This is a genomic window from Lelliottia wanjuensis, from assembly GCF_030238365.1.
GTDB classification, from domain to species: Bacteria; Pseudomonadota; Gammaproteobacteria; order Enterobacterales; family Enterobacteriaceae; genus Enterobacter; species Enterobacter wanjuensis.
Genome location: NZ_JASSOT010000050.1, coordinates 57,166 through 114,836, shown reverse-complemented (window position 1 = coordinate 114,836; position 57,671 = coordinate 57,166). Strand labels below are relative to the sequence as shown.

Sequence of the window (57,671 nt, the reverse complement as noted above, 5' to 3'; positions counted from 1 at the left end):
AGATGCACGAGGATCTCTTCCGCGCCGACTACTGGCGCAGCCTGCAAACCCGCATTAAAAAGGGTTATGTGGAAGATGTGTACGCCTACCGCAGGCGGCAGCGTTTTAGCATTCGATACGCGATGTAATGCCGGGTGGCGGCTGCGCCTTACCCGGCCTACGTTCAGGTTTTGTAGGCCCGGTAAGCGCAGCGCCACCCGGCAAAATATCTTAACGAATCCCACCATACGCCAGCGTCACTTCCTTCGCCGCTTTGATCACCAGCGCGCCCAGCTCGGTCACGCGGTCGTCGGTCACGCGTGAAATCGGTCCGGAAATGGAGATCGCCGCGAAGGGTTCGCGATGCTCATCAAAAATGCACGCCGCGATGCAGCGCAGGCCCAGAGCGTGCTCTTCATCATCAAACGAATAGCCGCGCTTGCGCGTCTGGGCCAAATCATCTTTCAGGTGCAGGGGGGAAACCAGCGTTGCATGGGTATAGGCGTGCAGCCCTTTACGGTGCAGCAGACCGGTGACCTGCTCCTCGCTCAGCTGCGACAGGAACGCTTTTCCCGCACCAGACGCATGCATCGGCAGTTTGCCGCCAATCGGCGCGGACATACGCATCAGCTGCGTACACTGCACCTGATCAATGATAATCGCCTGATGGTCGCTCTGATCCAGCACCGCCAGGTTGACCGTCTCGCCGGAATCTTCCATCAGTGTGCGCAGGATGGGGTGAACAATCGCCAGCAGGTTACGGCTCTGCAAAAAGCTGCTGCCGACGATAAACGCGTGCGCACCCACAGACCAGTGGCCCAGCTCGCCCACCTGACGGACAAACCCAAGCTGCTGCATGGTGCTCAACAGACGATGCGTCGTGGAGTTCGGCAGGCCCGCCTGCTGCGCCAGTTCGGTCAGGGCCACGCTGCTGTGGGATTCCGCAATCCATTCCAGCAGCTTTAATCCGCGCGTCAGCGACTGAACTTGTCCGCCAGGCGGCGCGGTAGTGGCAGCAGGTTTTCTGCCGCGTTTTGCGGGAACGGTAGCGACCATGACGGATTCCTTTTTCTGTATCGTGGAAATCATTTTCGTTTTATTTGGTGAATTTGCAACCGTTATCCTGACTGATCGGAGGAGTGATAGTGAACATGTCTCATGTTAACGCTGCGTGACTTCTCCCTCCTGCGAGATTATGCCAGTATGGACCGCAGCCTTTTGGCCTTGTTGAGCGTTGTCGGGAGCGAGTGTGAGCAGCAAAGTAGATCAACTGCGTGCGCAGTTAAATGAACGAATTCTGGTGCTGGACGGCGGCATGGGCACCATGATCCAGAGCTATCGTCTCAGTGAAGACGATTTCCGCGGCGAGCGTTTCGCCGACTGGCCCTGTGACCTGAAAGGCAACAATGACCTGCTGGTGCTGAGTAAACCGGATGTCATCGCGGCGATTCATAACGCCTATTTCCAGGCGGGCGCGGACATCGTTGAAACCAACACCTTCAACTCGACAACCATCGCCATGGCGGATTACCAGATGGAATCCCTGTCGGCGGAAATCAACTTCGAGGCCGCCCGACTGGCGCGCGCCTGCGCCGATGCATGGACCGCCCGCACGCCGGAAAAACCGCGCTACGTGGCCGGGGTGCTTGGCCCGACTAACCGTACCGCCTCGATTTCACCGGACGTCAACGATCCAGCCTACCGCAACGTCACCTTCGACCAGCTGGTGGCTGCCTATCGTGAATCGACCAAAGCGCTGGTGGAAGGCGGTTCCGATCTGATCATGATTGAGACGGTATTCGACACCCTCAACGCCAAAGCCGCGATCTTCGCGGTGAAGGAAGAGATGGAAGCGCTGGGCGTCGACTTGCCGATCATGATCTCCGGCACCATCACGGATGCCTCCGGACGCACCCTTTCCGGCCAGACGACGGAAGCCTTTTACAACTCCCTGCGTCACGCCGATGCGCTGACCTTCGGCCTGAACTGCGCCCTCGGTCCGGACGAACTGCGTCAGTATGTGCAGGAACTTTCGCGTATCGCCGAGTGCTATGTGACCGCACACCCGAACGCCGGTTTGCCGAACGCCTTTGGCGAATACGACCTCGATGCGACGACCATGGCCGCGCAGATCCGCGAGTGGGCCGAGTCGGGCTTTCTGAACATCGTCGGCGGCTGCTGCGGTACCACGCCGGAACACATCGCCGCCATGAGCAACGCGGTGGCCGGCTTAGCGCCGCGCCAGTTGCCGACGCTTCCGGTCGCCTGTCGTCTGGCCGGTCTTGAGCCGCTGACCATTGCCGATGACAGCCTGTTTGTGAACGTCGGTGAACGTACCAACGTCACCGGTTCCGCTAAGTTCAAACGCCTGATCAAAGAAGAGAAATACAGCGAAGCGCTGGACGTTGCCCGCCAGCAGGTGGAAAGCGGCGCACAGATCATCGATATCAACATGGATGAAGGGATGCTCGACGCCGAAGCGGCGATGGTGCGGTTCCTGAATCTGATTGCCGGTGAGCCGGACATCGCCCGCGTGCCGATCATGATCGACTCCTCCAAATGGGAGGTTATCGAAAAAGGGCTGAAGTGCATTCAGGGCAAGGGCATCGTTAACTCGATCTCAATGAAAGAGGGTATCGAGCCGTTTATCCACCACGCCAAACTGGTGCGCCGCTATGGCGCCGCCGTGGTGGTGATGGCATTCGACGAAGTCGGCCAGGCCGACACCCGCGAACGTAAGATTGAGATTTGCCGTCGGGCGTACAAAATCCTGACCGAAGAGGTCGGTTTCCCGCCAGAAGACATCATTTTCGACCCCAATATCTTCGCCGTCGCGACCGGGATTGAAGAGCATAACAACTACGCGCAGGACTTTATCGGCGCGTGCGAAGACATCAAACGCGAACTGCCGCACGCCTTGATTTCCGGCGGCGTCTCCAACGTTTCGTTCTCGTTCCGCGGTAACGACCCGGTGCGTGAAGCGATCCACGCCGTGTTCCTTTACTACGCCATCCGCAACGGCATGGACATGGGGATCGTCAACGCCGGACAGCTGGCAATTTACGACGACCTGCCCGCCGAACTGCGCGACGCCGTGGAAGACGTGATCCTCAACCGCCGCGACGACTCCACCGAACGCATGCTGGATCTGGCGGAGAAATATCGCGGCAGTAAAAACGATGAAAGCGTAAAAGTTCAGCAGGCTGAATGGCGCGCCTGGGATGTGAAAAAGCGTCTGGAATACTCGCTGGTCAAAGGCATCACCGAGTTTATCGAGCTGGATACGGAAGAGGCACGTCAGCTTTCCGCGCGCCCGATTGAGGTGATCGAAGGTCCACTGATGGACGGCATGAACGTGGTCGGCGACCTGTTCGGCGAGGGCAAAATGTTCCTGCCGCAGGTGGTGAAATCCGCGCGCGTGATGAAGCAGGCGGTGGCCTATCTCGAGCCGTACATTGAGGCCAGCAAAGAGAAAGGCCAGACCAACGGCAAGATGGTGATAGCGACCGTCAAAGGCGACGTGCACGACATCGGCAAAAATATCGTCGGCGTGGTGCTGCAGTGTAATAACTACGAAATCATCGATCTGGGCGTGATGGTTCCGGCGGACAAAATCCTCAAAACCGCGCGCGAAGTGAACGCGGATCTGATCGGCCTCTCCGGGCTGATCACCCCGTCGCTGGACGAAATGGTCAACGTGGCGAAAGAGATGGAGCGCCAGGGCTTTACCATTCCGCTGCTGATTGGCGGCGCGACGACCTCGAAAGCGCATACGGCGGTGAAAATCGAGCAGAACTACAGCGGGCCGACGGTCTACGTGCAGAACGCGTCACGTACCGTGGGCGTGGTGTCAGCCCTGCTTTCTGCGACGCAGCGCGACGATTTTGTCGCCAGAACCCGCAAAGAGTACGACACCGTTCGCATCCAGCACGCCCGCAAGAAACCGCGCACTCCGCCGGTGACATTGGCTGCGGCGCGCGAAAACGATCTGGCCTTCGACTGGGCGAGCTACACGCCGCCGGTGGCGCACCGTCTGGGCGTGCAGGAGGTGACCGCGAATATCGAAACCCTGCGTAATTACATCGACTGGACGCCGTTCTTTATGACCTGGTCGCTGGCGGGGAAATATCCGCGCATTCTTGAGGATGAAGTGGTCGGCGAAGAGGCGCAGCGCCTGTTCAAAGACGCCAACGATTTGCTCGACCAGTTGAGTGCCGAGAAGAGCCTGAATCCGCGCGGCGTCGTCGGCCTGTTCCCGGCGAACCGCGTCGGGGATGACATCGAAATTTATCGCGATGAAACCCGCACTAACGTGCTGGCGGTGAGCCGTCATCTGCGCCAGCAGACCGAGAAAGTCGGCTTTGCCAACTACTGCCTGGCCGATTTCGTCGCGCCAAAACTCAGCGGCAAAGCGGACTACATCGGCGCGTTCGCCGTGACCGGTGGGCTGGAAGAGGACGCGCTCGCTGACGCGTATGAAGCGCAGCATGATGATTACAACAAAATCATGCTGAAAGCTCTCGCTGACCGTCTGGCGGAAGCCTTCGCGGAATACCTGCATGAGCGGGTGCGTAAAGTTCACTGGGGTTACGCGGCGAATGAGAACCTCAGTAACGAGGAGTTGATCCGCGAAAACTATCAGGGCATCCGTCCGGCACCAGGCTATCCGGCCTGTCCGGAACACACGGAAAAGGGCACCATCTGGCAGCTTTTAGATGTGGAAACCCACACCGGGATGAAACTGACGGAATCCTATGCCATGTGGCCGGGCGCGTCCGTTTCGGGCTGGTATTTCAGCCATCCTGACAGCAAATACTACGCTGTGGCGCAAATCCAGCGCGATCAGGTGGAAGACTATGCGCTGCGTAAGGGGATGAGCGTCTCCGAAGTGGAACGCTGGCTGGCTCCGAATCTGGGCTACGACGCGGATTAATTTCACTTTTCCTTACAACTAACAGGGCGCTCATCGGGCGCCCTGTCTCTTTCTGTCGCAATAACTCTTATACTTAAAAAACTCAGCCCGGTAGCGCTTCGCTTACCGGGCCTACAAAAGACCGTAGGCCGGGCAAACGCAGTGCTGCCCGGCAAAGAAGCCAAAGGATAACCGACAACAATAAGGAGAACCCACTTCCGTGCTGACATTGTTACACCTGCTATCGGCCGTCGCCCTGCTGGTCTGGGGCACGCACATTGTCCGTACCGGCGTGATGCGCGTCTTTGGCGCACGCTTACGCACCGTCCTCAGCCGCAGCGTTGAGAAGAAGCCGCTCGCCTTCTGCGCGGGGATCGGCGTCACCGCCCTCGTGCAAAGCAGTAACGCCACCACCATGCTCGTCACCTCGTTCGTGGCGCAGGACCTGGTGGCGCTCACTCCGGCGCTGGTGATTGTGCTCGGCGCAGACGTCGGGACCGCGCTGATGGCGCGAATCCTGACCTTCGATCTCTCCTGGCTCTCGCCGCTGCTGATTTTCATCGGCGTGATCTTCTTCCTCGGCCGCAAGCAGACCCGCGAAGGGCAGCTGGGCCGCGTCGGGATTGGCCTCGGGCTGATCCTGCTGGCGCTGGAGTTGATAGTCCAGGCGGTCACGCCGATCACTCAGGCCAACGGCGTGCAGGTGATTTTCGCCTCGCTCACGGGCGATATCATGCTCGATGCGCTGATCGGCGCGGTGTTTGCCATCATCAGTTACTCCAGCCTGGCGGCGGTGCTGCTCACCGCGACGCTGACCACCGCCGGGGCGATCTCCTTCCCGGTCGCGCTGTGCCTGGTGATTGGCGCGAACCTCGGCTCTGGCCTGCTGGCGATGCTCAACAACAGCGGCGCGAATGCCGCCGCCCGCCGCGTGGCGCTCGGGAGTTTGCTCTTCAAGCTGGTGGGCAGCCTGATCATCCTGCCGTTTGTCCATCCCCTGGCGAACCTGATGGATAACCTGCCGCTGCCGAAAGCCGAGCTGGTGATCTATTTCCACGTCTTCTACAACCTGGTGCGCTGCCTGGCGATGGTGCCGTTTGCCGGGCCGATGGCGCGGTTCTGTAAGCGCATGATCCGCGATGAACCCGAACTGGACGCTCGTCTGAAACCGAAGCATCTCGACACCTCAGCCCTCGATACCCCGGCGCTGGCGCTGGCCAATGCCGCGCGTGAGACCCTGCGCATGGGCGACGCGATGGAGACCATGCTGGATGGCCTGAAGAAGGTGATGCACGGCGAGCCGCGCGAAGAGAAAGAGCTGCGCAAACTGGCCGACGATATCAACGTGCTCTACACCGCCATCAAACTCTACCTGGCGCGCATGCCGCAGGATGAGCTGGCGGAAGAGGAGTCTCGCCGCTGGGCAGAGATTATCGAGATGTCCCTCAACCTGGAGCAGGCCTCCGATATCGTCGAGCGTATGGGGAGTGAAATCGCCGATAAATCCCTTGCCGCCCGCCGGGCATTCTCCCTCGAGGGGGTCACCGAGCTGGATGCGTTGCACGATCAGCTTCTCAGCAACCTGCAGCTGGCGATGTCGGTCTTCTTCTCCGGCGACGTGCCCAGCGCCCGCCGTCTGCGCCGCAACAAGCACCGTTTCCGTATTCTCAACCGCCGTTACTCACACGCCCACGTTGACCGCCTGCATCAGCAGAACGTGCAAAGTATTGAAACCAGCTCCCTGCACCTGGGGCTGCTCGGCGATATGAAGCGTCTCAACTCCCTGTTCTGCTCGGTGGCCTACAGCGTGATGGAGCAGCCGGATGAAGATGATGAGAGGGATGAGTATTAGTTCTGAAAGCGCCTCGCAGTTTCCTGCTGTCGGGCGTGACGCAATCCCACTTCACATTTAACGTTGCAGCGCAGGTGATTTAAATCTGCGCTGCAACGTTTTGTCATTAGTGATGTATAAAATTTTATACAGGGATGTGTTATGTTATTAGAAAAACCAACGATGCGTCCTGTCGCATGGATGGGGAGCGCGCTTGATGATTTGCTCGGTTTCCCGGAGGAAATCCGTAAAGACGCCGGGTATCAGCTGCATCGGTTACAGGCGGGCCTGGAGGCTGCTGACTGGAAACCGATGTCAGAGATAGGCAGAGGCGTCGCTGAGATCAGGCTTCATGGAGCGACGGGTGCCTGGCGGATCATTTATCTGGCCCGTTTTGACGATGCTGTGTACGTGCTGCATTGCTTTGTGAAAAAAACGCAGCGAACTTCCGGACAGGATATACGAATTGCAAAAGCCCGTTATCAGGCGGCGCTCGATGAAATGAGGAATCGAAATGAAGAATAACGTTGATTGCAATATTCGTCATGTCACGGGGGCGGATGCCAACATTTTTGCCGATCTGGGGTTTGAGGAAAGTGAAGCGAAATGCCTGCAGCAGGATGCCGAAAAGGAGGTCGAACAGCTTTTGCTGATCAAGCGCCAACTGATGCAAGAGATCTCCAGCTGGATTTCAGATAATAAAATGCGGCAGGCAGATGCAGCGGCGAGACTTAACGTCTCTCGCCCGCGTGTATCCGATGTGGTGAATCTCAAAACCAGCAAATTTACCCTCGACACGCTTGTGATGATGCTGAGCAAACTGGGAAAACCTGTCTCAGTTACCGTCGGCTAATCTTTTTACCAGCCCAAACCTAAGGTATATTTCGCCCATTAAGGAGAAATTATGCTGCCCACCCAATCAACCCGATTAAACAAATACATTAGCGAGAGCGGAATCTGCTCGCGTCGCGAGGCTGACCGTTACATCGAGCAAGGCAACGTCTTCCTCAATGGCAAACGCGCCACCATTGGGGATCAGGTGGTGCCCGGCGATGTGGTGAAAGTGAATGGCCAGCTGATTGAGCCAAGAGACGAAGAAGATCTGGTGTTTATCGCGTTGAACAAACCGGTGGGGATTGTCAGCACCACGGAAGATGGTGAGCGGGATAACATCGTCGATTTCGTCAACCACAGCAGCCGCATCTTCCCGATTGGGCGTCTGGACAAAGATTCGCAGGGGCTGATTTTCCTCACCAACCATGGCGATCTGGTGAACAAAATCCTGCGTGCCGGTAACGATCATGAGAAAGAGTATCTGGTTACGGTCAACAAGCCGGTGACGGATGATTTTATTCGCGGGATGGGCGCGGGCGTGCCGATTCTCGGAACCGTCACCAAGAAGTGCAAAGTCAAAAAAGAGGCACCGTTCACGTTTCGCATTACCCTGGTGCAGGGCTTAAACCGTCAAATCCGCCGTATGTGCGAGCATTTTGGTTTTGAGGTCACGAAGCTTGAGCGTACGCGCATTATGAACGTCAGTGTCGCCGGTATTCCGCAGGGCGAGTGGCGCGATCTGACCGGGGATGAACTGATTGAGCTGTTTAAGCTGATTGAAGGGTCGTCTTCTGAGGCTAAGCCGAAAGCCAAAGCAAAACCGAAAACCCAGGGGATAAAACGGCCTGTGGTCAGCGCGCCGAAATCCGCAGAAAAAGAGCGCAACAAACCGGCCGGAAAACGCTTCGTACAGCCAGGCCGTAAAAAGAAAGGGCGCTAAATTAGCGCCTTCCACGGGGTGAAGTATTGGCAGTCCACGAGAACGTGGATTCTTTATCTGGTTTATAAGCCTGCGCTTTTTTGAGTTTGCGGGCTTTCTTCGCTTCGACTTCACGCTCGGCCATCAGCTTGTCGATGTACTCTTTTTTCACCTGATTGGTTTCAGCGTTTGTCAGAGTACGACCATGTGCAATCCGTGCGCGATCGAGCAGGGTTTTCAGCTCGCGCTGCTCGCTTTCCGTCATGTCTTTCTGGGTCAATCTCGGTGTGGACATACCTGAAGCCTCTTGAGAGTAGAGGCTTCAGTGTAAAGCAAGCCGCGGTTTGCGCGAAGTGAATTAGTTTTCTTTCACCACTTCTTTTTTCGGCTGCGCTTCAATCGGTTTTCCTGACCAGTAGCCCGCCAGCAGCGAGCCGGACAGGTTATGCCAGACCGAGAACAGTGCGCCAGGCAGCGCCGCGAGCGGAGAGAAGTAGATCTTACCGAGCGCCGCCGCGAGGCCGGAGTTCTGCATTCCCACTTCGATCGCCAGCGTGCGGCAGGTCGATTCATCAAAACCAAACAGCTTCCCGCCCCAGTAACCGCCCAGCAGCCCGATAGTGTTATGCAGAATCACCGCGATGATCACCACAAAACCTACCGACGCAATGTGCGATGCCGACCCGGCAACCACGGCGCTGATGATCGCCAGGATGCAGACCATTGAAAACGCGGGCAGGTAAGGCTCCACGGCTTTCACCACGCGCGGGAACAGGTGATGAATCACCAGACCGAGCGCAATCGGAATCACCACGATTTGCAGGATCGACAGCAGCATCCCCATCACATCCACCTGAATATGGGCATCCACGTACAGACGCGTCAGCAGCGGCGTGGCGATCACCCCCACCAGCGTTGAGACCGACGAGATGGTCACCGACAGCGCCACGTCGCCCTTCGCCAGATAGATCATCACATTCGACGCCGTACCGCTGGCGACGCTGCCCACCAGCACCATTCCGGCAGATAAATCCGGCGGCATTTTGAAGGCCATCGCCAGCAGCCAGGCGGCGAGCGGCATCACCAGATAGTGCAGGAAAATCCCCGCCGCGACCGGAGCAGGGCGTGACAGCACGCGCTTAAAATCGTCGATTTTCAGATGCACGCCCATGCCGAGCATGATCAGCATCAGCAGCGTCGTGACCCACGGGCCGACGGGGGTGAATGTTGAGGGCGTGTAATAAGCGAGAACAGAGAGCAGCAGCGCCCATAGCGGGAACAGCCGCGTGATTGCGGATAACATAGTGAATTCCTTGCAGTATTGTCGTTGTGTTATTTAGTTATAAAAAAGCCGGGTTCGAGCCCGGCTATTGGTATTGTTTATCGTGCTAAGGAATTTTATTCAAACAAATTATGGTGAAGTTTCTGCACGACCTGCTCGGCTTCGTGGCCCGGGACCAGGAAACAGAGGTTGTAGCTGGAGGCGCCGTAGCAAATCATGCGGATGTTGAACGGATCCAGTACGCCAAAGACCTCTTTGCCCACGCCGCAGGCGCGTGACAGCTGGTTGCCGATAATCGCCACCAGGGCCAGATTCTCTTCGACTTCAACGCGGCACAGGGCAGACAACTCCATCAGCAGGGATTGCGTCAGCAGGGTATCGCCCGTCGACGTCGAGCCGGTGGTGTCCAGCGTCAGCGCAATGCTCACTTCAGAGGTGGTGATCAGATCCACTGAGATATTGTGGCGCGCCAGAATCCCGAACACTTCCGCGAGGAAACCGCGGGAGTGCAGCATGTTCAGGCTGTGCAGGGTGACCAGCGTCTGCTTGCGACGCAGGGCCAGAGCGCGGAACAGCGGTGGATTTTCGGTGCTTTTGCACACCAGCGTCCCGCCTGCTTTTGGATCTTTGCTCGAGCCGACAAAGACCGGAATATCGCTGCGAACCGCAGGCAGCAGAGTCGCCGGATGCAGCACTTTCGCACCGAAGGTCGCCATTTCGGCAGCCTCTTCAAAGGCGATCACATCAATGCGTTTTGCGGCAGGCACCACGCGCGGATCGGTGGTGTAGATGCCAGGGACGTCGGTCCAGATATCCACACGGGTGGCATACAGCGCTTCGCCCAGCAGGGCCGCGGTGTAGTCGCTGCCGCCGCGGCCGAGGGTGGTGGTGCGGCCTTTGGCTTCGCTACCGATAAAGCCCTGAGTGATGACAATTCCTTCGGCCAGGCGCGGGGCCAGCTGTTGTTTCGACAGCTCGGAAAGGGTCGCCACGTCCGGTTCGGCGCGGCCAAAGCGGTCGCTGGTGCGCATGATTTTACGCACGTCAAACCACTGCGCCAGCACGTCGCGCTCACGCAGGATCTCAACGAACAGCAGGGTGGACATCAGCTCGCCGTGGCTCACCAGTTCGTCGGTCAGCGCGGTGGAAGTTGCCAGAGAGGCCGCTTCCGCCAGGGTGGTGATATTTTCCAGCAGGCGTTCAACTTCCTCGCGAATCACCTGAGGGTTCTTCATGCGCTCGAGGATATCGAACTGAATTTTGCGCAGCGCGTCGAGCTTCACAAAGCGCTCGGTCGCTTCCAGTCCTTCTGACAGGGCCACCAGCAGATTGGTCACGCCAGCCGAGGCAGAAAGCACCACCAGGCGGGTCGTCGGATCGGCCAGCACCACGTCGGCGCTGCGGTTCATGGCGTCGTAATCGGCCACACTGGTACCGCCAAATTTGGCGACAACAAAACTCGTCATAACATCCTCGTGTCAGGGAAAGAATAAAGCGACCTTGGCACAAGAACGAAACGATGACAGGTGCAGGCGCAAATACCGCCCTATAAATAAAATGCGGGGGGAGTCCTGTCAACGCTGGGATTATGCGGATTTTTCATGGGGGGGTACCCCTCAGTAACAGGACTAATAACAAGCCATTATTTTATCCCTCGTTTTACGGCGATCTGAAGGACATTCCACCGCGATAGGGCTGGCTGTAGCGACTATACTTTTGGGACTTTTCACGCCCGTTTGATGCAGACCAGGGCAATGGCATAAAAACCATCACAATTTCTGCGCGCAGGCGCTACAATCGACCGCAGTCACAATTCTCAAATCACAAGAGTATTGCTAATGAAAAACATCAATCCAACGCAGACTTCTGCCTGGCAGGCACTACAAAAACACTTCGACGAAATGAAAGACGTCACCATCGCGGACCTGTTCGCGAAAGACGGCGACCGTTTCAGCAAATTCTCCGCCACCTTCGACGATCAGATGCTGGTGGACTTCTCCAAAAACCGCATCACCGAAGAGACGCTGGCAAAACTGCAGGATCTGGCGAAAGAGACCGATCTGGCAGGGGCCATCAAGTCCATGTTCTCTGGCGAGAAGATCAACCGCACCGAAGACCGCGCTGTCCTGCATGTCGCGCTGCGCAACCGTAGCAATACTCCGATTATCGTTGACGGCAAAGATGTGATGCCGGAAGTGAACGCGGTGCTCGAGAAGATGAAAACCTTCTCCGAAGCCATTATCTCCGGCAGTTGGAAAGGCTACACCGGTAAAGCGATCACCGACGTCGTGAACATCGGTATCGGCGGCTCTGACCTCGGCCCGTTCATGGTGACCGAAGCGCTGCGCCCGTACAAAAACCATCTGAACATGCACTTCGTTTCCAATGTCGATGGCACCCACATCGCCGAAGTGCTGAAAAAAGTGAACCCGGAAACCACCCTGTTCCTGGTTGCCTCTAAAACCTTCACCACGCAAGAGACCATGACCAACGCCCACAGCGCGCGCGACTGGTTCCTGGCAACGGCGGGCGATAACCAACACGTCGCCAAACACTTCGCGGCGCTCTCCACTAACGGTAAAGCCGTGGGCGAGTTCGGCATCGATACCGCGAACATGTTCGAGTTCTGGGACTGGGTCGGCGGCCGTTACTCCCTGTGGTCAGCGATTGGTCTGTCGATCATCCTGTCCGTAGGTTACGACAACTTCGTTGAGCTGCTCTCCGGCGCGCACGCGATGGACAAGCACTTCTCCACCACTCCGGCTGAAAAAAACCTGCCGGTGCTGCTGGCGCTGATCGGTATCTGGTACAACAACTTCTTCGGCGCAGAAACCGAAGCCATCCTGCCGTACGACCAGTACATGCACCGCTTCGCGGCGTACTTCCAGCAGGGCAACATGGAATCCAACGGCAAATACGTTGACCGTAACGGCAACGTCGTGGATTACCAGACCGGTCCAATCATCTGGGGCGAGCCGGGCACTAACGGTCAGCACGCGTTCTATCAGCTGATTCACCAGGGCACCAAAATGGTCCCATGTGATTTCATCGCGCCGGCGCAGACCCACAACGCGCTGTCCGACCACCATCAGAAACTGCTGTCTAACTTCTTCGCGCAGACCGAAGCGCTGGCGTTTGGTAAAGCCCGCGACGTGGTTGAGCAGGAATATCGTGACCAGGGTAAAGATCCGGCCACGCTGGACCACGTAGTGCCGTTCAAAGTCTTCGAAGGCAACCGCCCAACCAACTCCATCCTGCTGCGCGAAATCACGCCGTTCAGCCTGGGTGCGTTGATTGCCCTGTACGAGCACAAAATCTTCACTCAGGGCGCGATCCTGAATATCTTCACCTTCGATCAGTGGGGCGTAGAGTTGGGCAAACAGCTGGCGAACCGCATTCTGCCAGAGCTGGGTGATGACAAAGATATTAACAGCCATGACAGTTCAACGAATGGTCTGATTAATCGCTATAAATCCTGGCGTGGATAATTAATATTCCCTGAACAATGCCGGCGAAATGCCGGCATTTTTTTATCGGATAATTCCGGTTGTCCGTTACCTGGCGCAAATTTCTATTCTGAGGTTAATCCGAAAAGGCCAATTACCCTGTTAATGACTAAGGGTTATTTTAGGAAAATACGGAGCCTTGCTGATATTTTATTATATTATAACTCGTTGAATTTATACGTCTTAATTAATATTTTTCCTCCTCTGATATTTCCTTTCATCCATTTATCCTAAAACCGTCCCGCTATTTCCCCGCACGGCAATCCGTCTGCTTTAGTTGTGTATACTCGAATCCGCCTGAATTTCTTTTCGGGCAAATCTCCATTCATTCATTGAAGGGAAATTGTTATGAAGAAAGTACTGTATGGCATTTTTGCCATATCTGCGCTTGCGGCGACGTCTGTCTATGCGGCTCCGGTTCAGGTCGGGGAAGCAGCAGGCTCGGCAGCGACGTCTGCGTCAGCGGGGAGTTCTACCGCGACCGCGACCAGCACCGTAGGCTCGGCCGTGGGTGTCGCTCTGGCGGCAACCGGTGGCGGTGATGGCTCCAATACCGGAACCACGACCACCACGACAACAAGCACTCAGTAATCACGGGTGTATTACCATAACCACACTTCGGTGTGGTTATTTCACCCCTTCGGAGAAGAGTCGTGAAGCGACCTGCAATCATTCTGCTTTGCCTGCTGTTGCAGGCGTGCTCAGCCACCACCAAAGGGCTGGGAAACTCACTGTGGGACAGCCTGTTCGGCACGCCGGGCGTGCATCTGACGGATGACGATATCCAGAATATGCCCTACGCCAGCCAGTACATGCAGTTAAACGAGGGGCCGCAGCTGTTTGTGGTGCTCGCTTTCGCCGAAAACGGGCAGCAGAAATGGGTGACGCAGGATCAGGCCACCATCGTGACGCAGCACGGGCGTATCGTGAAAACCCTGCTCGGCGGCGACAACCTGCTGGAGGTGAACAACCTCGCGCAAGACCCGCTGATCAAACCGAATCAAATCGTCGACGGCGCAAGCTGGACGCGCACCATGGGCTGGACGGAGCACAAGCAGGTGCGCTACGCCACCGCGCGATCAGTTTTCCGCTGGGATGGTACCGACACCGTCACCGTGGGCAGCGACCAGACTCAGGTTCGTATCCTCGACGAAGAGGTCACGACCGACCAGGCAAGCTGGCATAACCGTTTTTGGGTGGATGACGAAGGGCAAATTCGTCAGTCCCTGCAATACCTTGGCGCGAACTTCTTCCCGGTGAAAGCCACCCTGATTAAGGCGGCGAAACCATGAAAATTATCACTTCAGCCGCACTCCTTCTGACGCTTACAGCGCCGATTGCCTGGTCGGCGGGGACCGTGAAGGTCTACACCCCAGGGAGTCACGAGCCGAAAACCCTGTCCAACGCCGAACACCTGATCGATCTGGTCGGGCAGCCGCGTCTGGCGGAGAGCTGGTGGCCGGGGGCAGTGATTAGCGAGCGTCAGGCAAGCGTCGTGGCCGAACAGAAACACAAGGCGCTGCTGGCCCGGTTGACGGGTCTGGCAGAGCAGGAAACGGGCGATACGGCAGCGGCGATCAACGCCGTGCGCCAGCAGCTTCAGGCGATACAGGTCACGGGACGCCAGCTGGTGGATCTCGACCCGGACAAAGTACGCGTGGCCGAGAAGGGCAATCCGCGGCTTCAAGGGGAGTACAGCCTGTGGATCACGCCGCAACCGACCACCGTCACGGTGATGGGTCTGGTCAGCCATCCGGGGAAAAAGCCATTTACGCCGGGGCGCGATTTGGCGAGTTATCTCGACGACCAAAGCCTGCTGGACGGCGCCGATCGCAGCTATGCGTGGGTGGTCTATCCCGATGGCCGCACGCAAAAGGCCCCGGTGGCGTACTGGAATAAACGCCATATCGAGCCGATGCCGGGCAGCGTGATTTTTGTCGGCTTTGCCGATCACTTCTGGACGAAGGCGTATGACGGGCTGAACTCCGACATCCTTCACTCCCTGACGCATCGGATACCGGATTAATGAAAAGAACTTATCTCTACAGCCTGCTGGCGCTTTGCGTCAGCGCCGCCTGCCACGCCGAAACCTTTCCCGCGCCCGTTGGGCCGTCGCAGTCAGACTTCGGCGGCGTCGGGCTGATGCAAACCCCCACGGCACGCATGGCGCGCGAGGGGGAAATCAGCCTGAACTACCGCGATAACGATCAGTACCGGTACTACTCCGCCTCGGTACAGCTCTTCCCGTGGCTCGAAACCACTCTGCGCTATACCGATGTGCGCACCAAACAGTACAGCAGCGTTGAGGCGTTTTCGGGCGATCAGACTTACAAAGACAAAGCCTTCGACGTCAAACTGCGCTTATGGGAAGAGAGCTACTGGATGCCGCAGGTCTCCGTCGGGGCGCGCGATATCGGCGGGACCGGCCTGTTTGATGCGGAATACATCGTCGCCAACAAAGCCTGGGGGCCGTTCGACTTTTCTCTTGGGATGGGCTGGGGCTATCTCGGCACCAGCGGCAACGTGAAAAACCCGTTCTGCTCCTACAGCGACAAATATTGCTACCGCGATAACAGCTACCAGAAAGCCGGTTCGGTCAACGGCGACCAGATGTTCCACGGCCCGGCCTCGCTGTTTGGCGGCGTGGAATACCAGACGCCGTGGCAACCGCTGCGCCTGAAGCTGGAGTACGAAGGCAACAACTACACGCAAGATTTTGCGGGTAAGCTCGAACAGAAGAGCAAGTTTAACGTCGGCGCCATTTACCGCGTCACCGATTGGGCCGACGTTAACCTCAGCTACGAGCGCGGGAACACCTTTATGTTTGGTGTCACCCTGCGCACCAACTTTAACGATATGCGTCCGTCCTATAACGACAATTCGCGCCCGGCGTATCGACCGCAGCCGCAGGATGCGATCCTGCAGCACTCGGTGGTGGCGAATCAGCTGACGTTACTGAAATACAACGCGGGTCTCGCCGATCCGAAGATCCAGACCAAAGGTGACACGCTGTATGTCACGGGCGAGCAGGTGAAATACCGCGATTCCCACGAAGGGATCGAACGGGCCAATCGGATCGTGATGAACGATCTGCCGGATGGGATCCGCACGATCCGCGTGACGGAAAACCGTCTGAACATGCCGCAGGTGACCACGGAAACGGATGTCGCCAGCCTGAAACGTCACCTCGAAGGCGAACCGCTGGGGCACGAAACGGAGCTGGTGCAAAAACGCATCGAACCGGTGGTGCTGGAAACCACCGAGCAGGGCTGGTATATCGACAAATCGCGCTTCGATTTCCATATCGATCCGATCCTGAACCAGTCCGTCGGCGGCCCGGAAAACTTTTACATGTATCAGCTGGGCGTGATGGCGACGGCGGATCTGTGGATGACGGATCACCTTCTGACCACCGGCAGCGTGTTTGGCAACCTCGCCAATAACTACGACAAATTCAACTACACCAACCCGCCGAGCGACTCGAAGCTGCCGCGCGTGCGTACCCGCGTGCGTGAATATGTGCAAAACGATGTGTATGTGAATAACCTGCAGGCCAACTATTTCCAGTACCTCGGCAACGGCTTCTACGGCCAGGTTTACGGCGGCTATCTGGAGACTATGTACGGCGGCGCGGGGGCGGAAGTGTTGTATCGTCCGGTCGACAGCAACTGGGCGTTCGGCCTGGATGCGAACTATGTGAAACAGCGTGACTGGCGTAGCGCGCAGGACATGATGAAGTTCACCGATTACAGCGTGAAGACCGGCCATCTGACCGCCTACTGGACGCCGTCGTTTGCCCAGGACGTGCTGGTGAAAGCCAGCGTCGGGCAGTATCTGGCGGGCGATAAGGGCGGTACGCTGGAGATCGCCAAACGCTTCGACAGCGGCGTGGTGGTGGGGGGTTACGCGACCATCACCAACGTGTCGCCGGACGAGTACGGGGAAGGGGATTTCACCAAAGGGGTGTACGTCTCGATTCCGCTGGATCTCTTCTCGTCAGGTCCGACCCGCAGCCGCGCGGCGATCGGCTGGACGCCGCTGACGCGCGACGGTGGCCAGCAGCTTGGACGTAAATTCCAGCTGTACGACATGACCAGCGACCGGTCGGTTAACTTCCGCTAAGGCTGTTTTGCCGGATGGCGCTGCGCTTATCCGGCCTACGATCACTGTTTTGCCGGATGACGCTGCGCTTATCCGGCCTACGGGAATGTAGGCCCGGTAAGCGAAGCGCCACCGGGCGATTGTTCTGGTTTGCACAAAACATAAACAAAAAATATAGATCTCCGTCACATTTTTGCGTTATACAGGTACTTCGCTCCAGAGAATGAGGTGCTGTATGACATCCCTGACTCGCCCGCGCGTTGAGTTTATCTCAATGGTCCTCCAGACCGTGCTGAGCCTCGGTCTGTTGAGCCTTGGCCTGATACTGGTGGTCTTTCTCGGCAAAGAGACGGTACATCTGGCGGATGTGCTGTTCGCCCCTGAACAAACCAGCAAATATGAGCTGGTCGAAGGACTGGTGGTCTACTTTCTCTACTTCGAATTTATCGCCCTGATTGTGAAGTACTTTCAGTCTGGCTTTCACTTCCCGCTGCGTTACTTTGTCTATATCGGCATTACCGCGATTGTGCGGCTGATCATCGTCGATCATAAGTCTCCTCTCGACGTGCTGATCTACTCGGCGGCGATCCTGCTGTTGGTGATTACCCTCTGGCTGTGCAACTCTAAACGGCTGAAACGCGAATAAAAAAATGGCGCTCCGGGGAGCGCCAAACAACAGTCACAAGTTAGGGTCAATACATTACGTCAAAGTTGAGGGTTGCAGTGGCATAACACGATGAAACTTAACCTTTTACACCGCCCGCCGTGAGGCCGTTGACCAGCCAACGTTGAGCCAGCAGGAACACCACGGTGATCGGGATAGCAGAGAGTACAGCGGCTGCGGCAAAGTCGCCCCACAGGTAGTTTTGCGGGTTGAGATATTGCTGCATACCCACGGCCAGCGTGTAGCTATTCACATCACGCAGCAGCAGCGATGCGACCGGGACTTCGGTAATGGCCGCGATGAACGACAGAATAAACACCACCGCCAGAATCGGCACCGACAGCGGCAACAGCACCAGGCGGAAGGCCTGCCACGGCGTGGCCCCATCCAGCGCCGCCGCTTCTTCCAGCGACCCGTCGATGGTTTCGAAATAGCCCTTAATTGTCCAGACGTGCAGCGCGATCCCGCCCATGTAGGCGAAAATCACCCCGCCGTGGGTGTTCAGACCGATAAACGGCACGTACTGACCGAGACGGTCAAACAACGCGTACAACGCCACCAGGGACAGTACTGCCGGGAACATCTGGAAAATCAGCATGCTTTTCAGCAGCGTCGCCTTGCCCGGGAAACGCATACGGGCAAAGGCGTAAGCACAGGTGGTGGAGAGCGCCACAATCCCGATGGCGGTAATGCCGGCCACTTTAATTGAGTTCCACAGCCACAGCAGCACCGGGAACGGCGGCGGCGTCACGCGACCGTCGGCGTGTTCAACGCTAAAGCCCAGCGCCAGCTTCCAGTGCTCCCAGGAGATCTGGTCCGGGATCAGGCTGCCCGTCGCGAAGTTCCCTTCGCGCAGGGAGATGGCGATCACCATCAGCAGCGGGAACATGATGGCGGCGATAAAAATCAACAGCCCTAAGTGCGTCACCAGGAGGCGCAGTTTCTGAGATTTGGGTTGTACCATAGCCATAGTGAGTGCCCTCCTTAGTCAAATTTCATTCGTGTGGCTTTCAGGTTCACAATCGCCAGCGCGCCGACCAGCAGGAAGATCAGGGTGGCAATTGCGGCCGCCAGCCCGAAGTCCTGACCGCCGCCGCCTTCGAAGGCGATGCGATAGGTGTAGCTCACTAACAGGTCTGTATAACCGGCGGGCGTGGTGGTGCCGAGGCGGTCCGGGCTGCCGTTGGTCAGCAGCTGAATCAGTACGAAGTTGTTAAAGTTAAAGGCGAAGCTGGCAATCATCAGCGGCGTCAGCGGCTTGATCAGAAGCGGAAGCGTAATCTTAAAGAAGTTCTGGAACGGACCTGCGCCGTCCATCGCCGAGGCTTCGTACAGATCGTCCGGAATCGCTTTCAGCAGGCCCATGCACAGGATCATCATGTACGGATACCCGAGCCAGGTGTTGACGATGATAATCATGCTGCGGGCGGTGGTCGGGTCGCTGAACCAGGCCGGTTTGATGCCAAACAACGCGCCGAGCATCATGTTGATTTCACCGAAGCTCTGGTTGAACAACCCTTTGAAAATCAGAATCGAGATAAACGACGGCACGGCGTAGGGCAGGATCAGCAGCACGCGGTAGATGGCTTTGCCCTTGAGGGATTCCCACTGCACCACGCACGCCAGCACCATGCCGACCGCGACGGTTAAAATCACCGTCAGCACCGAGAAGACCACCGTCCAGACGAAGATCGCGAAGAACGGTTTCTGAATCCCTTCGTCGGTGAAGACGCGGGTGAAGTTATCCCAGCCAATAGTGACCGTGTAGCCTGGGCTGAGTTTGTCATCGCCCCATTTGCCGTCGGCGTTGATGGACTGGTAGAAACCGATCTCGTTGTTTGGACGATACTTCACGCCGCTCTGATTGTTGGTCAGCGTGCCGTCATCGGCTTTGGTGTAGAGCGGCTGCGTGCCGGAGAACTGGCGCAGGGAGCTCATGATCACTTTGCTTTCGTCCGGCAGGATCGCCGTCAGCTGGGTCAGCGCCTGGCGGTTCTGGGTGATGATACGCAGATTCGCGCGCTCGCCTTCCGGCAGGGCGCTTGCTTCTTTCAGAGTCAGCTTCTGCTCGCCGCCAAATTTGAAGGCGTCGGAGAGATAATTTTTACCGGTCCCTTCATCGGTCAGGGCCAGTTTCCACTCGTCACCCGCCGGGTATAAACCAAAGTTAAAGGTTTTACCGGCCTGATAAGAACGGTCCATCAACACCTGTTCGGCGCGTTCCTGCGCGAGCTGGTTGGTGCTGCTGTAGTTGGTAAAGGCGATTGCGATAGTACAGATCAGCGGGAACAAGACGAACAGTCCCATCCCGGCCACGCCCGGATAGACATAGCGCCAGGCATAGGCTTTACGATTGGCGAAAATATACAGGCCAACTGAGCTCAAAATCAGCGTCATGATGGCGAACAGGTACTCCCCCTGCACATACATTAAAACAACAAGGTATCCCACCAGTAAGCCCAGCAGACCTATCACTGACCATTTCAGCGTGTCGCTTTGCCACCAGTGTTTCTTTTTAATGATATCCATGGGGAATCTTCCTCAACAGCGGTGAAAACTTATTGTCAGGTGGCGCTACGCTGACCTGACCTACGGTTTGAGCCGTAGTGGTAGGGCGGGATCGCTGCGCGTCACCCGCCATATTGCTTACTTCGTAATACGACCTTGCGCGTCTTTCAGTGCAGCATCGACAGTCTGACGACCGCTTGCTGCGTTGATCACCGCCGTACGAGTGGCATACCAGAACGCCGCCATTTGCGGGATGTTCGGCATGATTTCGCCTTTCTGGGCGTTATCCATGGTGGCCGCAATGCGTGGGTCTTTCGCCAGCGTATCCTGGAAGGATTTCAGCGCGACGGCACCCAGCGGTTTGTCCTTGTTCACTTCATCCAGACCCTGGTCAGTCAGGAGGTAGTTTTCGAGGAACTCTTTCGCCAGCTCTTTGTTCGGGCTGGCGGCGTTGATACCTGCGCTCAGCACGCCAACGAACGGTTTAGACGGCTTGCCTTTGAAGGTTGGCAGCAGGGTCACGCCGTAGTTGATTTTGCTCTTATCGATGTTAGACCAGGCCCACGGACCGTTGATGGTCATCGCGGTTTCGCCTTTGTTGAACGCCGCTTCCGCGATGGAGTAATCGGTATCCGCGTTCATGTGTTTGTTCTTGATGAGATCAACCAGGAAGCCCAGGCCCGCTTTCGCGCCAGCGCTGTCCACGCCCACATCTTTCACGTCGTATTTGCCGTTTTCAAACTTGAAGGCATACCCGCCGTCGGCAGCGATCAGCGGCCAGGTGAAGTACGGTTCTTGCAGGTTGAACATCAGCGCGCTCTTACCTTTCGCCTTCAGCTCTTTATCCAGAGCCGGGATCTCTTCCCAGGATTTTGGCGGGTTCGGTACGAGGTCTTTGTTGTAAATCAGAGACAGGGCTTCAACGGCCACCGGATAGGCGATCAGCTTACCGTTGTAACGCACGGCGTCCCAGGTGAACGGGAACAGTTTGTCCTGGAATGCTTTATCCGGGGAGACTTCCGCCAGCAGGCCAGATTGCGCGTATCCGCCGAAACGGTCATGCGCCCAGAAGATGATGTCCGGGCCATCGCCCGTTGCCGCGACCTGAGGGAATTTCTCTTCCAGTTTGTCAGGGTGTTCAACGGTGACTTTGATGCCGGTGTCTTTTTCGAATTTCTTACCCACTTCGGCCAGGCCGTTATAGCCTTTGTCGCCGTTAATCCAGATAACCAGCTTACCTTCTTCAATTTTGGCGAGAGCCGGTGCGGAAATCATCATTGCTGCCAGGGCGGACAATGCGAAAACGCGTGCGCCAGTCTTGATCTTCATATCTGCCATCCTTTTTGGTGATGTGCTCGTGGATATTGAGGTGGTTCAACGTGACTCAGTTTCCTTATATGACATCCTCTTTCCATCCTCCTTGGGTCTACGCCCCACCCCCGCGTTGTGTGATCTGCGTTGCATAAATTTAAGTTATGAGTCATGGCGCACATAAAAGCCCACTGAATATTGCAGCCTGCATCACGAAATTCCCCAGAGCCCGCCCGGCGCGGTGGCAGAACCGGTTATCTCATCCTCCCGCCTCCTCCCCCATGAAAAAGGCAGGGGGTGGAGGATTTGCAGAAGTTATCGATACCCCATAGTGAACTTATGTTGAATGTTTCTGTCGGTGACAGGTTGTAACGAGGGAGAAGGGCATGGCGAGCGTACAGCTGCGGAATGTAACGAAAGCCTGGGGCGACGTAGTGGTGTCTAAAGACATCAATCTCGACATCCACGAAGGTGAATTCGTGGTGTTTGTGGGCCCATCAGGCTGCGGTAAGTCAACACTGCTGCGTATGATTGCTGGACTTGAAACCATCACCAGTGGCGATCTGTTTATTGGTGAAACCCGCATGAACGATATCCCGCCCGCCGAACGCGGCGTCGGCATGGTGTTCCAGTCTTATGCGCTCTATCCCCATCTCTCCGTCGCCGAAAACATGTCCTTTGGCTTGAAACTGGCCGGGGCGAAAAAAGATGTGATTAATCAGCGCGTCACTCAGGTGGCGGAAGTGCTGCAGCTGGCACACCTGCTGGAGCGTAAACCGAAAGCGCTCTCCGGTGGACAGCGTCAGCGCGTGGCGATTGGCCGTACGCTGGTGGCGGAACCGCGCGTGTTCCTGCTCGATGAACCCCTTTCTAACCTGGACGCCGCCCTGCGCGTTCAGATGCGTATTGAGATCTCCCGTCTGCACAAACGCCTTGGCCGCACGATGGTCTACGTCACCCACGATCAGGTCGAAGCGATGACGCTGGCCGACAAAATCGTGGTGCTGGACGCCGGTCGCGTCGCGCAGGTGGGGAAACCGCTGGAGCTGTATCACTACCCGGCAGACCGCTTCGTTGCGGGCTTTATTGGCTCGCCGAAGATGAACTTCCTGCCGGTGAAAGTGACCGCAACGGCTATCGAACAGGTACAGGTGGAACTGCCGAACCGTCAGCAGATTTGGCTGCCAGTGGACAGCGCTAACGTACAGGTCGGGGCAAACATGTCCCTGGGTATTCGTCCTGAACATTTACTGCCAAGTCAGATCGCCGATGTGACGCTGGAAGGTGAAGTGCAGGTCGTCGAACAACTTGGTCACGAAACACAGATTCATATCCAGATCCCCGCCATCCGTCAGAACCTGGTTTACCGCCAGAACGACGTGGTGTTGGTAGAAGAGGGTGCCACATTCGCTATCGGTTTGCCGCCAGAGCGTTGCCATCTGTTCCGAGAGGATGGCACTGCATGTCGTCGGCTGCATAAAGAGCCAGGCGTTTAAGCATTCCAACAAAACTACACAAAACCATTTGTGCTGCATCGAGGCGGCAAATGAGTGAATCCCCGGGAGCGTACATGAGTACGTGACCGGGGTGAGCGAATGCAGCCAACGAAGAGGCAGTGCAAATGGGGAAGTGTAATAAGAAAAGCAATGATCTCAGGAGATAGAATAATGATTACTCTGCGCAAACTTCCCCTGGCAATCGCCGTGACAGCAGGCATTTTGTCTGCTCACGCGGGTGCCGTCGATTTTAAAGGTTACGCCCGTTCGGGTATCGGCTGGACCGGTAGCGGCGGCGCGCAACAGTGCTTCCAGGCAACGGGTGCACAAAGTAAATATCGTCTTGGTAACGAATGTGAAACTTACGCTGAGCTGAAACTGGGCCAGGAAGTGTGGAAAGAAGGTGATAAGAGCTTCTACTTCGACACCAACGTCGCGTACTCCGTTGCACAGCAGAACGACTGGGAAGCCACTGACCCGGCCTTCCGTGAAGCCAACGTGCAGGGTAAAAACCTGATTGAATGGCTGCCAGGTTCCACCATGTGGGCCGGTAAGCGCTTCTATCAGCGTCATGACGTTCACATGATCGACTTCTACTACTGGGATATCTCCGGCCCGGGTGCAGGTCTGGAAAACGTGGATCTCGGCTTCGGTAAACTCTCCATGGCGGTGACCCGTTCGACTGAAGCGGGCGGTTCTTCTACCTTCGCCAGCAACAACGTGCGTGATTTCACCACTGAGACCGCGAACGACGTCTTCGACGTGCGTTTAGCGCAGATGGAAATCAACCCAGGCGGCACGCTGGAACTGGGCGTTGACTACGGTCACACCAACGTAAACGACGATTACTACCTGCAGCCAAATGCCTCTAAAGATGGTTGGATGTTCACTGCAGAACATACCCAGAGCATGCTGAAAGGCTTTAACAAATTTGTGGTTCAGTACGCCACCGACTCCATGACCTCTCAGGGTAAAGGCCTGTCTCAGGGCGCGGGCATTGGTCTGGGTAATGACGACACCGATGGCAAACTGTATGCCTACGGCATCAACAACAACGGCCACCTGCTGCGTATCCTCGACCACGGCGCAATCTCCCTGGGCGACAGCTGGGACCTGATGTACGTCGGTATGTACCAGGACATCGACTGGGATAACGGCAACGGCACCAAATGGTACACCGTGGGTGTGCGCCCAATGTACAAATGGACGCCAATCATGAGTACCTTGCTGGAAGTGGGCTACGACAACGTCAAATCCCAGAACACCGGCGACAAAAACAACCAGTACAAAATCACCCTGGCGCAACAGTGGCAGGCGGGCGACAGCATCTGGTCCCGTCCGGCAATCCGCGTCTTCGCAACTTACGCGAAGTGGGATGAGAAGTGGGGTTATGACACTTCCGGTAGCCCAATTTCCACTAACTCTAAGTACAACTCTAACTTCGGTATGCAGACTGCTGGCCTGGGCCGCGGTGATACCGACGAGTGGAGCTTCGGTGCCCAGATGGAAATCTGGTGGTAATCCGCCCTTAATCTCACGTAATGGCTAAACAAAGGAGGGGCGCAAGCCCCTCTGATTTAAGCGTCGCGCGCTATTGCCTGGCCACCGCTGCGCTTGAACTCTGAGGTGATAAAATGAAAATGAACAAAAGTCTCGTTGCCCTCTGCCTGACCGCTGGCCTGCTGGCAAGCGTACCGGCAGTCAGTTTTGCCGATGTCAATTTCGTCCCACAGAACACCACGGCGGCCCCGGCCATCCCGGCTTCTGCGCTGCAACAGCTGGTCTGGACCCCTGTCGACCAGTCTAAAACTCAAAGCACCGATCTTTCTGCCAGCGGCCAGCAGCTGAATGTCCCGGGTATTTCCGGCCCGGTCGCGGCCTGGAGCATTCCGGCGAACATTGGTGAGCTGAACCTGACGCTGACCAGTATCGTCGACAAACAAACGAACGTCTTCGCGCCGAACGTGCTGATTCTGGATCAGAACATGACGCCATCGGCGTTCTTCCCGAGCAGCTACTTCACCTATCAGGAACCGGGCGTGATGAGCGCCGATCGCCTGGAAGGGGTGATGCGCCTGACGCCTGCGCTGGGTCAGCAGAAAATTTATGTGCTGGTCTTCACTACGCCGCAGGATCTCACCCAGACCACGACGCTGGTGGACCCGGCTAAAGCCTACGCCAAAGGGACGGGTAATGCGGTGCCGGATATTCCGGACCCGAAAGCGCGTCACACCACGGACGGCACCCTGAAACTGAAAGTGAGCACTTCCTCTGCCTCCAGCGTGCTGGTCGGCCCACTGTTTGGCTCATCCGGCCCTGGCCCTGTGACCGTGGGTAACACCGCCGCTCCGGCTCCGGCCTATGCCGCACCGGTCGCCGCTGCACCTGCTGCTGCCCCGGCACCGGCACCTGCTCCGGCGAAGAAAGCCGAACCGATGCTGAATGACACCGAAAGTTACTTCAATCGCGCCATCAAAGAGGCAGTTGATCGCGGCGATGTAGACAAAGCGCTGAAGCTGCTTGATGAAGCTGAGCGTTTAGGTTCGACCACTGCCCGTTCCACCTTTATCAGCAGTGTAAAAGGCAAGGGGTGACCGTCTCCCCACAGTGCTGATTTTGTCAGTAGTTTAGTGCGCCTGAGTGGGCGCACTTTTTTTTGTGCGGCAAAAAGCTGTTGCACCGCTGTTGCGATAATGATCGCTAAACCGCGTTTGGCCGCCCCCAATCTGCTTTTCTGCGATACAATAGCCAGACGTTATGTATCGGAGAGTCTGGCATGTCACACCCTGCGCTAACGCAACTGCGTGCGCTGCGCTATTTTGAACACATCCCCGCGCTTGACCCGGAACAGCTGGACTGGCTGCTGCTGGAAGATTCCATGACGAAACGCTTTGAGCAGCAGGGGAAAAAAGTCACGGTCACGCTGATTCAGGAAGGCTTTGTTGCGCCTGAAGACGTCGCCAGTGAACTGCCGCTGCTGCCGAAAGAGGAGCGCTACTGGCTGCGCGAGATTTTACTCTGCGCCGACGGTGAACCCTGGCTTGCCGGGCGGACGGTAGTCCCGGAATCGACCCTGTGCGGCCCGGAGCTGGCGCTGCAACAGTTGGGCAAAACCCCGCTGGGACGTTATCTTTTCACGTCGTCTGAGCTCACCCGTGATTTTATTGAGATTGGTCGCGATGCAGACCTGTGGGGACGCCGTTCCCGCCTGCGCTTAAGCGGCAAGCCGCTCATGCTGACAGAACTCTTTTTGCCTGCATCGCCGTTGTACTAAGAGGATTTGAAAATGGAGTGGAGTCTGACGCAGGACAAGCTGCTGGCTTTTCACCGCTTGATGCGCACCGATAAACCCATCGGCACTTTTTTGCTGCTGTGGCCAACGCTATGGGCGCTGTGGGTTGCCACCCCAGGTTTGCCGCCGCTGTGGATCCTGGCGGTGTTTGTGGCCGGCGTCTGGCTGATGCGTGCTGCGGGCTGTGTGGTGAACGATTATGCCGACCGCAAATTTGACGGCCACGTCAAACGCACCGCCAACCGCCCAATGCCGAGCGGCCAGGTCTCGGAGAAAGAGGCCCGCACGCTGTTTGTGGTGCTGGTATTACTCGCTTTCCTGCTGGTCTTAACGCTTAACACCATGACGATTTTGCTCTCGGTGGCGGCGCTGGCGCTGGCGTGGGTTTATCCGTTTATGAAGCGCTATACCCATCTGCCGCAGGTGGTGCTGGGCGCGGCCTTTGGCTGGTCGATCCCGATGGCGTTCGCCGCCGTCAGCGAATCCGTCCCCTTAAGCTGCTGGCTAATGTTCCTCGCCAACATCCTGTGGGCGGTGGCGTATGACACCCAGTACGCGATGGTCGACCGCGATGACGATCTGAAAATTGGCATCAAATCGACGGCGATTCTGTTTGGTCGCCACGACAAGCTGATCATCGGGATATTGCAGGTCGCCGTGTTAGGGCTGATGGTACTGATTGGCTATCTGAACGCCCTGAACTGGGAGTTTTACTGGTCGGTGCTGGTGGCGGGAATGCTGTTTGTGTATCAGCAAAAGCTGATTGCGAACCGCGAGCGCGAAGCCTGTTTCAAAGCGTTTTTGAACAATAACTACGTCGGGCTGGTGCTGTTTTTGGGGCTGGCGATGAGTTACTGGTCTTAAAAAAGGTGTAAAAAAAGTCGGGTGGCGGCTTCGCCTTACCCGACCTACATGATGCATTGAACCTGTAGGCCCGGTAAGCGTTAGCGCCACCGGGCTTTTTTATCACTCGTCCTGCGTCGCACTCTCAATCGTCAAACGCACATCAGACGTAATCAACTCCGCCAGCATCTGGTACACCCGCATCGTCTCTTCAGGTTCCGCATCGCCGGTATCGCTGATATAGCCTTCATCACGCAACGTCAGCACCAGGGAGCTGAACACCGCTTTATCGAAGAACTCAGGCGCGTTAATGCCGTGCAGCACGGACAGACGCTGAGCCAGGGTGCGGCTCTCTTTTTCCAGGGTTCCACGGTTGATGGACGGGTTCGCGCTCAGCAGCCAGAAGGTGATGGCGTAGCGCTGCAACGTCTCGCGCGCACCGGCCGCCAGCAGCTGCAGCGTACGGGAGCGTGACGGATTGATATGCAGCTCATCGTCTTTCACCGCGATCAGGCCCTGACGTAGCAGCTCGGCGGTCAGTTTATCCAGCTCGATGGCCAGCTCTTCGTTGCTCCAGCTCAGGAACAGCTCGGCTTTCAGCATCGGATAGAGCGTCTCAACGTGACGCAGCAGTTCCTGACGGGAAATGCGGCGGTGCTGAGTGATGATCGCCGCCATCAGGGACGGCAGCATCAGCATATGGGCGATGTTGTTGCGATAGTAGGTCATCAGCACCGCCTGCTCACGCGGCAGAATGATGATGTCACCGATCGTATCTTTCTCGACTTCGAACTTATTCATCTGCAGCGCGTGGTCGATCAACTGACCGGCGGTCGCAGACGGAACGGTCGAATCTGCCGAGTACGGGACATTACGCATAATATCCAGGTAGCAATCGAGCTGTTCGGTCAGCTGTTCGCGCGTCAGAGAACGTTGACGAGACGCCAGCAGCGCCGTGACGCACAGGTTCATGGCGTTAGCCGCGCCGGCGTTGTTAATCCGCACCATCAGATCGGCGGCGATGTTATTGACCGTCGGCGTCAGCCAGGCTGGGCGAATCGCTTCGATCGGATCGATAGACTCGCGCCACTCGGGAACGTGCTGATTCAGGTAGGTCATCAGCGGCAGCGGCTCGCCAAAGTTGACGTAGCCCTGACCGAGATTGCGCAGCTTGCTCAGGCCTTTCAGCATCTGAGGCAGGCTCTCTTTCTCTTTGGTCGCGCCGCGCAGCTCTTTGGCGTAAGTGCCCACTTCCATCACGTGCTCGTAACCGATGTAGATAGGCACCAGCGTAATCGGACGCGTACCGCCGCGCAGCATCGCCTGAATGGTCATCGACAGGGTGCCGGTTTTCGGGTCAAGCAGACGGCCCGTACGAGAACGGCCACCTTCGACGAAATACTCAACGGAATAGCCGCGGCTGAACAGCTCGCCCAGATATTCGCGGAACACCGTGGAGTAGAGCTTGTTGCCCTTGAAGGTACGACGAATAAAGAACGCACCCAGACGGCGGAAAATCGGGCCGGCTGGCCAGAAGTTCAGGTTGATACCGGCTGCGATGTGCGGTGGCACCAGTCCCTGATGATAAAGGACGTAGGACAGCAGCAGATAGTCCATGTGGCTGCGGTGGCAAGGCACATAGACGATCTCGTGGCCGTCGTGGGCCAGCTGGCGCACGCGCTCGGCGTTGTGGACGTTAATCCCCTGATAGAGACGGTTCCAGGTGAAGCTCAGGATACGGTCGGAGAGGCGGATCATCTCGTAGGAGAAGTTGGCCGCAATCTCTTCCATCAGGGCAATCGCGTTCTGCTGGGCTTTCTCGTGAGAGATTTTCTTGCTGCGCGCTTCGTCTTCGACGGCGCGAGCAATGGCTTTCGAGGCCAGCAGTTTGTTGAACAGATCCTGACGCGCAGGCAGGCGCGGGCCAACGGCCGCCAGACGCTGACGGGCGAAGTGCATACGCGCCACGCGAGCCAGTTTCTGCGCAATAATCTTGTCCGTGCCGTGCTCATCCGCCATGCGGCGCAGCGAAACGGAAGGGGAGAAACGCACAAAGCTGTCGCGCCCCAGCCATGAGACGGCAAAGAATTTCTGAATGCCGTTCAGCATGCGCAGCGGCGGATTCTCTTCGCCTTTCTGACGTCCAGGACGACGACCAAACATCACCGACACCGGCACCATCTGGACATCCAGGCTGGGGTTGCTGCGGTGCAGATCGAGGTAGTCATGGAACAGCTTAATCGACTCTTCTTTCGGCGTGTAATAGGTGAACACGCGCGGCCCGCCGTGAATAAACACGTAGCGCGGCAGCAGCGTTCCGTCGACCTCAAGGGGTTCGAGCGGATCGGGTAAGTCGTGCGCCAGACACTGGGCGCGCAGCGTCAGTAAGTCTGCCTTCGAGTTATAAGGCAAAACGTACATAATCGGGCGCGAGGTATCGAGCCCTAATTCCAGCGCGGGTTCCGCCGGGATAGACTTACTTTTTACCAGGACGCTTAATGGTAAATTAAGTAATTTGTAGTAAATTCGTGGCCAGCCGGACATAAACGATGTAAAGCCTCTGGTTAATAATGCAAATGCGGCGCAAGGATAACAGAAAGCGCGCAAAATTTCTGTTGTTACCGGTCATACTTCAGGCTGCATGGCAATGCGCTACAGCTATAGTTACTGACGCTAAATCTAAGAAAAGGTTCTTTTAATGGCCAATAATACCACTGGGTTAACCCGAATCATCAAAGCTGCCGGATATTCATGGAAAGGTTTCCGCGCCGCATGGATCAATGAAGCTGCTTTTCGCCAGGAGGGGGTTGCCGCCGTCGTCGCGGTGATCATCGCCTGTTTCCTCGATGTTGATCCTATTACCCGCGTGCTTCTCATTGGTTCAGTCCTTCTGGTGATGATAGTGGAAATTCTGAACAGTGCTATCGAAGCGGTGGTGGATCGCATCGGGTCTGATTTCCACGAACTCTCGGGCCGCGCAAAAGATATGGGCTCTGCCGCCGTGCTGCTGGCGATTATCATCGCTGCCATCACCTGGATCACGCTTCTTTGGTCACATTTTCGATAAGCCTTCAGGAATCGAATAAGTCTCTGGTTTTTTGTGCAGTTTTTGATTCCAAAATCACCTTTGACTGTATATACTCACAGCATAACTGTATATACACCCAGGGGGCGGAATGAAAGCGTTAACGGCCAGACAGCAAGAGGTGTTCGATCTTATTCGGGATCACATCAGCCAGACGGGAATGCCACCAACGCGTGCGGAAATCGCGCAGCGTCTGGGCTTCCGTTCTCCAAATGCCGCTGAAGAGCACCTCAAAGCGCTGGCGCGTAAAGGCGTCCTTGAGATTGTTTCGGGTGCGTCACGCGGCATTCGCCTGCTGGTGGAAGAAGAAGAGGGTCTGCCACTGGTGGGGCGTGTCGCAGCGGGTGAGCCTCTGCTGGCACAGCAACACATTGAAGGGCATTACCAGGTCGATCCGGCGATGTTCAAACCCAGTGCCGATTTCCTGCTGCGCGTCAGCGGGATGTCCATGAAAGACATCGGCATTCTGGACGGCGATCTGCTGGCGGTTCACAAAACCCAGGATGTGCGTAACGGCCAGGTTGTCGTTGCGCGCATCGACGACGAAGTGACCGTGAAACGCCTGAAAAAACAGGGCAACACGGTACAGCTGCTGCCAGAAAACAGCGAGTTCTCCCCGATTGTGGTCGATCTCCGCGAACAGGCTTTCTCCATCGAAGGTCTGGCTGTGGGCGTGATCCGCAACGGCGAATGGCTGTAATGTCTCTCTGACAGGCTGCGGTCTTTCCGCAGCCTGACTGTCTCTTATCTTTCCCGGTACTTTCTCATGTCTCTGCTGACTCCCTCAGACAAGGCATTGTGGCGTCTCGCGCTGCCGATGATTTTCTCCAATATCACCGTTCCCCTGCTCGGGCTGGTCGATACGGCGGTGATTGGCCATCTGGATTCCCCTGTTTATCTCGGCGGCGTGGCCATCGGCGCGACGGCGACCAGCTTCCTCTTTATGCTGCTGCTCTTTTTACGTATGAGCACCACCGGGCTGACGGCCCAGGCGTTTGGCGCTAAAGATCCGGTTCGTCTGGCTCGTGCGCTGGTCCAGCCGCTAATTCTTGCGCTCGGTGCAGGGCTGCTGATTGTTTTGCTGCGTACGCCGCTAATCGATCTGGCTCTACACGTCGTCGGCGGCAGTGAAGCCGTGCTCGAACAGGCGCGACGGTTCCTTGAAATCCGCTGGCTCAGCGCCCCGGCATCGCTGGCAAACCTTGTTTTGCTCGGCTGGCTGCTCGGCGTGCAGTACGCGCGTGCGCCGGTGATCCTGCTGGTGGTGGGAAACCTGCTCAATATCGTGCTCGATCTGTGGCTGGTGATGGGCCTGCACATGAACGTGCAGGGGGCCGCGCTGGCGACGGTTGTCGCGGAATACGGCACCTTCTTCATCGGACTGTGGATGGTGAAACGCGTGCTGGCGATGCGCGGGATAACACTCGCGATGCTGAAAACCGCCTGGCACGGCAATATCCGCAAACTGCTGGCGCTTAACCGCGACATCATGCTCCGCTCGCTGCTGCTGCAACTCTGCTTTGGCGCGCTGACGGTATTCGGCGCGCGGCTCGGGCCGGAGATCGTAGCGGTGAACGCGGTGCTCATGACTCTGCTGACCTTCACCGCCTACGCGCTGGACGGGTTTGCCTATGCGGTTGAAGCCCATTCAGGGCAGGCGTACGGTGCGCGCGAAACGGGGCAGTTGCAGGAGGTGTGGCGGGCGGCCTGTCGGCAGTCGGGCCTGGTGGCGCTAAGCTTTGCGCTCGTCTACGCTTTGTTCGGGACGAATATCGTGGCGCTCTTAACCTCGCTGCCTGAGCTGCGCGAGCTGGCAAATCACTACATTCTCTGGCAGGTCGTTTTACCGATGGTGGGGGTGTGGTGCTACTTGCTCGACGGCATGTTTATCGGTGCGACGCGCGGGGCCGAGATGCGCAACAGCATGGCGGTCGCGGCGGCCGGTTTTGCCCTGACGCTCTTCACGCTGCCCTGGCTTGGCAACCACGGTTTGTGGCTGGCTCTGGCGGTGTTCCTCGCCCTGCGCGGCCTCTCTCTGGCGGTGATCTGGCGGCGTCACTGGCGCAACAATACCTGGTTTGCGTAGTGGCTTCGTTTGACGAAACGGTTAAAGATTCTGAATCTCTCAACGTCTGCCAAATCCTTATCTACAATTAATATCACGTCCAGCAGAAATGAACGTAACGGACGACACGAATTTTACGTGATAACCGAACGATGAGGATATGATTATGAATAAAGACGAAATCGGCGGTAACTGGAAACAGTTCAAAGGTAAAGCGAAAGAACAGTGGGGTAAACTGACCGACGATGACGTGACCGTCATTGAAGGTAAACGCGAACAGCTGGTCGGTAAGATTCAGGAACGTTACGGCTACGCGAAAGATCAGGCGGAAAAAGAGGTTGTTGACTGGGAAAAACGCAACGACTACCGCTGGTAACAGAGTTCTACCCGTTGTACACGGAAGTACAATCCCTGAGGGCGGCCTAACAGCCGCCCGCTTTGTTTTTAGCGCGGTTTTTTCTTCACTAAAATGGAGTGATCGTGCTGGCACTCGCCCTGATGGCGACAGGCTTCCACTTCGACACACGCCGAGCACAACCCGTGCGCTTCAATCACGTTATGGCGCAGGGCAAAGCCCATTTTTGCCGCCAGAGAATGCATGATGTCTTCCACGCCTTCCGCCCCTTCTTCTTTGACCGCACCGCAGCGATCGCAGATAAACATAGCCGAAGTGTGCGTTGGCTGATCGAACAGATGGCACAGCACGTAGCTGTTTGTCGATTCCACCTTATGCACAAACCCTTGTTCCAGCAGGAAATCCAGCGCACGATAGACCGTTGGCGGTTTCGCCTGCGGCTCGCTTTCGCGCAGCAGGTCGAGCAGATCGTAGGCGCTGATGGCACCGCGCTGCAGGCTCATCAGACGTAATACTTCAAGGCGCTGCGGGGTCAGGCGCACATTGCGTTCAGCGCAGAGCTTTTCAGCTTGCGCCAGCAGATCTTGCATCGTGGTCTTGTCCATGTCGCACCTCGGAGTATGGAGTCTGGAAAACCCTCACTTTACCATGTTCTGCTGAAAACGCCGAGATCCGCCACGGTGTGCTATACCTGACGCATCGAAACAAGGGAATAAACAGAATGAAAAGACCTGACTGCATCCGACACTGGCGCGACGTCGAAGGTGCCGACGATTCGACTTACCCGGACAGTGACGAACTCTTTGCCATCGGCGCGCCGCTGGCCCGAAAACTGGGGCTGGGGCGGATTGGTATTCACCATGAACGCCTGCCGCCGGGCCGTCGCACTTCTTATCCCCACGCCGAAAGCGACGAAGAGGAGTTTATCTTCGTGATTGAAGGGCATCCGCAGGCATGGATTAACGGTTATTTATGGAAACTTGAGCCGGGCGACAGCGTCGGTTTTCCGGCCGGAACCGGGGTCTGCCACACCTTTATCAACAACACCGAGGAAGAGGTTCGGCTGCTGGTCGTGGGTGAGGCGAACAAAAAACACAACCGCATCTATTACCCGCTCAATCCGGTGTATGCCGCCACCCGAGAGGACCGCTGGGTGGACCATCCCCCGCAGTTTTTTGGCCCGCATGACGGAAAACCTGGGCGAAAATAATTTCCTCTTCTATAAATATTGAGGGCCGTCACAAATTACAACAGGCCAACCGGAAGATTTAACTTAAGGAAATAGCGTGTCTTTTTGATGTTATTCACAGCAATAGTTCGTCCCTGTTTAAGAGATAACAGGGTTGTTAAATAACAGACTATAAAACGAGCATACTGTGAAAAAACATTTAAAATTTTCGGTGGTTAGCATCGCTGTCTCCCTGTTTGTGGCAAACGAGGCGTCCGCCGCTAATACCTGGGCAGAAGCGCGTAGCGACGCGATGGGTGGTACGGGCGTTGCTTCGGGCAATTACGGTAGTGGAGCCTTCATTAACCCGGCGCTGCTGGCAAAATCTAAGCCGGATGACGACATTACCGTGATTCTGCCTTCGGTCGGCGCGCAGATCACCGACAAAGACAATCTGCAGGATCAGATCGACGATATCAGCGATAAAGTCGATCACTACGACAATGTGATCAACAGCCTGACACCGGCTGAGATCATCGCTAATCCCTTAGGATCCGTGAACCAGTTCCAGAGCGCGGCGAAAGATCTCGCTGACGAACTGGACGATCTGAAAGGCAAAACCGCCCGCGCTAACGCCGGCGCCGGAATTGCGGTCAGCATTCCCAACCATGTTCTGGCGGTTGCCTTTGTGGCAAAAGGCTACGCCCACGCGCGCGTCAGCTCTTCCATCGACCAGCAGGATATTGATTATCTGCGCAGCATCCAGAACAGCAAACTGGTGGCCGGGAGCGTCGCGCTGGATGCTGCCCTGAATGGTTCGGATCAAATCACCAAAAACCTCAACTCCACCGCGTCTGGCCGGGCAGCAATTGTCTCGGATTACGGCGTGGCGGTGGCGCGTCAGTTTGATATCGCCGATGTACCGGTCTCCGTCGGTATCACGCCAAAGCTGCAAAAAACCTGGCTCTATAACTACACCACCTCCATCTACACCTACGACAGCGACGACTGGAACAACAGCCGCTATCGCACGGACGATACCGGTTTCAACGTCGATGCCGGTGTGACCGCTGATTTTGGCGAGCACTGGACGGTGGGCCTGAGCGGGCAAAACCTGATGTCGCGTGATATCGACACCAAAGATGTCCGCATTCGTAATGGCCGCACGGGTGAGGAAGTGAACTACAAAGATACCTATCAGATCCGTCCGCTGGTGACCGCTGGCGTGGCCTGGCATAACGATCTGGTGACGCTCACCGCCGATGGCGATCTGACCGAAACCAAAGGCTTCAAAAGTGAAGAAAACTCCCAGTACGTCGGCGTCGGTGCGGAAGTTACGCCCCTCAGCTGGCTGGCGGTGCGTGCCGGTTATCGTGCGGACGTGAAAGACAACGACAGCAACGTCTTCACCGGCGGTCTTGGCTTTGCGCCGTTCAACGCGGTCCATGTGGATCTGATGGGCCTGTACGGGGAAGACAAAACCTGGGGCGCGGGTGCGCAGCTGAGCGTCACCTTCTAAGACGACCGGAGGCCATGCGCCTCCGGCTTTTCTTTGTGCTATAGTAGCGCCCCTTTTCCACCAAATGCTTAAAACTTCGCCATGTCGTCAGAATCACAGTCAAATTTCCCTGCACACCGTTTTTCCATCGCGCCGATGCTCGACTGGACCGACAGACACTGCCGCTATTTCCTGCGCCAGCTCTCTCGCCACACGCTGCTGTACACCGAAATGGTGACCACCGGGGCGATTATTCATGGGAAGGGCGACTATCTGGCCTATAGCGACGAAGAGCATCCGGTTGCCTTGCAGCTCGGCGGGAGCGACCCGGCGGCGCTGGCGTACTGCGCGAAACTGGCGCAAGAGCGCGGCTACGATGAGATCAACCTTAACGTCGGCTGTCCGTCCGACCGCGTGCAGAACGGCATGTTTGGCGCCTGTCTGATGGGCAATGCCCAACTGGTGGCCGATTGCGTCAAAGCCATGCGCGACGTGGTGTCGATTCCGGTGACGGTCAAAACTCGTATCGGGATTGACGACCAGGACAGCTACGAATTTCTGTGCGATTTCATCAATACGGTGGCCGGAAAAGGTGAGTGCGAGACGTTTATCATCCACGCGCGTAAAGCCTGGCTGTCGGGTCTCAGCCCGAAAGAGAACCGTGAGATTCCACCTCTGGACTACCCGCGCGTGTACCAGCTCAAGCGTGATTTCCCGCATCTGACCATGTCGATCAACGGCGGCATCAAATCTCTCGACGAAGCCAAAGCCCATTTAGAACACATGGACGGCGTGATGGTGGGCCGCGAGGCGTATCAAAATCCGGGCATTCTGGCCTCGGTGGATCGTGAGATCTTCGGCGTGGACGGCACCGACAAAGACCCGGTTGCCGTGGTGCGCGCCATGTATCCATACATCGAGCGCGAGCTGAGCAACGGCACCTATCTGGGCCACGTCACGCGTCATATGCTCGGTTTATTCCAGGGCATTCCGGGGGCGCGTCAGTGGCGTCGCTACCTGAGCGAAAATGCCCACAAAGCCGGGGCAAATATCGAAGTCCTGGAGCAGGCGCTGCGTCTGGTCGCTGACAAGCGATAATTTTCACCAAAAGTTCGTCAAATTCACCACGCCCTGCGAATGTTCGCGGGGCGTTTTGTTTTTAAATCAATAAGTTAACTTTGGCACGTTTCTTGTAATACCCACTGCATATCTGAGGTATTCATGTGGGAGAGAGCCATGCTGGAACTGCTGTTTGTGATTGGATTTTTTGTCATGCTGATGGCGACCGGAATTTCGCTGCTTGGCATTCTGGCTGCACTGGTGGTGGCGACGGTGGTGATGTTTATCGGCGGGCTGTTTGCGCTGATGATTAAACTGCTGCCGTGGCTGTTGTTAGCGGTCGCTGTGGTGTGGGTGATTCGGGCGATAAAAGCGCCAAAAGTCCCACAGTATCAGCGCAATAACCGCTTTCGTTACTAAGGTATTGAGGCGTTCGTCACATACCTGTAACTTTTCCGGCAGCGAGGCTTAGAACAGAATAGGATTTACTTATCGAATCTGTCACTATGGCTGCCGTTAAAGAATTCATCGAGCTGTACCCTACATACAGCCGAACTAAAAAAAGAATGGGCTTCCTACAGGAAGCCCTAATTCTTTTTATGGGATCAGCAAACTCGATCCCTGCGTCCCGCGACTTTCCAGTACTTCATGCGCGCGCTGCGCGTCGCTCAGCGGATATTTCTGCGCTTCTGCCACATCCACTTTAATTACGCCGCTGGCGATCAGCGAAAACAGCTCGTTGCTGGCTTCCGTCAGTTCATCACGGGTGGTGATGTAGCCTTGCAGGGAAGGGCGCGTGAGGTACAGCGAACCTTTCTGGTTAAGAATGCCCAGATTCACGCCGGTGACTGCGCCGGAGGCGTTACCAAAGCTCACCATCAAACCGCGACGCTGCAGGCAGTCGAGCGACGCTTCCCAGGTATCTTTTCCGACGGAGTCATAGACCACGCGCAGCTTTTTGCCGTTGGTGATCTCTTTCACGCGCTCGGCGATGCTCTCTTCGCGATAGTTAATCACCTGCCACGCGCCCGCCTGTAGGGCACGCTGCGCTTTTTGCGCGCTGCCGACGGTGCCGATCAGTTTGGCGCCCAGCGCTTTGGCCCACTGGCAGGCAATAAGCCCGACGCCACCCGCCGCGGCGTGGAACAGGAACTGCTCATCGGGTTTGATTTCGTAGGTTTTACGCAGGAGATAATAGACGGTCAGCCCTTTCAGGAATGACGCCGCTGCCTGCTCAAAGGAGATCGCGTTCGGCAGAATGGCGGCCTTATCGGCGGGCACGTTGTGAATCGAGCTGTACGCGCCGAGCGGCGACTGGGCATACACCACGCGATCGCCTTCTTTAATATGCTTCACGCCGCTGCCGATTTTCACCACGACACCTGCGGCCTCGGTTCCCAGGCCGCTCGGCATGGTCGGCGGCGGATAGAGACCGCCGCGGATATAGGTATCGATATAGTTGATACCAATCGCTTTGTTTTCGACCTGGATTTCGTTCTCCCCAGGTGCTACGGGGGTAAACTCCACCGCCTTCAGGACTTCAGGACCACCATGCTTGTGAAATTCGATACGAGTTGCCACGTTGAACTCCTTTGTCGATTCATTTGCAGACGGTTATACTTCCCCGTCTCTCAATTTATGGTAATCCATTCACTATGGCAGGAAATAAACCCTTCAACAAACAGACTGAGCCTCGCGAGCGCGATTTGCAGGTCGCCGGACTCAAAGTCCCGCCGCACTCGATTGAAGCGGAACAGTCGGTGTTGGGCGGTTTGATGCTGGACAACGAGCGCTGGGACGATGTCGCCGAGCGCGTGGTATCCGATGATTTTTATACCCGTCCACACCGCCATATCTTTACCGAAATGGCGCGCCTCCAGGAAGCCGGTAGCCCGATTGACCTGATTACGCTGGCAGAGTCTCTGGAGCGCCAGGGGCAGCTCGATTCTGTCGGTGGTTTTGCCTATCTGGCAGAATTATCCAAAAACACGCCAAGTGCGGCGAACATCAGCGCCTACGCAGACATCGTGCGGGAACGTGCCGTTGTCCGTGAGATGATCGCTGTGGCGAATGAGATCGCCGAAGCGGGCTTTGACCCGCAGGGCCGCACCAGCGAAGACCTGCTGGATCTCGCCGAATCCCGCGTGTTTAAAATCGCCGAAAGCCGTGCGAACAAAGACGAAGGGCCGCGAAACATCGCCGAAGTCCTGGATTCCACCGTCGCGCGTATCGAACAGCTTTTCCAGCAACCGCACGACGGCGTCACCGGTGTGAACACCGGTTATGACGATCTCAACAAAAAAACCGCCGGTTTGCAGCCCTCGGATCTGATTATCGTCGCGGCGCGTCCGTCGATGGGTAAAACGACCTTTGCGATGAACCTCGTCGAAAACGCGGCGATGTTGCAGGATAAACCGGTTCTGATCTTCAGTCTGGAGATGCCCTCCGACCAGATTATGATGCGTTCCCTCGCGTCTCTGTCGCGCGTGGATCAGACCCGCATTCGTACCGGCCAGCTTGACGACGAAGACTGGGCGCGCATCTCCGGTACCATGGGCATTCTGCTGGAAAAACGGAACATCTACATCGATGACTCCTCCGGCCTGACGCCGACGGAAGTCCGCTCCCGCGCGCGCCGTATCGCCCGCGAACACGGCGGCATCGGCCTTATCATGATCGACTACCTGCAGCTGATGCGCGTGCCGTCGCTCTCCGATAACCGTACGCTGGAAATCGCCGAAATCTCCCGCTCTCTCAAAGCGTTAGCTAAAGAGTTACAGGTACCCGTGGTGGCCCTGTCGCAGCTTAACCGCTCCCTGGAACAACGCGCCGATAAGCGCCCGGTCAACTCCGACCTGCGTGAATCGGGCTCCATCGAGCAGGATGCCGACTTGATCATGTTCATCTATCGTGACGAGGTTTATCACGAGAACAGCGACATGAAAGGCATTGCGGAAATCATTATTGGTAAGCAGCGTAACGGCCCGATCGGGACGGTGCGTCTGACGTTTAACGGTCAGTGGTCGCGTTTTGATAACTATGCGGGACCTCAATACGACGACGAATAATTCCTCGTCATCCTTCGCGCCACAGCGGCGTTGGCTGCGCCCGCTCACCCCGGTCGCTTAGTTGACTAAGCTCCCGGGGATTCACGGGCTTGCCGCCTTGCTGTGACGCAAATGATTTAGAGGAATACTCTTTCTTAACGGCAAGGATTTCAAATTCAAATGCAAGCGGCAACTGTAGTCATTAACCGCCGCGCTCTGCGACACAACCTGCAACGTCTGCGTGAACTGGCGCCCGCCAGCAAGCTCGTTGCAGTCGTGAAAGCGAACGCTTACGGACACGGTCTTCTTGAGACCGCGCGAACGCTCCCTGATGCCGATGCCTTTGGCGTCGCCCGTCTCGAAGAAGCCCTGCGCCTGCGCGCGGGCGGTATCACCCAGCCGATTCTGTTACTCGAAGGCTTTTTCGAAGCCGCCGATCTGACGACCATTGCCGACCAGCATCTGCACACCGCGGTGCATAACGAAGAGCAGTTAGCCGCACTGGAAACCGCCACGCTGAGCGAGCCGGTCACCGTGTGGATGAAACTCGACACCGGCATGCACCGTCTGGGCGTGCGTCCGGAGCAGGCAGAGGCCTTTTATCAGCGCCTGAGCCAGTGCAAAAACGTGCGTCAGCCGGTGAACATCGTCAGCCACTTTGCGCGTGCCGATGAACCAGAGTGCGGCGCAACGGAGCAGCAGCTCGATATCTTCAACACATTCTGCGAAGGCAAACCGGGAATGCGCTCCATTGCGGCGTCCGGCGGCATTTTGCTCTGGCCACAGTCGCACTTCGACTGGGCGCGTCCGGGCATTATTCTTTACGGCGTATCGCCGCTGGAAGGCAAACCCTGGGGCCCGGACTTTGGCTTCCAGCCGGTGATGTCCCTGGTCTCCAGCCTGATCGCCGTGCGCGAGCACAAAGCGGCTGAACCGGTCGGGTACGGCGGCACCTGGGTGAGCGAGTGCGATACGCGTCTGGGCGTGGTGGCGATGGGCTACGGCGACGGCTATCCGCGCGCGGCACCGTCCGGCACACCGGTGCTGGTCAACGGTCGTGAAGTGAAGATTGTCGGCCGCGTGGCGATGGATATGGTTTGCGTCGATCTCGGACCGGATGCCGATGATAAAGCCGGTGACCCGGTGGTGATGTGGGGCGAAGGTCTGCCCGTTGAGCGCATTGCTGAAATCACGAAAGTGAGTGCTTACGAACTTATCACACGCCTGACGTCGCGGGTGGCGATGAAATACGTCGATTAAGTCTCATTAAATGCCGGGTATTGCCCGGCATTTATCTCTTTATTAACATCCTCTCGATCTTCCCGCGCTTCCGGTTTATTGTTGAAATCCCTGCCTGACAGAAATCCGGAGATACATCGCGTGTTCCAGAAAGTTGACGCCTACGCCGGCGACCCCATCCTCTCCTTAATGGAGCGTTTCAAAGAAGATTCACGCAGCGACAAAGTGAACCTCAGCATCGGCCTTTACTACAACGAAGACGGCATTATTCCTCAGCTGCAGGCGGTGGCCGAAGCCGAAGCGCGCCTGAACGCGGTGCCGCACGGCGCGTCGCTCTATCTGCCGATGGAAGGGCTGAATACCTATCGCAACACCATCGCTCCGTTGCTGTTTGGGGCCGATCACCCGGTGTTAACGCAAAAACGCGTGGCGACGATCCAGACCCTGGGCGGTTCCGGTGCGCTGAAAGTGGGCGCGGACTTCCTGAAAAAATATTTCCCCGATTCTGGTGTGTGGGTCAGCGATCCGACCTGGGAAAACCACGTCGCGATTTTTGAAGGCGCAGGCTTTGCCGTCAGCACCTATCCGTGGTTCGACAACGACACCAAAGGCGTGCGCGTCGAGGCGTTGCTGGAAAAACTGAATACTCTGCCGGAGCGCAGCATCGTGCTGCTGCATCCGTGCTGTCACAACCCGACCGGCTCGGACCTGACCAACAGCCAGTGGGATGCGGTTATTGAAGTTCTGAAAGCGCGCCATCTGATCCCGTTCCTCGACATCGCCTATCAGGGCTTTGGCGCGGGCATGGAAGAGGACGCCTACGCGATCCGCGCGATTGCCAGCGCCGGGCTGCCAGCTCTGGTCAGCAACTCCTTCTCGAAAATTTTCTCTCTGTACGGCGAGCGCGTCGGCGGGTTGTCGATTGTCTGTGAAGACGCAGATGCAGCCGGGCGCGTACTGGGCCAGTTGAAAGCGACGGTTCGCCGCATCTACTCCAGCCCGCCAGCGTTCGGTGCGCAGGTGGTGGCGACGGTTCTGGGCGACGACGAGCTGAAAGCGACCTGGCTCGCCGAAGTGGAAGGGATGCGTAAGCGTATTCTGGCGATGCGTCAGGAGCTGGTGAATGCCCTGAAAAGCGCATTACCGGAGCATAACTTCGATTATCTGCTCAAGCAGCGCGGGATGTTTAGCTATACCGGGCTGAGCGCACAGCAGGTCGATCGTCTTCGCGAAGAGTTCGGCGTTTACCTGATCGCCAGCGGCCGCATGTGCGTCGCGGGCCTGAACGCACACAACGTCCAGCGCGTGGCGCAGGCGTTTGCGGCTGTGATGTAAGCACTTACTCACATCATTGGCATCCGCGCGGTTTAGCGCCCGGTGGCGCTGCGCTTACCGGGCCTACAAAACCCGAACGTAGGCCGGGTAAGGCGCAGCCGCCACCCGGCTTTTTATCGGCATCGGCGCCGGAATTGTCCGGTGGCGCTGCGCTTACCGGGCCTACAAAACCCGAACGTAGGCCGGGTAAGGCGTAGCCGCCACCCGGCTTTTTATCGGCATCGGTGCCGGAATTGCCCGGTGGCGCTGCGCTTACCGGGCCTACAAAACCCGAACGTAGGCCGGGTAAGGCGTAGCCGCCACCCGGCTTTTTATCGGCACCGGAGCCTGAATTGCCCGGTGGCGCTGCGCTTACCGGGCCTACAAAACCTGAACGTAGGCCGGGTAAGGCGCAGCCGCCACCCGGCTTTTTTCATCCTCACGCTTTGTGATATCCCTCCCTTTACCAGGGATAATCTCAAAAATTTCCTTCCCTTCACCTGGCTCAGGGGTTAAGGTCTGGTAGATTTTTGACCATTCGCTCAATTTAAAACGATAACAAACTGAATATTCAGGGGAATACATGCGCAAGATCACACTGGCGCTCAGCGCCGCCTGCTTATTGTTCTCGCTTAATAGTGCAGTCGGTGCAAGAGCTTCCGCGCCAACGCCGGTCTACACCGGAACCACCGCCGCCATTCTGGCTGAACAAGCCCCCATTCACTGGGTCTCCGTGGCGCAAATCGAAAATAGCCTGATGGGCCGCGCGCCAATGGCTGTCGGTTTTGATATCGACGATACCGTCCTCTTTTCCAGCCCTGGCTTCTGGCGCGGCAAAAAAACCTGGTCGCCGGATAGCGAGGAGTACCTGAAAAACCCGGAATTCTGGGAAAAAATGAACAACGGCTGGGATGAGTTCAGTATCCCGAAAGAGGTGGGTCGCGCGTTGATTGCGATGCACGTCAAACGCGGCGACAGCATCTATTTCGTCACCGGTCGTAGCCAGACCAAAACTGAAACCGTCAGCAAAACCCTGCAGGGCGATTTTTCGATTCCGGCGGCCAACATGAATCCGGTGATCTTTGCCGGGGACAAGCACGGGCAAAACACCAAAACCCAGTGGCTGGAGCAGAAAAACATCAAAGTATTCTACGGCGATTCGGATAACGATATCTCTGCCGCTCGCGAAGTCGGTGCTCGTGGCATCCGCGTTCTGCGCGCCTCCAACTCGACCTATCGTCCGCTGCCGATGGCCGGATCCTTCGGTGAAGAGGTGATTGTTAATTCGGAATACTGACGTGCGATGATTTTTTGAACAAATCAGGCCTGGCCGGGTTTACCTTTTGTCGTCTTGCTGCACACTTAAAGGGGCAGGTCCTCAGGTCGCACTCAACCCATTTACAGGGGAGCAAAGATGACAATTTCGGAGATACTTCAGTACTGCATGAATAAACCGGGCGCGGGGCAAAGTGTCCACAGCGACTGGAAAGCCACGCAGATCAAGGTGGCAGACGTGCTGTTTGCGATGGTGAAAGAGGTCGAAGGGCGTCCGGCGGCATCGTTAAAAACCAGTCCGGAACTGGCGGATTTACTGCGTCAGCAGCACAGCGATGTGCGACCGAGCAAGCATCTGAATAAAGCGCACTGGAGCACCGTCTATCTCGACGGCTCGCTGCCGGATTCGCAGATTTACTATTTAGTCGATGCCTCTTACAAGCAGGCTTTTGAGCTGCTGCCGGAAAATACCCGACAGCAGCTTTCCGTTTAAGACTCGAGCAACGGTTTCAGGAAGCGCGCGGTGTGCGAAGCTTCGCACTCTGCCACTGTCTCTGGCGTACCCGAGACGAGGATTTCACCGCCGCCGCTGCCGCCTTCCGGACCGAGATCCACAATCCAGTCTGCGGTTTTGATGACGTCCAGGTTGTGCTCAATGACCACAATGGTGTTGCCCTGATCGCGCAGCTGATGCAGCACTTCAAGCAACTGCTGGATATCCGCAAAGTGCAGACCGGTGGTTGGCTCATCCAGAATATACAGCGTCTGACCGGTGCCGCGTTTCGACAGCTCACGCGCCAGCTTCACGCGCTGCGCTTCACCGCCGGAGAGCGTCGTCGCTGACTGGCCGAGACGAATATAGGTCAGACCCACATCCATCAGCGTTTGCAGCTTACGCGCCAGCGCAGGTACGGCATCGAAGAACTCACGGGCCTCTTCAATGGTCATATCCAGCACTTCGTGGATAGTCTTGCCTTTGTACTTAATTTCCAGCGTTTCGCGGTTATAGCGTTTGCCTTTGCACTGGTCGCACGGCACGTAGATATCCGGCAGGAAGTGCATCTCGACTTTGATCACGCCGTCGCCCTGACAGGCTTCACAGCGGCCGCCGCGAACGTTAAAGCTGAAACGTCCAGGCGTATAGCCGCGTGAGCGTGATTCAGGAACACCGGCGAACAGTTCACGTACGGGCGTAAACACGCCAGTATAGGTCGCCGGGTTCGAGCGCGGTGTACGGCCAATCGGGCTCTGGTCGATATCGATCACTTTATCGAAATGCTCCAGACCCTGAATGTCGCGATACGGCGCAGGCTCAGCCAGCGTCGCACCGTTCAGCTGGGTCTGGGCAATCGGGAACAAGGTATCGTTAATCAGCGTCGATTTACCGGAACCTGACACGCCGGTGACGCAGGTGAACAGCCCGACAGGCAGCGTCAGCGTGACGTCCTTCAGGTTGTTGCCGCGTGCGCCCGTCAGCTTCAGCACTTTCTCAGGATTCGCTGCAACACGCTGTTTCGGCACATTAATTTTGCGCTTACCGCTCATGAACTGGCCGGTCAGGGACTCCGGAACGGCCATGATGTCGGCCAGCGTCCCTTCCGCCACCACCTGTCCGCCATGGACACCCGCGCCAGGACCGATGTCGATCACATGGTCTGCGGCGCGGATCGCATCTTCGTCGTGCTCAACCACAATCACCGTGTTGCCGAGGTTACGCAGGTGGATCAGCGTGCCGAGCAGACGCTCGTTATCGCGCTGGTGCAAGCCGATGGACGGCTCATCCAGCACGTACATCACGCCGACCAAACCGGCACCAATCTGGCTCGCCAGACGGATACGCTGCGCTTCGCCGCCGGAGAGCGTCTCTGCGGAGCGAGAAAGTGACAGATAGTTCAGACCGACGTTCACGAGGAATTTCAGGCGATCGCCGATCTCTTTCAGCACTTTTTCGGCAATCTGCGCGCGCTGGCCGGAGAGCTTCAGGTTGGTGAAGAAGTCCATCGCGTGACCAATGCTCATGTCAGAGATGGTCGGCAGCGCGGTGTTTTCAACGAACACATGACGCGCCTCGCGACGCAGACGCGTCCCTTCACAGGTGGTACACGAGCGGTTGCTGATGAACTTCGCCAGCTCCTCGCGCACCGCGCTGGATTCGGTCTCTTTGTAGCGGCGCTCCATATTGTGCAGCACGCCTTCGAACGGATGGCGGCGCACGGAGGTGTCACCGCGATCGTTCATGTATTTGAACTCGATGTTCTCTTTGCCGGAACCCGACAGCACCACTTTATGAACGTTCGGGCTCAAGCTCGCCCACGGCGCTTCGACGTCGAACTTGTAGTGTTCGGCCAGCGATTTCAGCATCTGGAAGTAGTAGAAATTGCGGCGATCCCAGCCGCGAATCGCGCCACCGGCCAGGGAGAGCTCCGGGTTCTGGATGATGCGATCCGGATCGAAATATTGCTGCACACCCAGGCCATCACAGGTTGGGCACGCGCCCGCCGGGTTGTTGAACGAGAACAGACGTGGTTCCAGCTCGCGCATGCTGTACCCACAAATCGGGCAGGCAAAGTTCGCGGAGAAGAGCAGCTCTTCGGCTTTCGCATCGTCCATGTCAGCGACAATCGCTGAGCCGCCGGAGAGTTCCAGCGCCGTTTCGAACGACTCGGCCAGACGCTGCGTCATATCGTCGCGCACCTTGAAGCGGTCAATCACCACTTCAATGGTGTGTTTCTTTTGCAGCTCCAGCTTCGGCGGATCGGACAGGTCACACACTTCCCCGTCGATACGGGCGCGGATGTAGCCCTGGCTTGCCAGGTTTTCCAGCGTTTTCGTGTGCTCACCTTTACGATCTTTGATGATCGGGGCCAGCAGCATCAGGCGTTTGCCCTCTGGCTGCGCCAGCACGTTATCCACCATCTGACTGACGGTTTGCGCGGCCAGCGGCACGTCATGATCCGGGCAGCGCGGCTCGCCCACGCGGGCAAACAGCAGACGCAGATAGTCATGAATTTCGGTAATGGTACCGACCGTGGAACGCGGGTTATGCGACGTAGATTTCTGTTCGATGGAGATCGCCGGCGACAACCCTTCGATATGGTCGACGTCCGGTTTTTCCATCAGCGACAGAAACTGACGCGCGTAAGCGGAGAGCGATTCAACGTAGCGACGCTGTCCTTCGGCATACAAGGTGTCGAAAGCCAGTGATGACTTGCCAGAACCCGATAGCCCGGTCACGACAATCAGCTTGTCGCGAGGGATTATGAGGTTGATATTCTTGAGATTATGGGTGCGGGCGCCCCGTACTTCGATCTTATCCATTCACCTTTCCCGGTAGAGACTCGGATGCCTGGTTTGTTTGAAGGACAAACGGCAGAAACGGCTAATTATGACACAATCTGACCTGTTTGAATATACAGTATTGGAATGCAGCTTCTGATTTAATGTGCAACAATGTTTAGTGAGTGCGAGTTCTGTGGAATCACTGTCGCAGCTATCAAAATGTGACGTGGAAATGGTACACTCGCGCGCTTACACTATTAAGAAACGTATTCAGGAGACACGATCATGGCCAGCAGAGGCGTAAACAAGGTGATTCTCGTCGGTAATCTGGGCCAGGACCCGGAAGTACGCTACATGCCGAGTGGTGGCGCAGTTGCCAACATTACGCTGGCTACTTCCGAATCCTGGCGTGATAAAGCGACCGGTGAGATGAAAGAGCAGACTGAATGGCACCGCGTTGTGCTGTTCGGCAAACTGGCAGAAGTGGCCGGTGAATATCTGCGTAAAGGTTCTCAGGTGTATATCGAAGGTCAGCTTCGTACCCGTAAATGGACCGACCAGGCCGGTGCAGAGAAGTACACCACCGAAGTGGTAGTGAACGTTGGCGGCACCATGCAGATGCTGGGTGGCCGTCAGGGTGGTGGTGCAGGTGCGCCAGCAGGCGGCGGTCAGCAGCAGCAGGGTAGCTGGGGCCAGCCTCAGCAGCCTCAGGGCGGCAACCAGTTCAGCGGCGGCGCGCAGTCTCGTCCGCAGCAGCAGTCCGCTCCGGCACCGTCTAACGAACCACCAATGGATTTCGACGACGATATCCCGTTCTGATGTGGTTTTGCCCACGGGTCTACAACACCGCATTGTGTGTGGTTTTGTAGGCCGGGTAAGGCGAAGCCGCCACCCGGCAACCAACAATGCAAAAGCCCCTCTCGGGGCTTTTTGTTTTATCCCACCGCGTAATTTCGCAAAAACGCCGCGAAATCGCCAAACGCGAGCGGTTTTGAAAAGTAATACCCCTGCAGACAGTCGATCTGATTCGCCTTCAGATACGCCACCTGATAGTCATACTCCACGCCCTCTGCGGTAGTGAGAATGTTCATCCTTTTCGCCATATCAATCACGCAGTCGATCAGCGGCGTCGCCACATCCCGAGAGATTTGCCGGACAAACATGCGGTCGATTTTGATGCTGTCGGGGCGGAGGTTAGAAATAAACGCCAGGTTGGAAAACCCGGTGCCAAAATCATCCAGGGCGATTTTGATCCCGCGCGTTTTGATGTGTGTAATCTTGTGCGCCATCGCCTCGCTGATATCAATGTTTTCGCGCTCGGTAATTTCAAACACCAACGTCACGCCGAGAGCGGCAAACACCGGTGCCCAGTTATCGACAAACACCTCGAATCCGTCGTCCGCCAGATGGCTGTAGCTGATATTGAGATTCAGATTCAGATTAAAACCCGGTTTAAGGGCGACGATACCCTGCTGTAAATCATCTACCACCTGCTCAAGCAGACTCTGCGTCAGTTCGATAATCAGCGCCGTGCGCTCCGCCACCGGAATAAACACGTCCGGTGGCACAAACCCCAGCTCGTCATGATGCCAGCGGGCGAGGATCTCCGCCCCGGAGACGACATTGGTGCGCGCGCAAATCAGCGGCTGATAGTGCGGGTGGATCTGACGCTGTCGAATCGCGTGCGCCAGCTGGGTGTAGAGCGAGTGACGACGGGTGGCCAGCAGCCAGACGACGGTCGCCATAATGAACGACATTGCGAGGATAAAACCGATGGAGAGCCAGGATTTCGCCATGGCTTTCACCGCCTCATCCAGCCGTGGCTCTTCCCATGCCAGGGTATAAAGCGGGGAATGGGCGGGAAAGAGCGTGTAACGGCTAAAATGCGGCGAGCTGAGCGGAAGGTCTGACAGGCCCGCCGCGGTGAGGGTTTTGCCAGACACCTCCAGCGCCAGCTTTCTCCCCGCCGAACTGCTGCGCATCACTTCCAGCAGAAAGCGGATATCGGAGGCGACGTACACATCCCCCTGCGGCAGAGCCGTTTTAAAGGCGATCACCTTGATATCCTTTGCGCTCACCGAAGGCGACATCCAGATTTGTTTCCCGCTGCGAAGAATATCCCGGACGTCGACATGTTTATTTGCCAGCAACGACGAACAATCAATATGGTTATCTTTCACGACGTTAATCGAGTAAATGTGCATATACCGGCCGGGGATCATATTGAGCTGTTTTTCCACCGTGAAATCGCACACTTTCCCGACCAGACCCGCGGCCTGCTGCGTGGCAGAATGAGCATCGTTTAAAAAACCGTCCAGAATATGCTGTAAATAGTTCGCCTCGTCCTCGATATTTTTTTTGTTATTGTTCTGCATGGCGATCAGCGCCAGAGACGCCGTCACCATTAACGTCAGCAGAAAGGTCAGACACGAGGCGATAACCCTGTTCTTTTTTGTTCTGAGAATATATTGCTGATACATGGGGTTATTTTTCTTATACGCGTGGCAGTCTGTTAATGCTCGGGCTGCATATATTCCTGGTGGAAATGCTCTTTGCTAAGAGGGCGAGAGAAGAGAAAACCTTGTCCATATTTCACCCCGTGGCGCAGCATAGTGGAGACATGGGTATAGTTTTCAACGCCTTCGATAATCACGTCGATATCGAGCTCATTGATGTAATCCAGCAGCAAAAACGTGTGATCGATATTCGCCGCCGCCAGGCAACTTCTGTCGAGCTTAATATAGTCCGTCGACCAGACGGCGAGCCGGGCTTTTAGCGTATCCAGGCCATCAATCCCATCCCAGGCAAGATGAATTCCGGCCTCACTGAGCTGCGCAAGGTTTTGCCTGACCGCATCGTCAGGGCAATCAACGCTGTCGGTAATTTCGAAAATGAAATGTCGTGGCGAGAGGTGATTTTGTTGCATCAGATGAATGGCACGTGCCGCGAAACCGGCGTCGTTCAACTGCACCTGCGAAATATTGAGAGTAAACAGCTGATACTCGCGCAGTGCCTGCGGCTGGCGGGCGATAAATTTAAACGCCTGCGCCATGACGTAGTCGCCCATCGGCAATATTCCGCCCGTCTCTTCCAGTTGGCTGATAAACAGATTCGGCGGCACGATATTGCGCCGGTGGGTGCCGCGCACCAGCACTTCGCCGCCAATACAGACGAAGCGCGAGAGATCGAAAATAGGTTGAATGACAAAATCGATGCCAGCATCGAGCCTGTTTTTTTCGACACACTGGACGACAAAATGTGTACTTTTTTCCATGCCAGCCTCATAGCCATAACGTTACCCGTTTAAAACGACACAAAGGACGTCAGACTTAAACGGGTGAGGCAAGATGGGAGCGGTCTGGCCTTAGCCTGCGAGGATTTTGTTTTTACCTGTTTTTTTCGCCTGATACAGCAACTGATCGGCCTGAGCGACCACGTCAGACAGCGACGCCCCACCCATTTTGCATAGCCCGGCGCTGAACGAAACCCGCAGATCGGCTTCACGGAAACTCCGCGTGTGCACTGAAATTCGCCACTTTTCGAGGTAACTTTGCGCCTTTTCCACCGAAACATCGCGGAACAGCACGGCGATCTCCTCGCCGCCGTAGCGATAGAGCGTGATATTTTCCAGGCCCCGCAAGCGTAACCCCAGCTCAGCGAGGGTTTTCAGCACCACATCTCCGACCGTATGGCCCCAGGTATCGTTGATTTTCTTGAAATTATCGACATCAATCATGGCGATATGGGTATTGGCCAGGCCGTTATAGCGTTCTGCATCGTTATCAAACGCGCGGCGATTAGCCAGACCCGTCAGCCCGTCCGTCAGGGCATCCTGGGCGATCTTTTCCTGCCGCTGCTGAGCGCTGTGGATCTCCTCGAACAGCAGTTCCTCAACGGCGGTCTGCTTGATCGTGCCATTTCTGATGCCGTTGGTGATACGCATGTAGATGGTATTCAACGCCGCGCGCAGCACCCACCAGCAAAATAAAAGAATGACCTGGGTGAGCACCATTCCATAGAGGACCTTGATGCTGCCATGGCGTACCAGCTGTTTCATCTCGCTTTCGGCAACTTCCTGGACGACAAACCACGCCTGCGGCCCGATGGTGCGATAAAAATAGTAATACCCGTTCAGAAAGAATTCGCCGCGAAAAGCATTCGCGTTGCGGGCGATGGCCTGAAGGGTGCTGTCCGCAATGTTATAACCGGGGCTTATGACCATCTGGCCCTCTTTGGTCATCACAAAGGTTCGGCTTTTCATCGGCGGGTAAGTGGCATTGAGGATCGCTTCGCTTTTTTCGGCGTCGAGATTGAGTGCCAGTACGCCGTCGTTCGAGCCGTCGACGCCGTCGATGACAGGGAGTGAAATCGTCAGTACGCGCTCTTTGTGGGTGAAAATATCGTTGGTCACGCTGTAATGGGCGGTGTCGGTGTCCTCAACGGCGATGCTGAACCACGGCTCTTTGCGCGGATCCCAGGTCTCTTTACTCTCGATATAGGGCAGGCGAGTGTAGTGACCGTCATTACTGGCATGAATGATTGAAACGGCATCCGGCATGATACGCAGACGTTCGATCAGCCAGTTCCTCAGCGCTAAATCGTCATGTTCTAAGGTACTGAATTTATGCTGATCCGCAGCGGTACGCGCCATTTCGCGCACAATATCTTCATAGCCGCTGAGGTATTTATTAAAAAACAGCGTGACGTTATTGATATAAAGCCGATTTTGTCTTTTACAGGATTCTTTAATATCAGCCCATTGTGCCAGCGTGATCAGGAAACAAACGATGACCAGAGTAATAGACAGGGCTGAAAAACAGATATTCAGCGGCTTTCGGAAATTCAAGCTCGTGATCACTGATGGCTCCGGGTTTTGACCAAATTAGCTGACATGGGACGCACACAAAAATTTATCGTAATAAACAATAAATTAACATTATTCGAGGGTACTCAGAGGATCGTACCTGCACCGTTTTTAATTGTCAAAGTCGATCGAATGTCTGTTATCGATCGATAAAAGCAATCACTATAATGAGGTAGAAATATAATTTCGGACTATGGTTTGGAGGAAGAAATAGGGAGTAATGGGAAATCATATTACCTGAAAGGCGGAAATAAAATTTCCCGTGCAAAATAATAATAGCGAGATTATTCGTTCTTCAGATCATATTCAATCAGCTTCCAGTTAACCGGATAACCATTCTGCCAGGGCATGGTGTCACCCTTTTTCACATTCACCACGTTGGTGACCGCCGGATTATCAATTTGCCAGTAGCCGCTTTGCGGGCAGGCATTTCCACTAGAACGTTTGATACCTAATGGGCTTCGCGAAGAGTTTGTTTGTGAACTGTAGGCTGAAACTGTAGCCATGGTGAGATTGCTACTATCAATTTTCATCATTAAGCGTCCATAATTTATACATCCCCTCTTTTAATGCGACAAAAAACAAACAGAACTTAACACTTCATTTTCATTATCTATTCATATAGTTATCGTGAATGGGTTTATATTGCAAAGCTCAGATCCATTCGCCACAATAGCCCTATTATTGGATGAAAGTTGAACAAATATGATCCCTCGCGTTTGCCGTTTTCTGTTTTGCCTCACCTTCTTACTGAGCGGTAGCGCCATGGCAGTGAACTGCCAGCGAGCCGTAACGCCGCTGGAAAATACCATCTGTAATAACGACAACCTGCACTGGCTCGACAGCACCTTGTCCGTGGTTTATCAGCAGGCGGTTCATCAGGAAGGGGTGGCAGGAAACGACAAAGAGTATCGCGACTGGGAAAAGCTGCTGGAAAAATGCACCACCGATACCTGCATTGAACGCGCGTACTACGCGGGGATCAGCGCGCTTTCCGATACCAATCGCGATTTCAAGTGGGAAGGAAAATGGTGGAACATGCTGGCGCCCAATATGAGCGGCGGGGTGATTCAGTTTAGCCGTAGCGCCCAGTGGAGCGAGACCCTCGATATCCGCGCATGGGCGGGTCTGAACAAAGATGAGTTCACCGCCGAGGCGCGCAAACTTTACGGGATGCTGGTGGTGGAGCGGGTGGTGGACACCACCAACTGCAAACTGCTGCTGATCCCCAAAAACGATGGTTCACTGCAGGTCTACAGCAACTCGGACTGGGGCTGTCGCATGTCGATGCCCGCCGGAGTGTTCCTCGACGGCGCGTACCAAATGGCGGAAAGCGATCCACGACCAAAAGCGACGCTGCTGACGCTGGGCATTTTTCCGGATGCGGCCCTCGACGACAAATTCCGTGCGCTGGTGGGCGACGATTACCAGAACTTCGTGAACAGCGCGAATGTTTATATTTATCAGGATGATATCGACAACATCGGTGCCCGCGTGATCTCCATGTGGGTGCAGGGCTCCGCCAACAAACGCACGGCCATCGTGATGTACACGCCGAAAGGGGAGATCTGGGCCGGGCGGATTTCACCCGCCAAAGAGGGTGGGCTGATGTTTAGTTATTACAGTACCGACGGCAGCGATCAGCGCAAAATGCCCCGCACGCTGGCGGGGTGGAAGTTGCGGTTTTTGGATGAGTAAGGTGAGCGGCTGGTTCTCCCAATTGGCTAAGCCCTTTATGGGGACGGTGGAATCGTTCCGTTCACTTTCGTTCCTCTGCTTCCGGTCTATCACTCTGCGGTGAACGTGCCAGGGTGGCTCAATCGCCACCACCCTGGCAACCCCGGCTCCCGGCAAAGAAAATCGCCGCTTCGCGGTGCCCTCAGCTTATTCCTTACGGCTATCGGGTCGGGCGCGATCCTGCATCCATGCAGGTCGCACCCTCTCGGCGCTTCCCTGCGCCTCGACCCGGCCTCCAGGAAACGCTTCGGCGATTTTCAGCCGGACTCACGATCCCTCAACCTTCTTAGCCGTCTGAATGTGGCACCGGTGTGGGTCCCCGCAGAAATCGGCGAACCGGAGGCCAGATGACAAGGGCTGGACGCCATGGATGGCGGCCAGAGGCGAAACGAGACAGGATGTCGAGTCGAGCCGACCGCAGGCAGATGGCCGGGAGGTGAGCGTAGTGCGAAGCACCGATTTCATGGCGGGGCGCGGGGATTGACAAGGGGGCCGCGCAGCCCCCTTGTCACGTTCACAGGTTATGAAGTGATTATATTCTGCTGAACATGAGGTGAACGGAACAATTCCACTAAGCTCATAAAAGGATTAACCGGCATGATTGCCAAACAGGATCTCACGACAACGTCCCCACAATCGTCAAATCACTATCATCCGGCACCTCGTTATACGACAACACATTCAAATTGCTGGCAAACAAACGCCCATAACGTGAAATCAACGGTCGCAGCTGCGGCGTCACCAGCAGCAGCGGCGGCATCCCTTTGGCTTTCATTTGCTCCTGAATGATCGGCATCGTGTTCTGCAGTTGCGTCAGAATGTTCGGGTCCACCGGGAAGCTATCCAGCGCCACTTTTCCGCCCTGCTGCGACTGATTCAGCGCTCCCAGCAGCATATTCTCCAGCGCGTTATCAATCGTGTAGGCCGACAGCTTCTGCCGGTCGCCATTGATGTTGTGAATAATCGCGCGACGCAGGGCATAACGCACATCGGAGGTCAGCAGGATCGGATCTTTGGTCACCGCCGAACTCTCCAGCAGCGTCGAAGCGATGGTCACGATATCTTTCAGCGACACCTGCTCCAGCAGCAGCTGGCGGTAAATTCGCAGCAGCAGGCTAAAGTTGAGGGCGTTCGACAGATCCTCGGCCAGCTTCGGCGCCTGTTGTGCCAGGCGGGAGTGCAGATGAGTGATGTCGTCGTAGTTAAACAGCTCCGGCAAATGCTCGCGCGCCACTTTGTTGACGTGCGTCGCCACCACGCTGGCGCAGTCCACCACCTGATAACCCAGGTTCAGCGCTTTGGCTTTCTGCTCCGGATCGATCCAGACGATCGCCATCCCGTAGGCCGGATCCGTATCCAGCACGCCGTCGATCTCGCCGTACAGCTCAGACCCCGGGATCGCCATCAGTTTTTCGGCATACACTTCCGCCAGCGCCGTGCGGATGCCGTTGATATAAATCGCGTATTGCGCGGGCTTCAGGCGGAAGTTTTCGCGGATGCGAATCTCCGGGAGCAGCACGCCGCACTGCTCGGACACCACCTGGCGCACCCCGCGAATACGCTGCGACAGCGGGCTGCCCTTGGCGGAATCAATCAGCGTCACCAGCTTGTACCCCAGATTCAGGCCAATCGGCTCGACCAGCGGAATACTTTCCCAGTTAATCGCGGGCGCGGCGTCCTGGCCCAGCGCGTCGGTGATCGCCTCGTAATCGGTCTCTTCCTCGGCGGGTTTAACCACTTTGCTCTGCCGCCAGGCGGCAAACAGCAGCAACCCGGTGAAGCACAGAAACGCGATGTGCGGCATGCCCGGAACAATCGCCAGAATAAACATGACGAATGCGGCGGTGTAGAGCACATGCGGTTTGGCGAGCAGCTGAGTTTTGATCTCGTCGCTGACGTCATCGCCGTCGCTGACGCGCGTCACGATAATCGCCGCGGCGGTCGCCAGCAGCAGGGAAGGGATCTGCGCCGCCAGGCCGTCACCGATGGTCAGCAGGACGTACTGCTGGAAGGCGTGGCTGGCATCGAGATCGTATTTGAAGATACCGATACAGATCCCGCCGATGACGTTAATCACCAGCACCATAATCCCGGCGATGGCGTCACCGCGGACAAACTTCGAGGCCCCGTCCATCGCGCCGTAGAAGTCGGCCTCTTTCGACACCTCTTTACGCCGGTCGCGCGCCTGTTTCTGGTTAATCAGCCCCGCATTCAGGTCGGCGTCGATCGCCATCTGTTTGCCGGGCAGGGCGTCGAGGGTAAAGCGCGCCGAAACTTCGGAAATACGCTCGGCCCCTTTGGTGACCACCACAAAGTTGATGATCATCAGGATGATGAAGACCACGAAACCGACGACGAAATCGCCGCCGATCACCACTTGTCCAAACGCTTCGATGACCTTACCGGCGGCGCCTTCCCCCTCGTGGCCGTGGAGCAACACCACGCGCGTGGAGGCGACGTTCAGGGTCAGTCGCATCAGGGTGGTGATCAGCAGGAGCGTCGGGAACACCGCAAAATCGAGCGGGCGCTGCATGTTCACCGCCACCAGCAGGACCGTCACGGCCAGCACGATGTTGAAGGTGAACAAAATATCCAGCATCAGCGGGGACAACGGCAGCATCACCATCGCCAGCACGCTGAGCAGCAATATCGGCACGCCGATGCGGCCCTGACGGAGAATGGCAAGCATCTGCTGCGACTTACTGTTCGCCATGGGTTTTTAATACCTCTTTTGGAATGTTGATCTGCCTGTTCAGGCTCGGTTTGGCCTCAAGCTGGCCGGTGCGCCAGGATTTGAGTTGCATGACGTAGGTCAGCACGTGCGCAATGGCGCGAAAAAGCTGGGCCGGGATCTGCTGGTTCACGCGCGTGGAGTGGTACACCGCGCGCGCCAGCGGCGGAAATTCCACCACTTCAATCTGATGCTGGCTCGCCACTTCGCGGATGTAGAGCGCGATATCGTCAACGCCTTTCGCCACGATGTAAGGCGCTTCGGCTTTGTTCGGGTCGTATTTCAGCGCCACCGCGAAGTGGGTTGGGTTGGTGATGATCACGTCCGCTTCTGGCACGGTGCGGTTAATCTGGCCCATCGCCATCTGGCGCAGGAGCTGGCGGATGCGCCCTTTGATCTGCGGGTTACCGTCGTTATTCTTGTACTCTTCCTTCACCTCTTGCTTGGTCATGCGCATCTTTTTGGTGAACATGAATTTGGTCAGCGGCACGTCGAGCAGGGCAAAAATCACAATCACTGAAATAAAGTAGATCAGCACATGGTGAAAAATGCCGAAACCGGCGTGGATCGCCTGGTTGAGGTTGAGCTTCTGCAGATGCAGCAGCGGGTTCAGCGAGCTGTGCACCATCGAGTAGAGCACCGCCAGAATCACCCCGCACTTGAGCATCATCTTGCCGACTTCAACGAAATGGCTGGCGGCGAACATGCGCTTGATGCCGCTGATGGGGCTGATTTTTTTAAAGTCCGGCTTCAGCTTCGACATCGTGAAAATCCAGCCGCCGGGGATCAGACTCGCCACAATACAGGCCAGCGGAATCGGCGCGAGGGTGGCGATAAACCGCAGGATCACCGAGACGTTGAGCATCAGAAACTGGCTCAGCGCGCCGCTGTCGTCCAGCCGCCCGGCCATCATGCCGACTGAGGTAAAGGACTCGCTAATCAGCTGCTGGTAATAGGGAAAAAAGCTGCTCAGGGTAATAAACGAGGTCAGCAGCCCCACCGCCATGGTCAGGTCTTTCGAGCGCGGCAGATCGCCCTTTTCCCGCGCTTTGCGCAGTTTCTGGGGGGTGGGTTTTTCGCTCTTATCTCCGCCCTGGGCCATCAGTGGCTCCTTACGGCTTCGAGCCTGGCCAGAATTTCATTGGTCAGGTTGAGATAGTGGTCGGGAATATTGGTCATCATCATCGAAATACAGAGCAGGCCAAACAGCATGCTGATAGGAAAGCCCAGCGAGAACAGGTTCAGGGTGGGTGAAATACGGTTCAGCAGGCCAAACCCGCCCTGCACAATCAGCATCACGAAGGTGGTGGGAATGGCGATTAAGGTCGCTGCGGACATGATCCAGCCCAGACTCTGGACGATTAATAATAATGTTGGCTTATTAATCGCCTGGCCGATGGGCCACCAGACAAAACCTTTAAACAGGATCGTCACCACCAGCAGATGCCCGTCCATGATGAAAAACAGCAGGCCGCAG

The 57,671-nt window shown here is 56.5% G+C and carries 50 protein-coding genes (2 of these 50 only partly in view); 32 read left to right on the top strand and 18 right to left on the bottom strand.

Features of this window, described 5'->3' with window-relative positions:
• A protein-coding gene (aceK, locus tag QQF33_RS05970) for a bifunctional isocitrate dehydrogenase kinase/phosphatase (protein WP_285150614.1) crosses the window boundary here: on the top strand, positions 1 to 128 show its final stretch. Its footprint begins 1,600 nt before the window's first position; only the last 128 of its 1,728 coding nucleotides appear in the window; its start codon lies beyond the left edge, outside the window; it ends in the stop codon at positions 126 to 128.
• 82 nt (positions 129 to 210) lie between these two features.
• On the opposite strand, the gene iclR is transcribed toward aceK, so the two are convergent.
• Entirely contained in the window at positions 211 to 1,035 is an 825-nt protein-coding gene (gene iclR, locus QQF33_RS05965; RefSeq protein WP_285145892.1) for a glyoxylate bypass operon transcriptional repressor IclR, read from the bottom strand.
• 193 nt (positions 1,036 to 1,228) lie between these two features.
• Between iclR and metH the strand changes: the two genes are divergently transcribed.
• From metH to rluF, 5 genes are all read left to right on the top strand, one after another.
• Positions 1,229 to 4,912: a methionine synthase gene (gene metH / locus QQF33_RS05960; protein ID WP_285157541.1), complete on the top strand. Its 3,684-nt coding sequence runs from the start codon at positions 1,229 to 1,231 to the stop codon at positions 4,910 to 4,912.
• 199 nt (positions 4,913 to 5,111) lie between these two features.
• Entirely contained in the window at positions 5,112 to 6,743 is a 1,632-nt protein-coding gene (locus QQF33_RS05955) for a Na/Pi cotransporter family protein (protein WP_285145894.1), read from the top strand.
• Positions 6,744 to 6,884: 141 nt separating this feature from the next.
• Complete coding sequence (locus QQF33_RS05950) at positions 6,885 to 7,247, top strand: type II toxin-antitoxin system RelE/ParE family toxin (protein ID WP_285150612.1); 363 nt, start codon at positions 6,885 to 6,887, stop codon at positions 7,245 to 7,247.
• A complete protein-coding gene (locus tag QQF33_RS05945) occupies positions 7,237 to 7,575 on the top strand; it encodes a helix-turn-helix domain-containing protein (RefSeq protein ID WP_282494851.1) in 339 nt (112 codons plus the stop codon). Before QQF33_RS05950 ends, QQF33_RS05945 begins: the two co-directional genes overlap by 11 nt.
• Positions 7,576 to 7,626: 51 nt before the next feature.
• Entirely contained in the window at positions 7,627 to 8,496 is an 870-nt protein-coding gene (gene rluF / locus QQF33_RS05940; protein ID WP_282494850.1) for a 23S rRNA pseudouridine(2604) synthase RluF, read from the top strand.
• Position 8,497: 1 nt separating this feature from the next.
• Here the strand turns inward: rluF and QQF33_RS05935 are convergent, their stop codons facing one another.
• The 3 genes from QQF33_RS05935 to lysC form a co-directional block, all read right to left on the bottom strand.
• Entirely contained in the window at positions 8,498 to 8,770 is a 273-nt protein-coding gene (locus QQF33_RS05935) for a DUF3811 domain-containing protein (protein ID WP_282494849.1), read from the bottom strand.
• 63 nt (positions 8,771 to 8,833) lie between these two features.
• Positions 8,834 to 9,778: a ketopantoate/pantoate/pantothenate transporter PanS gene (gene panS / locus QQF33_RS05930; protein ID WP_282494848.1), complete on the bottom strand. Its 945-nt coding sequence runs from the start codon at positions 9,776 to 9,778 to the stop codon at positions 8,834 to 8,836.
• Between the two features lie 95 nt (positions 9,779 to 9,873).
• Positions 9,874 to 11,223, bottom strand: coding sequence for a lysine-sensitive aspartokinase 3 (gene lysC, locus QQF33_RS05925; protein WP_282494847.1), 1,350 nt, complete (start codon positions 11,221 to 11,223; stop codon positions 9,874 to 9,876).
• Between the two features lie 372 nt (positions 11,224 to 11,595).
• On the opposite strand from lysC, the gene pgi reads away from it, so the two are divergent.
• The 6 genes from pgi to psiE all read left to right on the top strand — a co-directional run bounded on the left by pgi (position 11,596) and on the right by psiE (position 18,010).
• The gene (pgi, locus tag QQF33_RS05920) at positions 11,596 to 13,245 is read left to right on the top strand and encodes a glucose-6-phosphate isomerase (RefSeq protein WP_285157540.1); all 1,650 of its coding nucleotides are present in this window, start codon (positions 11,596 to 11,598) and stop codon (positions 13,243 to 13,245) included.
• Positions 13,246 to 13,611: 366 nt separating this feature from the next.
• On the top strand, positions 13,612 to 13,854 hold the full coding sequence (yjbE, locus tag QQF33_RS05915; protein WP_095280315.1) for an exopolysaccharide production protein YjbE: 243 nt from the start codon (positions 13,612 to 13,614) through the stop codon (positions 13,852 to 13,854).
• Positions 13,855 to 13,916: 62 nt separating this feature from the next.
• Positions 13,917 to 14,555: a YjbF family lipoprotein gene (locus tag QQF33_RS05910; RefSeq protein ID WP_285157539.1), complete on the top strand. Its 639-nt coding sequence runs from the start codon at positions 13,917 to 13,919 to the stop codon at positions 14,553 to 14,555.
• Positions 14,552 to 15,289, top strand: a complete 738-nt coding sequence (locus QQF33_RS05905) for a capsule biosynthesis GfcC family protein (RefSeq protein WP_285157538.1) — start codon at positions 14,552 to 14,554, stop codon at positions 15,287 to 15,289. The genes QQF33_RS05910 and QQF33_RS05905 overlap by 4 nt, the downstream gene beginning before the upstream one ends.
• On the top strand, positions 15,289 to 17,385 hold the full coding sequence (locus QQF33_RS05900; RefSeq protein ID WP_285157537.1) for a YjbH domain-containing protein: 2,097 nt from the start codon (positions 15,289 to 15,291) through the stop codon (positions 17,383 to 17,385). The genes QQF33_RS05905 and QQF33_RS05900 overlap by 1 nt, the downstream gene beginning before the upstream one ends.
• Positions 17,386 to 17,599: 214 nt before the next feature.
• A complete protein-coding gene (gene psiE / locus QQF33_RS05895) occupies positions 17,600 to 18,010 on the top strand; it encodes a phosphate-starvation-inducible protein PsiE (protein ID WP_095280319.1) in 411 nt (136 codons plus the stop codon).
• A gap of 97 nt (positions 18,011 to 18,107) precedes the next feature.
• On the opposite strand, the gene malG is transcribed toward psiE, so the two are convergent.
• The 3 genes from malG to malE all read right to left on the bottom strand — a co-directional run bounded on the left by malG (position 18,108) and on the right by malE (position 21,865).
• Positions 18,108 to 18,998, bottom strand: a complete 891-nt coding sequence (gene malG / locus QQF33_RS05890; protein ID WP_282494842.1) for a maltose ABC transporter permease MalG — start codon at positions 18,996 to 18,998, stop codon at positions 18,108 to 18,110.
• Positions 18,999 to 19,012: 14 nt separating this feature from the next.
• Positions 19,013 to 20,557, bottom strand: a complete 1,545-nt coding sequence (malF, locus tag QQF33_RS05885) for a maltose ABC transporter permease MalF (RefSeq protein WP_285150608.1) — start codon at positions 20,555 to 20,557, stop codon at positions 19,013 to 19,015.
• Positions 20,558 to 20,674: 117 nt separating this feature from the next.
• Entirely contained in the window at positions 20,675 to 21,865 is a 1,191-nt protein-coding gene (gene malE / locus QQF33_RS05880; RefSeq protein ID WP_146052600.1) for a maltose/maltodextrin ABC transporter substrate-binding protein MalE, read from the bottom strand.
• A gap of 368 nt (positions 21,866 to 22,233) precedes the next feature.
• Between malE and malK the strand changes: the two genes are divergently transcribed.
• The 5 genes from malK to ubiA all read left to right on the top strand — a co-directional run bounded on the left by malK (position 22,234) and on the right by ubiA (position 27,499).
• Positions 22,234 to 23,343, top strand: coding sequence for a maltose/maltodextrin ABC transporter ATP-binding protein MalK (gene malK, locus QQF33_RS05875; RefSeq protein WP_100778069.1), 1,110 nt, complete (start codon positions 22,234 to 22,236; stop codon positions 23,341 to 23,343).
• A 168-nt stretch (positions 23,344 to 23,511) separates the two neighbouring features.
• Entirely contained in the window at positions 23,512 to 24,864 is a 1,353-nt protein-coding gene (locus QQF33_RS05870; RefSeq protein ID WP_282494863.1) for a maltoporin, read from the top strand.
• Positions 24,865 to 24,977: 113 nt separating this feature from the next.
• A complete protein-coding gene (gene malM / locus QQF33_RS05865; protein ID WP_285150607.1) occupies positions 24,978 to 25,937 on the top strand; it encodes a maltose operon protein MalM in 960 nt (319 codons plus the stop codon).
• A gap of 182 nt (positions 25,938 to 26,119) precedes the next feature.
• Positions 26,120 to 26,617 carry a chorismate lyase gene (ubiC, locus tag QQF33_RS05860; protein ID WP_282494838.1) on the top strand — a complete coding sequence of 166 codons (498 nt, stop codon included), beginning with the start codon at positions 26,120 to 26,122 and terminating at the stop codon, positions 26,615 to 26,617.
• A 12-nt stretch (positions 26,618 to 26,629) separates the two neighbouring features.
• Positions 26,630 to 27,499, top strand: a complete 870-nt coding sequence (gene ubiA / locus QQF33_RS05855) for a 4-hydroxybenzoate octaprenyltransferase (protein ID WP_285150606.1) — start codon at positions 26,630 to 26,632, stop codon at positions 27,497 to 27,499.
• Between the two features lie 102 nt (positions 27,500 to 27,601).
• Here ubiA and plsB read toward each other — a convergent pair whose 3' ends face one another.
• Positions 27,602 to 30,022: a glycerol-3-phosphate 1-O-acyltransferase PlsB gene (plsB, locus tag QQF33_RS05850; protein ID WP_285150605.1), complete on the bottom strand. Its 2,421-nt coding sequence runs from the start codon at positions 30,020 to 30,022 to the stop codon at positions 27,602 to 27,604.
• Positions 30,023 to 30,176: 154 nt separating this feature from the next.
• Between plsB and QQF33_RS05845 the strand changes: the two genes are divergently transcribed.
• The 4 genes from QQF33_RS05845 (at position 30,177) to QQF33_RS05830 (ending at position 33,004) form a co-directional block, all read left to right on the top strand.
• A complete protein-coding gene (locus tag QQF33_RS05845) occupies positions 30,177 to 30,545 on the top strand; it encodes a diacylglycerol kinase (RefSeq protein ID WP_282494835.1) in 369 nt (122 codons plus the stop codon).
• A 109-nt stretch (positions 30,546 to 30,654) separates the two neighbouring features.
• Positions 30,655 to 31,263, top strand: a complete 609-nt coding sequence (gene lexA / locus QQF33_RS05840) for a transcriptional repressor LexA (protein WP_100778063.1) — start codon at positions 30,655 to 30,657, stop codon at positions 31,261 to 31,263.
• 66 nt (positions 31,264 to 31,329) lie between these two features.
• A complete protein-coding gene (dinF, locus tag QQF33_RS05835; protein WP_285157536.1) occupies positions 31,330 to 32,649 on the top strand; it encodes an MATE family efflux transporter DinF in 1,320 nt (439 codons plus the stop codon).
• Positions 32,650 to 32,794: 145 nt separating this feature from the next.
• Positions 32,795 to 33,004: a CsbD family protein gene (locus QQF33_RS05830; RefSeq protein ID WP_095280331.1), complete on the top strand. Its 210-nt coding sequence runs from the start codon at positions 32,795 to 32,797 to the stop codon at positions 33,002 to 33,004.
• A 68-nt stretch (positions 33,005 to 33,072) separates the two neighbouring features.
• On the opposite strand, the gene zur is transcribed toward QQF33_RS05830, so the two are convergent.
• On the bottom strand, positions 33,073 to 33,588 hold the full coding sequence (gene zur / locus QQF33_RS05825) for a zinc uptake transcriptional repressor Zur (RefSeq protein ID WP_282494833.1): 516 nt from the start codon (positions 33,586 to 33,588) through the stop codon (positions 33,073 to 33,075).
• Between the two features lie 116 nt (positions 33,589 to 33,704).
• Here zur and QQF33_RS05820 point away from each other — a divergent pair, with 116 nt between their 5' ends.
• From QQF33_RS05820 to pspG, 4 genes are all read left to right on the top strand, one after another.
• On the top strand, positions 33,705 to 34,193 hold the full coding sequence (locus QQF33_RS05820; RefSeq protein ID WP_282494832.1) for a cupin domain-containing protein: 489 nt from the start codon (positions 33,705 to 33,707) through the stop codon (positions 34,191 to 34,193).
• A 166-nt stretch (positions 34,194 to 34,359) separates the two neighbouring features.
• Positions 34,360 to 35,670, top strand: coding sequence for a conjugal transfer protein TraF (traF, locus tag QQF33_RS05815; protein ID WP_285157535.1), 1,311 nt, complete (start codon positions 34,360 to 34,362; stop codon positions 35,668 to 35,670).
• Positions 35,671 to 35,751: 81 nt separating this feature from the next.
• Positions 35,752 to 36,747: a tRNA dihydrouridine(20/20a) synthase DusA gene (gene dusA, locus QQF33_RS05810; RefSeq protein WP_285157534.1), complete on the top strand. Its 996-nt coding sequence runs from the start codon at positions 35,752 to 35,754 to the stop codon at positions 36,745 to 36,747.
• A 138-nt stretch (positions 36,748 to 36,885) separates the two neighbouring features.
• Entirely contained in the window at positions 36,886 to 37,128 is a 243-nt protein-coding gene (gene pspG, locus QQF33_RS05805; RefSeq protein ID WP_282494829.1) for an envelope stress response protein PspG, read from the top strand.
• 177 nt (positions 37,129 to 37,305) lie between these two features.
• Here pspG and QQF33_RS05800 read toward each other — a convergent pair whose 3' ends face one another.
• Complete coding sequence (locus QQF33_RS05800; protein ID WP_285157533.1) at positions 37,306 to 38,289, bottom strand: quinone oxidoreductase; 984 nt, start codon at positions 38,287 to 38,289, stop codon at positions 37,306 to 37,308.
• A gap of 74 nt (positions 38,290 to 38,363) precedes the next feature.
• On the opposite strand from QQF33_RS05800, the gene dnaB reads away from it, so the two are divergent.
• The 5 genes from dnaB (at position 38,364) to QQF33_RS05775 (ending at position 44,076) form a co-directional block, all read left to right on the top strand.
• Positions 38,364 to 39,776: a replicative DNA helicase gene (dnaB, locus tag QQF33_RS05795; RefSeq protein WP_154126839.1), complete on the top strand. Its 1,413-nt coding sequence runs from the start codon at positions 38,364 to 38,366 to the stop codon at positions 39,774 to 39,776.
• Positions 39,777 to 39,935: 159 nt separating this feature from the next.
• On the top strand, positions 39,936 to 41,015 hold the full coding sequence (gene alr, locus QQF33_RS05790) for an alanine racemase (RefSeq protein ID WP_285150599.1): 1,080 nt from the start codon (positions 39,936 to 39,938) through the stop codon (positions 41,013 to 41,015).
• A 120-nt stretch (positions 41,016 to 41,135) separates the two neighbouring features.
• Complete coding sequence (gene tyrB, locus QQF33_RS05785) at positions 41,136 to 42,329, top strand: aromatic amino acid transaminase (protein WP_285150598.1); 1,194 nt, start codon at positions 41,136 to 41,138, stop codon at positions 42,327 to 42,329.
• 562 nt (positions 42,330 to 42,891) lie between these two features.
• On the top strand, positions 42,892 to 43,605 hold the full coding sequence (aphA, locus tag QQF33_RS05780; protein ID WP_282494817.1) for an acid phosphatase AphA: 714 nt from the start codon (positions 42,892 to 42,894) through the stop codon (positions 43,603 to 43,605).
• A gap of 117 nt (positions 43,606 to 43,722) precedes the next feature.
• On the top strand, positions 43,723 to 44,076 hold the full coding sequence (locus QQF33_RS05775; protein WP_095280343.1) for an MmcQ/YjbR family DNA-binding protein: 354 nt from the start codon (positions 43,723 to 43,725) through the stop codon (positions 44,074 to 44,076).
• Here QQF33_RS05775 and uvrA read toward each other — a convergent pair.
• Positions 44,073 to 46,901, bottom strand: coding sequence for an excinuclease ABC subunit UvrA (gene uvrA / locus QQF33_RS05770; protein WP_285157532.1), 2,829 nt, complete (start codon positions 46,899 to 46,901; stop codon positions 44,073 to 44,075). The two genes, QQF33_RS05775 and uvrA, sit on opposite strands and share 4 nt — an antisense overlap.
• A 246-nt stretch (positions 46,902 to 47,147) precedes the next feature.
• Here uvrA and ssb1 point away from each other — a divergent pair, with 246 nt between their 5' ends.
• Positions 47,148 to 47,681, top strand: a complete 534-nt coding sequence (ssb1, locus tag QQF33_RS05765; protein WP_285145916.1) for a single-stranded DNA-binding protein SSB1 — start codon at positions 47,148 to 47,150, stop codon at positions 47,679 to 47,681.
• A gap of 116 nt (positions 47,682 to 47,797) precedes the next feature.
• On the opposite strand, the gene QQF33_RS05760 is transcribed toward ssb1, so the two are convergent.
• The 4 genes from QQF33_RS05760 to QQF33_RS05745 form a co-directional block, all read right to left on the bottom strand.
• On the bottom strand, positions 47,798 to 49,342 hold the full coding sequence (locus QQF33_RS05760) for an EAL domain-containing protein (protein ID WP_285157531.1): 1,545 nt from the start codon (positions 49,340 to 49,342) through the stop codon (positions 47,798 to 47,800).
• 32 nt (positions 49,343 to 49,374) lie between these two features.
• Positions 49,375 to 50,136 carry an EAL domain-containing protein gene (locus tag QQF33_RS05755; RefSeq protein ID WP_285150596.1) on the bottom strand — a complete coding sequence of 254 codons (762 nt, stop codon included), beginning with the start codon at positions 50,134 to 50,136 and terminating at the stop codon, positions 49,375 to 49,377.
• A 90-nt stretch (positions 50,137 to 50,226) separates the two neighbouring features.
• Positions 50,227 to 51,513, bottom strand: coding sequence for a sensor domain-containing diguanylate cyclase (locus QQF33_RS05750; protein ID WP_285150595.1), 1,287 nt, complete (start codon positions 51,511 to 51,513; stop codon positions 50,227 to 50,229).
• A 497-nt stretch (positions 51,514 to 52,010) separates the two neighbouring features.
• On the bottom strand, positions 52,011 to 52,262 hold the full coding sequence (locus tag QQF33_RS05745) for a hypothetical protein (protein WP_282494811.1): 252 nt from the start codon (positions 52,260 to 52,262) through the stop codon (positions 52,011 to 52,013).
• Positions 52,263 to 52,491: 229 nt separating this feature from the next.
• On the opposite strand from QQF33_RS05745, the gene QQF33_RS05740 reads away from it, so the two are divergent.
• Entirely contained in the window at positions 52,492 to 53,424 is a 933-nt protein-coding gene (locus tag QQF33_RS05740; protein ID WP_285150594.1) for a lysozyme inhibitor LprI family protein, read from the top strand.
• 655 nt (positions 53,425 to 54,079) lie between these two features.
• Here the strand turns inward: QQF33_RS05740 and QQF33_RS05735 are convergent.
• The 3 genes in view from QQF33_RS05735 to fliR are tightly spaced (each overlapping or abutting the next) and all read right to left on the bottom strand, a layout consistent with a single transcriptional unit that may run on beyond the window.
• Positions 54,080 to 56,176 carry a flagellar biosynthesis protein FlhA gene (locus QQF33_RS05735; RefSeq protein ID WP_282494809.1) on the bottom strand — a complete coding sequence of 699 codons (2,097 nt, stop codon included), beginning with the start codon at positions 56,174 to 56,176 and terminating at the stop codon, positions 54,080 to 54,082.
• Positions 56,163 to 57,299: a flagellar biosynthesis protein FlhB gene (flhB, locus tag QQF33_RS05730; protein ID WP_390888462.1), complete on the bottom strand. Its 1,137-nt coding sequence runs from the start codon at positions 57,297 to 57,299 to the stop codon at positions 56,163 to 56,165. Before flhB ends, QQF33_RS05735 begins: the two co-directional genes overlap by 14 nt.
• Positions 57,296 to 57,671, bottom strand: the end of a protein-coding gene (fliR, locus tag QQF33_RS05725; RefSeq protein ID WP_282494807.1) for a flagellar biosynthetic protein FliR. It continues 398 nt past the right edge of the window; only the last 376 of its 774 coding nucleotides appear in the window; its start codon lies beyond the right edge, outside the window — the gene reads right to left on this strand; its stop codon occupies positions 57,296 to 57,298. The genes flhB and fliR overlap by 4 nt, the downstream gene beginning before the upstream one ends.

Coding starts and splice junctions, on each gene's coding strand:
- rluF (WP_282494850.1), top strand. CDS start 7,627: ATGCTGCCCACCCAATCAACCCGATTAAACAAATACATTAGCGAGAGC.
- QQF33_RS05750 (WP_285150595.1), bottom strand. CDS start 51,513: ATGGCGCGTACCGCTGCGGATCAGCATAAATTCAGTACCTTAGAACAT.
- QQF33_RS05945 (WP_282494851.1), top strand. CDS start 7,237: ATGAAGAATAACGTTGATTGCAATATTCGTCATGTCACGGGGGCGGAT.
- QQF33_RS05745 (WP_282494811.1), bottom strand. CDS start 52,262: ATGATGAAAATTGATAGTAGCAATCTCACCATGGCTACAGTTTCAGCC.
- QQF33_RS05760 (WP_285157531.1), bottom strand. CDS start 49,342: ATGTATCAGCAATATATTCTCAGAACAAAAAAGAACAGGGTTATCGCC.
- zur (WP_282494833.1), bottom strand. CDS start 33,588: ATGGACAAGACCACGATGCAAGATCTGCTGGCGCAAGCTGAAAAGCTC.
- QQF33_RS05755 (WP_285150596.1), bottom strand. CDS start 50,136: ATGGAAAAAAGTACACATTTTGTCGTCCAGTGTGTCGAAAAAAACAGG.
- ubiA (WP_285150606.1), top strand. CDS start 26,630: ATGGAGTGGAGTCTGACGCAGGACAAGCTGCTGGCTTTTCACCGCTTG.
- panS (WP_282494848.1), bottom strand. CDS start 9,778: ATGTTATCCGCAATCACGCGGCTGTTCCCGCTATGGGCGCTGCTGCTC.
- malM (WP_285150607.1), top strand. CDS start 24,978: ATGAAAATGAACAAAAGTCTCGTTGCCCTCTGCCTGACCGCTGGCCTG.
- uvrA (WP_285157532.1), bottom strand. CDS start 46,901: ATGGATAAGATCGAAGTACGGGGCGCCCGCACCCATAATCTCAAGAAT.
- iclR (WP_285145892.1), bottom strand. CDS start 1,035: ATGGTCGCTACCGTTCCCGCAAAACGCGGCAGAAAACCTGCTGCCACT.
- QQF33_RS05935 (WP_282494849.1), bottom strand. CDS start 8,770: ATGTCCACACCGAGATTGACCCAGAAAGACATGACGGAAAGCGAGCAG.
- yjbE (WP_095280315.1), top strand. CDS start 13,612: ATGAAGAAAGTACTGTATGGCATTTTTGCCATATCTGCGCTTGCGGCG.
- QQF33_RS05735 (WP_282494809.1), bottom strand. CDS start 56,176: ATGGCGAACAGTAAGTCGCAGCAGATGCTTGCCATTCTCCGTCAGGGC.
- malF (WP_285150608.1), bottom strand. CDS start 20,557: ATGGATATCATTAAAAAGAAACACTGGTGGCAAAGCGACACGCTGAAA.
- QQF33_RS05845 (WP_282494835.1), top strand. CDS start 30,177: ATGGCCAATAATACCACTGGGTTAACCCGAATCATCAAAGCTGCCGGA.
- ssb1 (WP_285145916.1), top strand. CDS start 47,148: ATGGCCAGCAGAGGCGTAAACAAGGTGATTCTCGTCGGTAATCTGGGC.
- lysC (WP_282494847.1), bottom strand. CDS start 11,223: ATGACGAGTTTTGTTGTCGCCAAATTTGGCGGTACCAGTGTGGCCGAT.
- QQF33_RS05740 (WP_285150594.1), top strand. CDS start 52,492: ATGGCAGTGAACTGCCAGCGAGCCGTAACGCCGCTGGAAAATACCATC.
- pgi (WP_285157540.1), top strand. CDS start 11,596: ATGAAAAACATCAATCCAACGCAGACTTCTGCCTGGCAGGCACTACAA.
- QQF33_RS05900 (WP_285157537.1), top strand. CDS start 15,289: ATGAAAAGAACTTATCTCTACAGCCTGCTGGCGCTTTGCGTCAGCGCC.
- plsB (WP_285150605.1), bottom strand. CDS start 30,022: ATGTCCGGCTGGCCACGAATTTACTACAAATTACTTAATTTACCATTA.
- malK (WP_100778069.1), top strand. CDS start 22,234: ATGGCGAGCGTACAGCTGCGGAATGTAACGAAAGCCTGGGGCGACGTA.
- QQF33_RS05775 (WP_095280343.1), top strand. CDS start 43,723: ATGACAATTTCGGAGATACTTCAGTACTGCATGAATAAACCGGGCGCG.
- dnaB (WP_154126839.1), top strand. CDS start 38,364: ATGGCAGGAAATAAACCCTTCAACAAACAGACTGAGCCTCGCGAGCGC.
- psiE (WP_095280319.1), top strand. CDS start 17,600: ATGACATCCCTGACTCGCCCGCGCGTTGAGTTTATCTCAATGGTCCTC.
- QQF33_RS05905 (WP_285157538.1), top strand. CDS start 14,552: ATGAAAATTATCACTTCAGCCGCACTCCTTCTGACGCTTACAGCGCCG.
- malE (WP_146052600.1), bottom strand. CDS start 21,865: ATGAAGATCAAGACTGGCGCACGCGTTTTCGCATTGTCCGCCCTGGCA.
- dusA (WP_285157534.1), top strand. CDS start 35,752: ATGTCGTCAGAATCACAGTCAAATTTCCCTGCACACCGTTTTTCCATC.
- pspG (WP_282494829.1), top strand. CDS start 36,886: ATGCTGGAACTGCTGTTTGTGATTGGATTTTTTGTCATGCTGATGGCG.
- ubiC (WP_282494838.1), top strand. CDS start 26,120: ATGTCACACCCTGCGCTAACGCAACTGCGTGCGCTGCGCTATTTTGAA.
- dinF (WP_285157536.1), top strand. CDS start 31,330: ATGTCTCTGCTGACTCCCTCAGACAAGGCATTGTGGCGTCTCGCGCTG.
- malG (WP_282494842.1), bottom strand. CDS start 18,998: ATGGCTATGGTACAACCCAAATCTCAGAAACTGCGCCTCCTGGTGACG.
- alr (WP_285150599.1), top strand. CDS start 39,936: ATGCAAGCGGCAACTGTAGTCATTAACCGCCGCGCTCTGCGACACAAC.
- lexA (WP_100778063.1), top strand. CDS start 30,655: ATGAAAGCGTTAACGGCCAGACAGCAAGAGGTGTTCGATCTTATTCGG.
- aphA (WP_282494817.1), top strand. CDS start 42,892: ATGCGCAAGATCACACTGGCGCTCAGCGCCGCCTGCTTATTGTTCTCG.
- QQF33_RS05950 (WP_285150612.1), top strand. CDS start 6,885: ATGTTATTAGAAAAACCAACGATGCGTCCTGTCGCATGGATGGGGAGC.
- QQF33_RS05830 (WP_095280331.1), top strand. CDS start 32,795: ATGAATAAAGACGAAATCGGCGGTAACTGGAAACAGTTCAAAGGTAAA.
- QQF33_RS05820 (WP_282494832.1), top strand. CDS start 33,705: ATGAAAAGACCTGACTGCATCCGACACTGGCGCGACGTCGAAGGTGCC.